Below are 57,671 nucleotides of genomic sequence, written 5' to 3' on the forward strand. Positions count from 1 at the left end.
ATTCTTCTTCTGTACCAATGATCGACACCACCCAATGTTGTTCACCTTCTAAACAATCTCCTATTTTTGCGGATGCTAATTGTTCAAAATTTGCTGATGAAACATCAGAAGTATCGCCATTATCTGAATCATAGTCTGATAAACTGATACAATCAGAATCAATCTTTTTATCGAATAGAACATTTCCTTCTACTTCTTTCTCTTGAATTGATTCAAAACTAGAAAGCTCTAATTGCAATTCCGCTAGTAAAGCTTCAGCCTCTTGGTTTAGTTCCGTTTTTACTACAAGAGGTTTTGACAAAATTGTAGGTTCCTCAATCTGTGCAGTTACAGCATCATCTGTAGAGAATTCTTCCTCTTCCATCTCAAAACAATAAAACTCTCTAGGATATAACTCATTTTGCAAAAAGTAATTTTTCATTCTTAAATCCGTACAATAAACAAAAAATATATTTTCAATTAGGTAATATAGGCATACAAGCCAATCCATGGTTATTGTAATCGTCATAAATTTTTCCCCCTTATGATTAAAGAAGCGCAAATGCTAATTGTCCACTGATAACTGCATTTTTCTTCTTTTTGATTTTATTGATATCATCGTTAGTCATTTCAAATAATGATATTTGCTCTATTTCTTTGATCCTTGTACTTTCTTTCCTTTCGATTTCTGTTAGATAACCAACTATCTCCCCATCTGCAACACTATCCCTGCCAAAGGCTTCTTTTCTAAATAGTTTTTAAAGCTATCAACAACTAATTTTTTAGCCTCTTCTAAATTGCCCTCACAATATGTAGTAAAAGTATGAGTCGCTTTTTTAGTATGATCACTGAACCAGTAGTATTGATTCAAACAACCTTGAAAATTCTAAATAAAAGCGAATATTGTTATTCTTCAAGTTGTAGGATATTTGTTTGAACCATAATGAATTACCTGTCCTTTATAGATTGCTATCTTTTTGTTTTGGCTTTTTGCCATGTTAATCTTCCTCACCTTTGTTTTAATTACCATCATCAACCGTTTTAAACGAAAACTAAACGCAAAAAAGCCTTTGGGGTCAATGATAGAAAACAGCTAATTTATTTCAGCTATTCTTATTCATCAACCACAAAGGCTGTAAGTGTATTATTGTCTGTCTGCTAACCCTAAAATGGATTGCACAAAAAAAATAAAAAATAAAAAGTAAATTAATATATGGGTATTATATCCTGTTTATATTAAATGGACAAGCTCTTTTCAGAATAAATCCACGGACGATTTCCCTATATATAATATTTAAATAAATTGTATTTATTAATCTTTGTATTTATTCCGGTTAAAAATTTTTTAATGGTACCTTAAAAATTTTTTAACTTATCATACCTTAAAAAATTTTTGACCTATAAAAATAAGCCGTTTTGATACCTTAAAAAATTTTTAACCTATGAAATTTGATACCTTAAAAATTCTTTAACCCTACCTTAAAAAATTTTTAAGGTAGGGTTAAAAATTTTTTCACCCTGCATTAAAAACTTTTTAAGGTATAAGAGTAATCTAATTGATAGATAAACTAAATGAATTTACATGTCATAAAAACCACTAGTTTATATTGGGAAATGGATTGTAAATAATTCATCTTAAAGTAAGATTTTATTTATTTGTTACCATTTTTCTTGCTTGTTCCATTAGATCAACTAACCCTTTATATGCCTCCTCTTTAGAATGTAATTTCTTCTGTAAATACTTATTTTGATTAATTAATTCATTAATTTTGTCATGTAAATCTTGTTCATGGCTATTACTAACTTCGCTTTGATGATTGAATATTTTCGACTTATTATATATTTCTTTTAAATAATGAATGATGCCGTCAAATTGATCAGCATTTGTTGTTTTAAATACTTGCTCCTCTTCTCTTGAAAGTTCTGTTACTAACTCCTCCACTAGAGGTTTCCCCTGCTTTAGTTGTTTTCTTTGCACTTTTGCTGCTTCTATATTCGATTTATATTGCTTTCTTACGTAAGCATTCCATCTAAATCCACAAGCAGCACTTGTACGAGATAATTGTTTCCCTACTTCTTCAAATGCTTGAAGCTGCGTACTGCCCTCACTAATACTTCGCAGTACAACATCAGCTAATAGTATGTCTTCTTTTTCTGTCCAGGAATCTTGTCTTGTTTTTGGCATAAGAAATCTCTCCTAGTGTTTTTTATTACATATTATTCGGGTCATAGAAAAGTAAGACTCAATTATGTTATTTAAATGATCAATTCCCTCACTTTTATTCAGCTGACAAACAAAACAGAGTAAGATACTAAAATAAAAAAGATGTGCCAGTTAGACACACCTTCGGAATTATTGTTGAATTACTATAGCGTCAATCGATTTATCATACTCTCGAATAGCATTCGAGATGAGATCTGCATATTTATTCTCCAGCCAATCTTTACAAAACTCATTAGGAGCTAGTACATAACAGTTGTTTTGCGTGAGTTTTATAGAAATTCCTTTAAACCATGTATCAAATGAAGGTTTGGAAAGCTTCTTAGACACATAGGTAAGTAGATAATTTAACATATTGGCTTCATGTTTATCCATTTCTGCTTTTCCATAGTCAAGTACTACCTCTTCATTTAATGCTAGAGGTTTGTTATTATTTTTAATAATTTCTCCATATTGTTGCCAGACACGATATATTTCTTCATAGTCCATTTGATTTTCAAGATTTATTTTCTCGTTGTTTCGAATCATTTCATTTACATACTTGTCATGTTCTGCTCTTAACTTTTTAGGAAGTCCTTCCTTTTCTTTTTTCATAGCTTTCTTAATATGAGCCGAAACATTATCTGGAATTTCTAATTCCTTATTCCCTTCAAGTAATGCCTTAGTTAATAAGGGTACTTTCTTTCTGATTTTGAAAATTGGGCCTTCTTCCTTTTCTCTTGATCGGTTTATAACATTGAATTTATAGACAAACCCATATCTCTCCAATATTTCTAAGTAAGCATGTATAGTAGGTCTTGATTTATCCATTTTAAGACTGATCATTTCAAAATTAGGAAAACACCAATCTTTATTCCCATAAGTATATCTTTTTAAGTGGGCATATAAAGCTAAGCCCTCAGCGTTTATAAAGTATCCCCAGTAATCAAATAAATAGTTATTTAGAATGGTAAGCTCTCCGTCAATATAAGGGATATTTTCGCCATAAGCATCTAAGGAAAATTTTCTTACTTCCGTTTCTGAATATACGACCTTATCTAGTTCTGGAACATAGTAAGTTAATTTACTTTCGTCCTGTTTAACTAATTTCATTCTTTGCTCAAGATTCCCCGTATCAATTGTTCTGTAATACTCTAATTTGTCATTTTTTCCTTTTAAGTTTAACTTTTCAGATTCCATACTATCCTCCAGGGATTACCTATTAAAGACATATATGTAGGTTTTTTCTTGAAATTAAATGCTTATGTGATAGAATAAACGGAATGTAATAATTAAGAAAAAACCCCTTGTCGTTTCTATTAACCTCAGGTCCTAAACTGATAGGTTAGTAAATTATAGGTGTTTTTTTTACATTAGTAAACAAAATACATAAAAAGGACCCCACAAGAAAACTACCGTAGCTATAGCTCGGTTTTTTCAGTGTAGGGTCCTTCCCTTTTTGTATACTATTGTTCTTATTATTAAAGCATACTTCTCCTTAAATCTCAATGTCTGTCAACCATCCATGTTTATGAATAATAGAGGTTGTAATAAACACAACACTTTTGGGGTGTAAGTAATTAATAGAAGTAAATCTATTAAATCTATTTAAACTACTACACTTCTCTTTGTTTGTGCTTGTTTATATAAATCTATTTAACTTGTTTATACTTGTTTAACCTGTTTACAGATCTAGCAAACTGTTGGGGCAGTAAGGCTTGAGCAATTAAAGCACAACACTTTTGGGGTGAAAGCACAACACTTTTGGGGCAAAGCACAACACTTTTGGGGTGAAAGCACAACACTTTTGGGGTGTGAAAGCACAACACTTTTGGGGTGAAAGCACAACACTTTTGGGGCAAAGCACAACACTTTTGGGGTGAAAGCACAACACTTTCGGGGTGTAAAAGCACAACACTTTTGGGGTGAAAGCACAACACTTTCGGGGTGAAAGCACAACACTTTCGGGGTGTAAAAGCACAACATTTTTGGGGTGTAAAAGCACAACATTTTTGGGGTGTAAAAGCACAACATTTTTAGGGTGTAAAAAGTAAACGTTCTATTTTCTTAAAACACAACAAATTTGGGGCCAAAACATATCATTTTGACTGATTTAAGTGTGTTCTTAAAGATTAAACACAACATTTTTGGGGTGGTGCATAATGAATATTGTTTAAAACACAACGTTTTTGGGGTGAAATAACACATCTTAGGGTGTAAAGCACCTCATTTAGAGAATTTAGTTTGGAAGATATGTACATATAGAGTACTAACAGCAAAGATAAACACAACACTTTTGGGGTCAATTTACACAGTATCAGAAAATAAAGCCCCTCATTATTAGGATTAGTTTGAACGATGAATACTATTAGAGTACTAACAGCAAGAATAAACACAACACTTTTGGGGTCGGTATTTTATAAATACCTAAAACAAACATTTTTTAGTTTACGTTTGTTTTAGCTTACGATAAAATAAAACTACCAATATTCTAGGAGTATAAATTGTCATGGAAAATAATAGAGAGATTATTTTTAAAGATACAAACTTAGTATCAAAGGCAAACTCAATAGTAGAAGCAACCTATAAGTTAGGGGTAATGGAACAAAAGATAATATCTGTAATAGCTTCTAATATCCATCCCAATGATAAGGATTTCCAAACCTATACTTTTTCTATTAAACAATTCGGGGATTTAATTGGTTCAAAGTCGAAGAACTTATATAAAGAAGTTGATAAGATAACAACCCAATTAATGCAACCCTTTTTATTTATTAACCACGAAGGGAAACCAACCCGTATAGCTTGGTTATCAAAAGCAACTTACAATATAAACGAGGGTTCTGTAACAGTTCGCTTTGATCCAGATTTAAAACCTTTCTTCCTTTTGTTAAATCAGAAATTCACTAGGTATAAACTAGGGAATATTCTGCATCTACGTAGTAACTATTCTATTCGTCTATATGAGCTTTTAAAAAGTTATGAGGGTTTAACAGAGAGAACCTTTACGCTTGAAGAATTACGGGCTAAATTAGGGCTCCAAGACAAATATCCAGTTTGGATTAATTTTAGGCAGAGAGTTATTGATCATGCCCAAGCAGAACTTGCTAAAAAAACAGACATATCCTTTACTTACGATGCAATCCGAAAAGGACGCTCTATACATAAGATAAAGTTTAAAATAAAAACGAACAGTTCTTCTGACCAGATAATAAAGATAGAAGAAGATACTTATTCTCAGGATGTTATTGATATTCAGCGACTTGGTCTAGAAATAGGAATGAATTTGAATAAAAAAGTTATCACTGAATGGCTTAATTACGGAAAGAATAATATCGTTGAGTTGATGCAATCTATTAAATATGACGATACTATAAAAAATCCTATTGGCTATATTTCAGCTGTACTTCCTAAAAAAGCAACAACCGACGAACAACTTGCCTTATTTGACGATGATAAATCCATTCTTATTGAAAAAGCTATCCGGGAATTTATTATGAGTAAGTTACCTAAACGGAAAGTTACAAGAATTGAGAAGATACCACATTATATGCATAGAAATGACGCTTTAGAAATCCTGAAGAAATATTTTGATGAAGAAGAATCTAAAAGAATTTGGGAAGAGCAAGGCGCTGAAATAACTGAAAAACTTTATGAAGAAAGTCAGAGCAAATTGATAAAGGCACCTTCCTTATAAGGTGCCTTTTTATGATCTAGTCAGTTTATTAGCGACTCAATTTCATTAATGAATAAGGCTTCTTCCATATTGGAGCTTAGTATTGTAGCAATTTCTGGTGTAACTTCCGCTTCAATATCTTCAATGTCCTTTAATCTTGCTGGGGCTTCTTCTCTTATCGCAGACATTAATATGGTTACTTCGTGGAAGCTCTTATTATCAACCTGCTTTATACTGTCCTTTGAAAGGGAGTATAATTCTACTAATGTATTTTCCTCTATATTATTAAAACAAGTTTTCTTAATTGTGTATTTATCTGCCACTAGTATCATCCTCTTTTTTGTATTCTTACCACAAAAAAAGCCAACTAAACATATGTTTAATTAGCCGGTTGCGCTACTAGCTTCAAATCATCCAAGCGCCCAAATAAAGATGATTTTTCATCGCTTCTAAGTATAGTGACTTTATACCTATATTATATTCAGTTTTTACCAAAATGCAACTTTTCTTCTTTAAAGTATTTAATAAACTTTTATTTTTATATCCGCTTCTTTTTTTTCTACTGCCTCTTCTTTTTTTTCTGGTGTAAAACAGACGGAGATATTTCTATTTCCTATTACCTTATTTGCGTAGGGAAGTAATTTTTCTGTTTTTTCATAGTTTTCTAGGCTACGTTTCTCGCCACGTTTATCATTGTCTCTAAAATGACTAAAATAGATTTTATTATGTTCGTTATCTTTTGATGTCGGATAGGAATGAGAACATACTAATCGATCAAAATTTTCTTTTCCAGCCTTTGTGGGAGTTGCTTTGTCTAATATTCTATAGAAATTGTGTAGGCTAAACTCCCTTCTTTCCGTGCCGTTAAGTTCTAAGAATTTCATTAAATCTTTAAATAAATCCTCTCCTAACCTATTAGGAAGCTCAAAGCTTTCGAAATTATCACTTTTTTTATAATCTAATGGCAAGGTCAAATATTGGTGTGTCTTTCTTTTAAATAGACCTAATATATATTCTTTGGGTTGTGAATTATCTGTATAGGGTCGCTTCTTTATGATTTTATAATCATATTTAAAAATCGCACATATCTCCAGGTCTTTTTTATAGGGGATGTTATTAATAACTTGATAGTCTATTTTTTTATTTTTCATTGATTTTGCGAGAGAAAATAAATTATTTAACCTGTAACCTCTACTCATCTTAACCCTCCATTAAATAATTGCTCGTGCTTTTTTTTATTCCTCATCAACTTAAAACTTAACTCTAATCTCATCAGAATCATCTTCTAATACAATCTCTTTTACTGATATCTAATATTGTGTATCGATGCAGAAACGGTGCCTATACCACTAGCAGTTTCTATACTATAAAGTTTGATATTTTAATAGAATATAGTTCAAAAGTTTCGATACTATTTTACCATATTTAACCTTTTATATACACTAAACTCTATTTTTGGAACGATATCAATGATCCTTTTTCATCATAGTATCTAAAAAAAAAAGGACTAGCTCTTGGCTCATCCTTCGTCTCGACATGAAATTAGATAATTTCATATTTTTTTAGTATCGTTAGCAGTAAATCAAATTGCTTGTTAATTGTAGTCCTTTCTTCCCCTACTGGAAACGCTATAGGGTCTTTTGTGCCTGTTACAAGGTAGTCACTAACACGGTTATTAGCAAGGAGTTTATCCTGGATAAAGCTTTCAAAAGCCCTCGCAGTAAGCTCAATAATATCTGCCCAATATAGCTTATTACCTTTATCTAGCTTCATTGAAGCTGAAACATAATTAGAGAGATGTGATGGATAAGGAATTTTTTCAACTCTTTCTCCTGTTTCTTTTTCATGAAACCATGCTAAGGATAAAGCAAACTTTTTTAGATCTCTTTGCTGTTTGGTTAGTATTTTCTTTTCCATATCAGTTAAATCACCTGACCCATAATACTTTTCCATCTCAAGAGAATCCTCCAAATCAATTCTTTGCATTTCAGTATATTCTTCCATGCAAGCTAAAAGGTCTCCATTATAATTTCTATATATCTTTCTAAACTCTAAGCCCCTATACGAAACGCCTGATTTATTGGTATTTTCGAAGTGAGAAATACTATTTCCGCTCCTAATAGTCTTTATCAGGTCCTCATAAGCATTAATAACCGTTTTATCTATGTGGGAACCTAAAGTATCTACATTGGAAGCATATCCCCTTCTAGAGGTATCTGCATGGCTTAAACAATAGATATAATGATCAAGAGCATGCCACCATTCATGAGCCAGAACACCTAGTGATCCTTTGTTTTTCGTCATATTAATAACTCTCGAAAGAGCTTCATAATGTGCAAGAGCTTGTCCTCCTCTTCCTCTAGCTCCATATGCCATACCTAATGTTCCCACCTAGAGAAAGTGTTTTATAATCAATATCTAAAACCTCTGCTAAATCCATCATGGCTTCTGAAGAACGAATCAGATGCTCTATAGCTTTTTCATCGTCTAATGGCAATAGGTAAGACTTTGAAGTTATCTCCATCTTTTCCCCTGCCCCACACCGTACGTGCGACTTTCACCGCATACGGCGTTCCATCGAGTCTTAAGTCTCTGTAAGACTATCCATATTACACCTCACAATGTAATAGGACTCCTTATCCTCACATCTAGTTATTTATAATCTCTCTATATTTACTTAGTTTTTTGTAAACTTTTACGTCCTTTTCGTCTAATTCTTTCATATGAATTTTAGAGTGACATGTTTTGCATAGTGTAGCCAAATTGTTTAATTTGTTCACCTTATCTATTGGAAGTTTGGGGTTTATATGATGGCAATGCACAATAGTAGAAGTTACGTTCCTTCCACAAGCTTTGCATTTACCTTTATCCCTGTTACATGCGTAGTCCCTGTTTAAAACAAATTCAAAGTTGTATTTATCTGAACTAGTTCCTGTATGCTTTAATTTACGAAGTACAATATTATTCATATAACTTTCATCGTAGATTGTAGGTCTAGCTCTCTTTAATTTACGTTCAGATTCCTTTTCATATAATATTCTTCCATGTTTCGTGTATGGTGTCATTTCTGGTTTGAAGTTTAGTGCCTTTATACATTTTGTATAAGATAACTTCGTCAATCCTATTTTCACCGAGTCCACTTCGATATAAGGTCTTTCAGCTGCGCTATCTTTATGCCTATCAGTTCTATTGTCTAGTTTATTGGCAGGAATCAACCATTCTCGATAGTTTCTTCCTTTGTATAGTTTAGAAAAAGATTTACACATAGAGTGATATAGCATGCTGTCTTGTTTGCTGAACAGTTTTGCGCTATTGGCTATTTTGTAGTAATTGCTGATACCTATTAGTTCCATATTGATAGTTTCAATTTCCTTAGCAATATCCCAAGGATTGGTATTGAATCTAATGTTTCTGATTTTCCTTTTAACATTAGCAGTTTTTGCATGGAATTTTATCGGATTAGGTACCGCTTTACCTACTATGCTATTTTTTAATCTTGACTTCTCTGCAAATATGTCGAATCCCAAGAATGTCATTCTTTGTTCCCTTAAATCAGTAATGAATGTTTTTTCTTTGGATAGTTCGATTTTCAGTACATGTTGGTAATACTTCTCAGTTTTGAGTAATAGTCTTTCGGCATTTTTCTTTGTTTTAGTTAATATTATCCAATCATCAGCGTATCTTATGAGGAAGCAAGGTTCATGACGTTTCTTAACTTTTGCAATTCCTTTGTTTTTATAGTCTTTCAGGGAATATCTAGCCGGGTGCTCCTCGTATTCTTTTGCAATTAACCGGTCAAAGGAGTTGAGATAGATGTTGGCTAACAAGGGAGAAATAATTCCACCTTGAGGAGTTCCGGAATCAGATTTTTGGATATGTCCATCTTCCATGATTCCTGCCTTAAGCATCTTTTTTACAAGCGTTAAGATTCGTTTATCCCTTATTCCTATGCCCCATAATATGTTTATCAGTTTGTTATGATTAATGTTGTCAAAGTAGCTTTTGATGTCACCTTCAACTGCATAATAAGTTTTGCTTTGTCTTATTATGTTAATCACTCTAGCGATTGCATGTTCCGCTGAACGATAAGGTCTAAAACCATAACTATGTTTAAAGAATTTTGCCTCTGCTATAGGCTCGATTACGATTCTGACCAATTCTTGAATGATTCTATCTAATATAATCGGTATCCCCAGAGGTCTTTTCTTACCGTTAGACTTTGGTATCCAAACACGTCTGACTGGAGCAGGTTTGTAATTATCAATCACTTCACGAATGATTTTAATTAACTCCCCATATTCCATTTGTAGAAAGTGATTTATGTCCTTTTTATCAATACCGTGAGTAAAACTGCCCTTGTTGCTTTTAATATTGTGAATGGCTGTTTTAATGGTTTGCTCTTCCTTCATAATTTCAACTAGGTTGAAGAACGGTTTGTTTGAATTGCTGCTAATTTCATATAGATTATCTAGTTTTTCTCTGAGTTGTGTTTCACTTTTGATAGGTAGTCTTTTATCCCTCATTATTACACCCTCATTACATTATATTTAGAGAGTTAATGGTTAACTGTTTAATTCCCACATTCCACTTATAGTAGAAAGGTTCATTTAGACTAACTTTCTTGTGAGTTATGGATAAGTACCCGACTGGTCCCCTTCGCTCCATAAGAGTTACCCCATTTCTTCACTACTACGGGACCGCTGCCACTCAATTATTTCTCTAATGGCTCCTCTTAAGCCTTGAATTAATTGAGCTTCCCACGTTCCTCTATTCCTATCCCTTATTTTACTGTGCCTTAGATTCTTACTTTACGCCGACGATACTCACCAACCTTGATTAACCGTAACATGTTGGCTCGTCATTACTAGCAACTACGACACTAGTAAGACGTGGAATCATACATATTCCCATATTCATATAGTTCATCCATTCTCGTGGTTTTCTTCCTTTGACCTATATTAAGAAGAAGATTCGGTGACGACGCTTCAAACATAAGTTCCTTGCGTAATCATAGCTCAGTTTTTAAGGACTACCGCATTATTTTGATTGTTTATAGGTACAACCTCAAATTACGACTTTACCTAGCTCTACACCATTTACCCAAGAGGGGGTATCTAGCATATAGGAGTATCATAGTCAGGAGATTTTGGATAAAATCGGTTATTTCTCCTGGATAGGGATTTCACCTATCAAATTGGAATAGAAGTTAGGCTTATATACATTCATAAGCCCTTCAATTTCACGCTACCGCGTTTATATGAGAACGTGGCGCACCATAATTCCCGAACTGAACGCCTCTATATCCGAAAAAGGATATTATGTCTTCTGGTTTTTGTATACTACTTGGACTTCCTCCTTTTCTATCAGGACGTTCTGGTAAGTCCCTTAACCATGAAGAGGATTTTTTCTTTGGTTTAGAAACAGACTTTTTAGTTAATAACTCTTCCCAGCTGTTTATTAGAAAGGCTGTTTTAAAACTACTTCGAAACCCACCTTTTAAATAGAAGTCTCTAAATTTAGATCCAAGAACACCTAAGCGAGCAGGACCATTATATTTGTCTTTATGTTGTCTTTCTGTACGTAATTGATTACCTAGACGGTTAATAAAAGGGGCTACATCATCAATTACTCGAAGATCTTCCATACAAATCAATAAATATTGGGCAGCTTCCATAAAGGATTTACGCCCTTCTCTTGTTTGGTTTGCCGGTATATTATCAACACGATGAAGGATTAATTGCTTTAGTTTCGCAATAGCCGGTTGAGTTCCTTTTTCCTTTTCTGCCTCGAAAGAGAAATACTTAAAAAATTGTTTTTTAGAAATTAGTTCTTCAGATAACATAGGATTAATTTTTTCTATTATCTCTAATAGTTCTGAGCTTTGCTTTTCTTCAAATGCTTTTCGCAGCTCTGCAAGCTCTTTTCTCGAACCTCCTATAAGCTCTCCTACATCATAAGAAACCTTATTTGTAGCTTGTTTCTCTGTTCTAATATCTCTTATCTCAGTTGTCTGATCCATAAATAAACTTAATTGATTAGTCATTTATTTTTCCTCCTATATAAAAAGGACTAGTGGCTTTACCGCTAATCCTCTCAAATTCTTTATATTAGTAAGATTGATATTCCTCTTTGATTAGTAACTACACTAACTTTTTTATTACCCCTTTAGGACTGATTAGTTTTACAGAAACATCCCTTTTGGTCTTGGTTTTAGTAATAGTTGTTTTTCCGCCATTATCATGATTTTTCACTTCACTCTCGACAACTTTAGAGACGACTTCGATTCCTTGTACAAGATGATAATTATCTCCTTCACCTATTTCTCCATTAATAGCTCCACTGGCCATTAAAAGGGACAGCTGACCTTGATTTAAGGGTAGAATAGGATCTCCTCCAATGACCAATTGTCTTGGCTTGGTACGATTAATAAAAGCGGTAAAGACTTTACTATTCTTTATTCCTTCTACAAAATCACTTTTATTCCCAAGCTTCGTGTAGAATGTCTTTAATTCTTGAATACCAGCGGGAACTTCCCATTTTTTATTAGCTCTTATAATATGGGCAATTGAGTTCACCTTTGTTTGAACAAAAACCTTTGATTCCATTTGAAGTAGAAATTTATATAAATCCTTATTAACTTCCTTATCTTTACCACTCTTCTTTCTTCCAATGAAAATACAATGATTATAATCGTCGTAGTCTTCATCCAAAAATCGCATAATCCCAACATCGAAAAAATGGGATGCTAGAAATTGGGCAATCTGGTTATCTGCAAATCGATAGGAAGGAATAATATAAATCATTATGCCTCTTTTAGATAAGTACCGAGTATTGCGATATAAATCGTTCCATTCCTTCTGATCAGAAGAGTCATCTTCCCTGATATTCATACTATTTGAAGGATTTAAAAATAGTAGCAATACAGCTTCGTTTTGGATAATCATGCTTTCTATGGGAGCATTTATACAATGCTGTAGGATCTCCTGTGCCTTTAAAGCTCTCTGTGTGTTTGTTTCTATCCCATACGTTGTAATCTTACAATTATCATTCTGGAAAGGCTGTGCAAGCTGATGAAGAATTTTTCCTTCTCCGCAATTGGAATCAAACCATACTCCACTACCTGTTACACTTAATAACTTTAATAGCTTATCCCCTTGTTTTTCTGACATTTCAAAGAAACCGCTGCTTACTTTACTTCCTACATTGTTCATTATTAATTTCCTCCTAAATTCTAAGTACTCTGTAATTAGAAAAACGTTCATTCTAAAACAGAATGAACGTTTCTCTTTCCTCTTTTGTAGGTTCTAATTAAATATCGAAGAAATAACCTAAGAAATCTCTTTTTATTCGAACTAATAAACTTACGTCTTTTTGATAATTTGTGCTCATATTATAATTTTTATCTCCTTTAAACCTCCACATAACTTTGTCACCAATTGCTTCTTCAATAGATTTTACAAAATTAATGACTTCCTTAACTGCGTATTTTTTTGAGTCCGATTTAGCATGATAAATGCGACGATCTCCATTTTTAAAGATTATCTCTGCACTCATTCGTGTAGTTCTTTCATAAACATTAACTGTCTCCATATGCCTTCTACAATCCTCAAATACCTCATGATTGATTGATAATTTATTAGTAGTTGTGTTCATTCTTCTTCATTCCTCTCATTTATAAAATTTGTTTATAAAACGCAAAAAAGCGCCCAGAGAGATCGTTTAATAAGCATAACAATGCCATTAATTTCGATCCCAAAGGACGCTGCGTTTATTAAGTAACCTGCTAACCAAAAGTGGTTGCTGAAAAATTAAAAATAAAAATATATTTATACACTAATATTACTATCTAAATTTGTGATATTCAACTAAATAATTATGGGTACCTAAGAATTTAAGTTTTCCCACTGTAAATGTGAAACTGTTCGTTATAAAATATGTATATAAGGAGGATTCTATGGATAAATTACAAAATATTTCAATATCAGCACTGGTAGTATCGATTATAGCTGTTATTTTAAGCTATTTAACTAATATGAAAGTAGAAGCACCACATCCTGATGGTAATTCAACTACGATGGATATTAGTTATATTTATGGAGAGGCTGCAGTAATATTTAATAAAATAGAGCCTTACGGGATTTGGGGAATAATAATTTCATTTGTGGCATTAATTTTCATTAGATACTATCGTAGGTCTTATTAAGAAAAAGAGATACCTGAACTAAACTGGTATCTCTTTTTATGTTAACTAATGAATTATTGAGAAGATGAAGATATAGATTTTTTATTTCTTAATGTGTCTATCTTAATATACGTTAATCTTCTCCATAAAAATTCAATTGGGCCTTGTTTAAATAAGAGTAACCAAATGTAACTTAACCAGATTTGGAACACAGCCACTATAAAGGAAATTATTATTAACTTAGTTGGAGGCAATGTTCCATACAAATGGAATACCTTAAAAATGACGAACCCTATTATGTTTTGCAGTAAGTAATTACTCATAGAAGTTCTACCGATATTGCCAATTAAGGAAAGACTCCCTTTGAGCTTGGTTATCATCAATAAAATACTCAGTCCGTAAAATAAAGACATAAGCGGATTACCAATAGATTCAGCTGCTTGCAAGTATAGTAATGAATTCGGCTTAACAACTGGGAGTAGTTTAATAGTTAATCCCACAAGCCCAAATACTACCCAAAACACATAGTGTTTTTTAGTTATATTCAATAGAATGGATTTACTCTTAGCAATCAATACGCCAATTAAGAACATAGGGAATATGCTCATATAGAGATATGGTAAGTTTCCTGGCTGGTAGGTATTTAGCCAATCATATAAATTTTGTAGAAATCCTACTGTTCCGCCTGATTGGTAATTCATTATAACCGAAACTATATAATTGTAATCAAGATATTCAGCCGGATCATAGTTATAGCCAATAAGGTTATAGAGAATTACGACATTAGGCAGTAAAACAATGGCTATCATTAAACTTATAATCCATTTTGGGGCCTTATAAAGCGGTAATAATAAAAATCCAAATAATGCATAAACGATTAATATGTCGCCATACCATATAAATAAAGCATGGAGTATTCCTATCCCCAGCAATATAAACTGTCTCTTAGAAAAAAGTATGTAAGGGTTATTCCCCTTTGCTGCAGATCGTTCCATAAATATGATAAAGCTGAATCCGAATAACATGGCAAACAGAGAGTAAAAATTCCCTTCCGCCAAGATAAATAATAACTTTTCAATTAACCGGTCATGACTTGATGTCCATAGGCTACTTGGAAAGCTATCATATAAAATCGGAGTACTTAGAGGCAGTATATTAGCAAATGCAATACCTAATATAGCAAAGCCTCTTATGACATCAATGGAATGAATCCTTTCTAATTTATTCATTTCTTATCCCTTCTTTCAGAAAAAAAGACTCCCCAAACATGGCAAAGATAACCTTCGCTAAGTTTGGGGAGTCCCATTAGTCTAATTTTTTATTAAATAAAGCATAGCAACTATTGTATATGTAGTCAATATCCTTTAAATGCTATACTTTTATATTTTTTGTTGAACACTCTAGTATCACTTCTGGAGTAACAGTATATTCACGTAGTCCAATTCAAACATACGGTAAAATAAAAAAAGAAACTCGTGTTTCGAGTTTCTTCTATCATTAATTGTTACTTTTGTTATTTAAGTTTAATTCATCCAACATTCCATCAAGTTCTTTAAATATTTGAGCCACTTTATGATCTCTTTCTTGACGACGCTTCTCGTTTAGTTCAAGTTGACTTTTAAAATGGATCGTTTGAACTGCATTAGTTTCTTGCATAGTATCCTTCTTTTCTACTTGTACGGTGGACATTAGGAACGCCTCCTTCTTTCTGTTGATAAAAGATAAGACTTAAAGCATGGAATAGCCGAAATATTTCTTCATTATTAATGATATCACTATTTCTTAACAAATACCATGCTTTACGATTAATGTCATCGTACATGTGAAAGTTCATTATCCAGGCTTTTTTTCCGTCCACTCCTAACTTCATTCGAAAAGAAATAATATTATAATTATTTCGAGGTTGGTTAGTCCTGGGTTCTTTTAACTTTCCTTTAGAAACAGCTACTACGGAATAATCCTTGTACTTATTATTGTCTATATTGATTGTTTCAGGACTGGCACCTGTTGTACCAACGTCATAAATCTTTTTCAATTCTTTTTTTCCCAATTCCTCATAAATAGTAAAACCAGAAATAAATCGTAGATCTGTTATATCATAAACACCATTTGCAATTCTAAATAGAATTACATTCACATCGGCTTGTAACTCGATTAAGTAGCGGAGAATTATGTCTGTTTCGGTTGCCTTATCTCTGATTTCTCTTATGAACTGTTTCGATTTTTCTATCTTAACAGTAAATTGTTCTTTTAATAATTGATTCTCCTGTTTTAACTCGGCTTTGTCCCGATTATACTGTTCTGTAACAACACTAATAGTCTGAGAGACATTCTCTTGTTTTGTCAGAACTCCCGTCACATAATCATAGAGTCCTGCATACGAAATGTCATTTTCTACTGCATAACTTATTAAGTCATATTCCTGTTTTCGTTGCTTTTTGTAGGAAGGTAGATGAAATGCAGGATCGTTAAATATCAACATTCTTTTCAAATAAGAGGGGACTAACAATGCAAATAACACGATCAGTACGCCCAATATAAACAATCCCTTCAAATAAATTGGCCACTCTGTTAATATTCCAGTGGAAAAACCAGCTAGGATACTCCCGATCACTGGAATAACAGTAATATTTACATTCTTAATGCCTTTAAAAATCTTTAATAATTTTTTCATGTCTTTAAATAGAAGAGTAATCAAATGTGGTATCCTACCACTTTCTGCGTCTATCCTTCTATTAATTCTTTGTATTTTTCTTAAAACAGGATCTACTTCACTGGAAATCCGTTCTAGTGAAGTATGATAGTTAGTATTTTGATTACTCATATATTCATCTCCTCTAATAAATCCTGGTTGATAGTTTATAATCTAGTACTCCTCTAATCTATGAGAATAAAAAAAGAGACCTAGCTTGATCTTGATAATGCGAATGCTTCTAGGTCTCTCCATTATTTTACTGGTTTAATGTTTAATGGCTCAAAAATACACCATTCTTTAAAATCCTTATAAGCTTGCGGCAAAGAGGTAGAAAATAATAAAAATTCCTCTTCTATTCCTACAACATTGAGTGTAGCTGCATATAAGCTTAAATTAATATTCTTGTTCGAAATTCCTGAGAATTTTCCCTTCGTCACTAACATGTTTGTATTATCTTTAACTACCAATGTAGAAAGAGTTCCTTCCTTCCATAAAACAGGAAGAAACTCTTCTTTAATAAGTACATTTTGGTGTTCGAGATTAGAAATACTAAAAAAATTCATTCTTCTCATCCTTTCCTCTTCCTCCCATTGATTAGTTTATAATGCTACGTAACTTAGCTATATTTACACTAATACCAAGGCCCTTAAATCTTTCCTGTACCAAGTTTCTAGCATGGTTTTCCTCCATTGCTAATACCTCGATTTCCTTTATTAGTTTTTGATCAGCAAATTGCACAAAGAATGAAACGATATAATGTTTCCTTTCTGTTGCTCTCCCTTTGTATCTTTCATCTCTTGGATTCACGATTCTAACTTGTTCTGTATGTAGATAGGTTAGTAGCTCTCCAGATTCTATTTCTATTAAGGCATTTTCGTCTTGAAGTATATTTATGATGGTCGTTTTGCCAGAAGCTATTTGATGCCCATCCATGTATATACAATACGGTTCTATTCGGTACATGTTTTTTTGAGTAAAAAATGTAATACTCATGCTATAACTTCCTCCCCAAACGAAAACAAATCGAATTCTTTAGGAGATAGATCTTCCCTAATAAAATCGATTTGTTTTAAAGTCTCTTTTAATTTTAATTTTTGATTCTTTCTAATTCTCTTCTGAATAATTAAGGAGTCATTGACCACAGTCAAAAAAATATCTCCTAACACGAATAATCCTCTGGCATCAATCATTTTACAAGAAGGCCTCTTCATTAATTCATTTATCCAATCTTGGGAAGTCTTGAATGGATAGTCCAGGATACAATCAATATTAGTTACTTGTGCCCCCAGACATCCTATAGATAAGTTGAATAAATGGTAACCTCCTGAAATATCTCCGTTAAAATATACCCGGTAACCTTTTAGTAACTCTCTAGATTGATTTTGAAAAGGTTCTATACGAAAGGTACTTCCATCCATATTCCATTCCAAATCATTTTTCTTTTTTGTAAACCTTAATCCTTTTAATGCATTTTCTAACTCATTGGGTTCCATAGGGACAAAACAAGTAAGTTTGTACATCAAATTCCTCTCCTATCTCTTTTTCTTCTTTAAAACACAAAAAGAGCCTTTAGGACAGTCTTTAATAAAGCAAGTTTGCTTAGACTGAACCCAAAGGCTCTAAATTTAGTAAATAACCAAAGAAAAAATAACAAAATGTAAAAAAATCTATAGGTTCATTTTACCTTTTTTATTTACTTGTTTCAATAAGTGTATTTAATTAATGAATTGTTGTCTCGATTTCAATTTGTTTAACGAGCTCATAGGCTTTCTTTTCACTAATATTCTCGGAAGAAGCTAGATCATCATAAGTTCCCATTTCCAAAACTAATTTATATTCACTTGTAAGTTGTTCTATTGGTGTTTCTGTTAACTTAGCAGCCATGACTTCATCTTCCACGATGGAAGAATTGGAATAGAAAATTTGTTTGTTTACAGAATAAATCTCGACTAAATTCCCTTCTGAATGGAAATAAGACTTTTTCGTATAGTAATTTACGCTTTGTTCACCATTAATAAGCAAATGATTATGTAATAACATAGTATCAATCCTTTAATATTTTTATCTTTCGTTTCATTTTCAAGTAGTTTTCAACTCGGTTATAATTTCATTTTAAGGCAGAAAGACTATCACTTTGTGTCAATTATGTCAGTATTATATTAAAAAGGAATAAAAATCTTTTACTACATTGTTAAAATTATAATTAATTCTTATATGACTCGTAAAGCCAATATCCCCAACTGGATAACGGCAGTTTTTTTATTTCATTAATTTTCGATATATGAATCGTTGAAGCAATAAAATCAGTACAGTAAATACATAAATAAATATGTAAGTTATTAAAGAACCCAAGAGTAGAAACAACCCGAATATTGAATAAATTGCATGCCCTGCATTTATAATTGAAAAGTATTCATTGCTATAAGTAGTAAGATCATTTATTAAAAATACAATAGTAGGAAAAAGAGCCAATAAAAATACAAAAATAAAATTTTGTTTTAAAGTCATGATTTCTTTTTTTAATATCAAATAGTTCACTAGTATAGTAAGAAAAATATTTATGAGTAATACCATTATTCTATTTTTTCCTTTCTAATCAAAATGGAGAATTAATCTTAATTATTTTAGATTTTACTATCCTTTGAATTCTTTTTACTATGACTTATAAGTTATAACTTATAACTTATAATCAGATAATAATTTATAAATATGGGATAATTATACTATAAAACAAACTTCTGGGATATGTGTTGGTTATCAACCTATTTATTGATCTTAGATAAATAGGTAAGGCAATCTATAAGAATAGTAGCAGATACCCCATTCCGCTAATCGAAATGTAGGAGCTAAAGCAATTAACCCACCAGCATTTGCTGGCGGGTTTTATTTTTTATTACATATTATTGATTAATCCTTGTATAGCTGCTTGTACAAATCCTTGTACATCTTCTTTAAGCAAGTATTCTATTACTGCCCCTAACAACATCTCTCCTAATCCAATCAATAGTTTTTCAACTAATTTTCCTGGCATTCTCCAGTTCACCTTTAATTTGATCCCTAATTCAGTAACCTCTTTTGTTTTTGTAAAATTAAAATCTAATTCTGTTTTCATCTACAAGTTCTCCTTTTAGTAATTTATTAATAGATTTGATTTTCACTCTAGTAACGGGGAATCTGCTTATTTATGACGCTAGATTCCCTGGATTTTTTGTTTATGCTAATTTCACTGTTAACTTCCTTCTTGCAAACCTTAAACAGTAAACACTCTGTTTTCAGACATTCATTTACTAAAGAGCAACAAAAAAAGAGCTGATTTAAAATCAACTCTTCTCCTCTCTCATATATGTTGCTAACTGATCGATTCCATTTTAAGTAACCCCTTCACTATATATAGCAATAGCTTTACTGTTTGTTGCACTTTTTTAGAGAATTTAAAATATCTCCTTATTAAAGAGGGCTTAAAACCTGTATGTTTTACAGGTATCCACGAGAAGGTTTCACTTTCTATGTGTTTGAAAGGCAAAGAAATTAACAGGTTTTTCAAAAAAAGTTCCGAAATGTATAATTTTTTTTGTTTTGACACAAAGATATTTAATAAAAAGTAAACAGAAAGGAGAATTTAGATGACAAAAGAACCAGCCAGCTACAGGATAAGACCTAAGTTAAAGAAGGAAATCGATTCTTATCTCTCTCTGTTGAAGGCCCAAGGACATATCGAAGATTACGGAGAAATGCTTGAAATTTGCTTTCCTCTATTCAAAAGAAGAATGGACATAGAAAAGTTAACAGGGTTTCGAAAAGAAGCAGTTTTATCCGTGGAGAGGGCTTATGAGACCTCTTGGGATGCTATTAATAGGTTATCCTATGAACATGAAATGGAGATAAAAGCAGTTAAATCTGCGGCAGAATTCGAATCGGAAAGATACGAACAACAAATAGACGCTCTCTTGATATATAAAATGAAACATGAGGAATCTGAAAAGATTATTGCCTCTCTAGAAAAAGAATTAGAAAAGGCCCAAACTACTATTGAAAAGGATAGAAAGCTTCATTATAAAGAAATGAAAACCTTAGCTTCCTCTAAATTACAACTATTACCCGTTGAAAATGATAATGAATTAGCAAATTGACACATCCTACATCCTTTAGATGTGTTTTTTCGTTTACATGTTTACGTGTTTACTGTTTACGTGTAAACATAATAAAAGAAAAACCTTCTGTCAAAAACAGAAGGTTTCCTTTTAATACACTCTATGATATTTGTAAACTTTTAAAACATCATCTATTATCTCAATGTCAACAGTATCTTGCTTGATGACTCCATTGGTATACTTAACCTCAAAATCAAACTGAGCGGGACCTTTCTTTAAATTGGTTGGATACTCTTGATGCTTTTCATCGTAGATGAAACCATCATATAGAACATCCGATAATGAAGATAAGGTCTTTGTAATCTTAACAGGAGTGTTATCGGTTTGTTCCGCTATAAGTGTTGTTTTAACATACTCAATAGGATAACTAGAAACATCTGCCTGCAGGAAAAACTTTTCGCCGCTATAGAATTTATCTAAAGAATGACCTAATTCATTGTGCTTTTCTAACCAATCTTCCGCATGGTTCACATGCCCAATTATGATTAAAGGTTTGGCGTAAAACCAGGTTTCCACCTCTGTCGTATCATATCTATCGTTCACTTCAACCGATAGATCATACCGACCTTTTTCGCTTTCTTGTTGTTCATAACATACCGTACTACCAGAGATTACTCCATTTTTCTGGAGGACTAACGATTTTGTCGTATAATTTTTATTAATATAAAGCTTTACATCCATTTTTTGTCCATCAGGGTCTTTCACATCAACACAGATATTTACTGTATCACCTTCAAAAACATCATCAGGATTATACGATAATGTCACTTCAGGTACTCTGTTTTTTACCACCAGTGATTTTGTTTTACTAGCTGTTTCCCCACTGTCGTCCTTCACTATTAATCTAATTTTCCACTCTCCGATGGTATCAAATACCCTAGAAGGATTTACACCAGTTGAAAAACTATTCCAGGTAAAGGAATTTGGTGCTTGGTATTCCCACTGATATGTTAATGGATCTTTGTCTACATCATTTGATTGGTTCTTAAATGTAACATTTGTGTTGTTATAGATAGTCGAAGGACTAAACGTGAAATCCGCAACCGGTGGTCGGTTTTTCACTTCGATTGTTTTACTAATCGAATCACTTGCGTTACTACTATCTGTAACGGTTAGTTTCACTTTCCAACTTCCTTTTTGATTAAGGACCTTGGTAATATCCTTAACGGTGGAGATTTGCGTCCAAGTGGTTTCATTTGGTTTCTGCATTTCCCATTTATACGTAAGGGTATCTCCATCTTCATCACTAGATTTGTTTGTAAACGTAAGATTCGTGTCATTATAAACGGTTGTTGGATTATAGATATAATCCGCTTTTGGCGGTCTATTTCCAACTGTCACTGTTTTTGTCATCGAATCGCTCGCTTTGTTGTCATCCATAACGGTTAAACGAACCTTCCAATCGCCTTTTATCTCAAGAACTTTACTCGTATCTTTCTCCGTCGAAATCTGAGACCATGTAGTTGTGTTTGGTTTTTGAACCTCCCACTTATAAGTTAGTTTATCCCCATCAACATCTGTTGAGGTATTTTTAAATACTACATTGGTTTCGTTATATATGTCTTGTGGACTGTAGGTAAAATTAGCAACTGGCGGCCTATTTAATACTTTAACCGTTTGAGTGACACTGTCACTTGCGCCATCCCCATCTGTAACCGTTAAACGAATTTTCCAATCTCCTTTTTGAGGGAGTACTCTGCTGGGTTCTTTATCCGTCGAAAAGCTCGTCCAAGTAGTTGTATTCGGTGCTTGATACTCCCATTTATATGTCAAAAGATCTCCGTCTTTATCCGTTGAAGCATTGGAAGCTTTAACTACCGTATCATTATAAATAGTTTTAGGACTATAAGTAAAGACAGCTGTAGGAGGTCTGTTTCCTACATTTATAGTCTTGGTTACATTATCACTAGCTCCCGTTACATCTGTGACAGTTAGGCGCACTTTCCAGCTGCCCTTTTTGTTTAAAATACGATTAGGATCCTTAGATGTCGAGAATTCCGTCCAAGTCGTAGAGTTTGGTTCTTGAGCCTCCCATTTATAGGTGAGCGTGTCCCCATCCTCATCGGTAGATAAGTTCTGGAAACGAACATTCGTATCATTATAAATGGTGTCAGGGCTGTAGTTGAATTTGGCTACCGGCGGTCTGTTATCTACTGTTAGAGTTTTTGTAACAGAAGTAGAAGCTTCACCATCATTTACAGTCAAACGGATTTTCCAGTCTCCACGTTCCTCGAACACTTTCCGTGGATCTTTTTCTTTTGATAAGTTATTCCAACTGTCCGTTCCCGATTTTTGATATTCCCAAGTATAAGAAAGTGTATCTTTATCTAAATCATTCGATTTGTTGATAAAAGTGACCTCTGTATTGTTATAAATGGCTGTAGGATTCCAAGTGAAGTCTGCAACCGGCGGTCTATTTATGACATATAAATAGTGGCGAACGGATACTTCTTCTTCCCCATCCGATACAGTTAGCTGGAAGGTATAGTTTCCTTTCTCCAAAGTGAATTTATCCGGAGTTTGGTCAGTCGAGAATACTTGGTAATTCGAATCATCTGAACCATAAGGTTTCCTTTCCCATTTATACGTAAGAGAGTCTCCATCCACGTCACTGGAAGTATTAATGATGCCAATAGAAGTATCATTATAGACGGTGTTACTAGGATCAAAAGAGAATTTAGCAACCGGCGGTCTATTTATGACATATAAGTATCTTCTAACCGATGCCTCTTCTTCCCCATCTGAAACGGTCAATTGGAAGGTGTAATCTCCCTTCTTCATTTTGAAGTTTTCTGGTGTTTTATCCGTTGAAAAGACTTCATAGTTGGAGTCATCCGATCCATAAGGCTTCCTTTCCCATTTATACGTAAGGGAATCTCCATCAATGTCAGAAGAAGTATTAACTATTCCTATAGAGGAATCGTTGTATACTGTATTGCTTGGATCAAACGAAAATTTAGCTTCTGGCGGTCTGTTGTTTACATACAGGTAATGCCTAACGGATGACTCTAATCTCCCATCAGAAACAGTTAGTTGGAAAGTGTATCTTCCTTTAGCCAGTTTAAACGTTTTAGGCGTTTTAGATGTAGAGAACACTTCATAGTTCGAATCGTCCGACCCATAAGGTTTCCTCTCCCATTTATAGGTTAATGTATCTCCATCTGGATCAGAAGAGTCATTTATTAATCCTACAGAGGTATCATTATAGACCGTGTTGCTTGGGTCAAAGGAAAACTTAGCAACTGGTGGTCTATTTGCTTGGAAGTCAAGAATAGCTTGAGATCCTTGGAAGGTCCAATAGGATGTTTGAGCCCATTTCTTTTTATTTTTATCAACGGGGCTAGTTACGCCATACCAAATTGCAGTTTGTGATTCTTCATAATCGATTGTAGTGTACTTTTCACCTAAGTTAAAATAACGGTCATCACCTAAGTCTGCAATAACACTAGGTGCTGACTCTCTAGGTTCTTTTCGTCTTAAAACACCAGTATTATTCATTCTAAGTAAATCTGTATTTTGTCCACTTGATAATGAAAGTTTCCCTCCACTATATTCCTTATCAGTGAAGTCAAATGGCAGTATTAAAGGAGAATATACAATGTGATCATCAACTCTTTTTACAATAAACAGTTGGTATTTAGAATTTTCATCTTCGGCAAATAGTTCTTCTAAAGGTAAGTACGCTTGATAATTAACATCTGCGTATCTCATATTACAATCGTCAACATTTTTATTTGTTGAACCAGCAGGACATTCATTCCAAACACCGGACCCTTGGTTGTTATATTCAAGATCCTCAGTTGCATCAGCTTCCCATTGGATTGTTTTATAAATCTTTACTGAGTTTAAATCACGTTCCCCTGCAACTTTCTTTGCTGCGATATAAGTATCTTGATTAGTTGAAGTATGTTCTTTATAACCCATTATTACTGACCAACCACTAAAATGAATATAGGGTTGCTTTCCCTTACCGAAATCTTTGTTGACTACCTCATATCCGTTCTCAACATACTTATTCATGTAAACATCTGAGATAATTCTTCTACCTGTTGTATTTGGAAACTCTTTATCTCCAACAGTGGAATTCCAATTAGTTTTTACTTTTGAAGGTACATTGTAAATATCATCATCCCCTGGAGCTGCATAAGCACTTGGAATAACGAAAAGAAACAAGCTAAAGAATACTACTAGTGGCATTACATATATGAATCTTAAATATCTCATTTGCCTCCTACTTTCGAAAGGTAGGCTTTTTTAATGGCAGTTGTGTCATTAAATTTCCTCACTCTCCTAGATTAGATTTAGCAAAAAAAAAACAACCCAAGAAACTATAGATAGAGAGACTCTATCTATAATTCTTGGGTTGTTCCCATTAGTTTTATGTAATTTTGCTATATATTAATTCTATAGCAATTTAACTGTTAAATCAATATATATTTAGCGCAAATTCAACTAGTTCATACATATAACGATAACGTTAATTATTTTTATATTGATAAACCGCTGCTTGTCTAATCATGGATAGATTACCTTTAAACCAGCGAGGACTTTCGGTAGTCATTACTGCAATAATAGAGGGACCTTCTATATTTTCTAATATGTGATAATTAGAATTAGAATAAACAAAAGGGTAGCTATCTGTGTTGCTGTCATCAATAAACTCTAAGTCAACAAGATAAAGATCTTGTTTGAAAAAGGAGGAATCAGTTGGGTTATAAACATATCCTGCAGTACTCGATAAATCTAGGTTATTTTCCAAACTAGCCTTAAAGTTTTCCATCGCTTTGTTTTGGTCGAAAACAATCTTACCTTCCGAAAGAGCTTCCTGTTCAACAGCCAAACCTGAATCGTGGACTGCTATTTCGGTAGCGTTTTTCAGCTGCCTAATGGCGGTTTTATCGGCATCTAAATTAAATTGGATTTGAGTAATTAATGCAAACAGTAATACAAATATGATGGTTCTTAATGTAGTAGCCATGAGATTGCTCCTAGTTTACATATTCGCTTAAGATTTTAGTATGTTTCGTAATGGTGCTTGGACCTTGGTTGAAAATATCCAATATGAAAATAAAAGTTCGAGGTACCTGTATACTGGCTTCCATATACTCATTTCTAGGAGTTAATGTTTGAGTAGCTGTTATGTTAATTTTCGATTCATTAAAGTTATAATTTTCAACCAATGTTTGTTTCATATCTTCTACAATACTTGGTGAGAATTTACCTTCTATAGATGCTTGCTTAGCCCCTTCAGCAAGTACTACTTCCACAGCCTCACGATTAAGACTATCTATATAGGCAAGTATGGGAGCGAACATAATGTTCACCGCAATAAAAATCGTCATCCATTCCGCTAATGCTTTAGCCATATCAAAACCCCCTTATTTTTATAAAAGGAAAGGAGCAATTATAAAATAATAGTTGCTCCTTTCTTTTATTCTTTATTTTCCTGAGCCATCAGGTAGGTTTGTTTGCATGTTAGTTACCTTTGTTCCATATGCGCTTGTTTCACTGTTAATTAGGTTGTAACCTCCAATGAATAAGAAAGCTGAGATACAGATTACTGTTATTGCGATTCCTAAAAATGTTGATAATGATGTTTTCATGTTAAATTGTCCCCTTTAATAGTTAATTTTTAGTTGATGTTCGTTCTGTAACATTTCTTCATGTTTCGTGTTTTTATCGGCTAATGCGCCAAAACTAATTCCAATGACCAATGACACCATGATAATGGCCGTAGCCGCTAGTATCATATAAACAGCAAGCGTCTTTGACATGTGTTGCTTCCTCCTTCTTAACTGCTGTCATTAGTGTAAGTCGCCACATCATCAGACAGATCCTTCATCAGATAATAGAGACCCCCAAAGATAAAGGTACTAATTACGATAGCTGTTAAAGCAATTGTCATATAGGTTGCGATGGATTTTTTCATGGAAATCACCCCCCTTAAATAAAAAGTAAGTATAAATGAAGCGAACAGTAAGCAAACAGAATGTTTAGCCTCTTGTTTGTTGTAAAATTAGCGTTACCATAGAAACAATTAAAACAAGGAAGTTCAGTATAATTAAGAAATGCGTCACCTTTACTGGAATGTTTAAGACATCGTTTGTAATCTTTGTTTTTCTTCGGTAGTTTTCTATTTGATTCTTCACAAACATTTGATGCATGCCTCTTAGTTGTTGCAGAGCTGTTTGTCTGTCCATTCCATCCAGGTTTTTAATTACTCCAATTAAAGCGGCCGATTCCTTAGAATCTATCTCCATTAAAAAGTTATCTAATGCGGTATCAGATCCTAAATCACTCGTCCAAGTAGATAATAGCCTCGTTAATGGTTGTTCTAGGTAGATGAAGTAAGGCTTCATACTTCGAAGAACATTATAGGTATTGATTCTGTTTACCGTCATCATCTCTATTTCATTGATTAATAAGTCATAAAGCATAAATACTTCGGAATGTACTTTTGCTTGTTGAAAGTTAACTACTCTTTTCATGACAAAGTTAAATATAGAGAAAGGAAAACTCGGTAATGAAAATAAAATCAAGATGAGAATGACGATACCACTGATATAACTTGTTTGAGTGATGGTTCCTTCCAGTAGCAATGGGATTAGTACATAGTAGATAATGAGAAATCCATATATACTTCCAAATAAAAGGTAGTACCTAAGCCCATTTAACCCAAGAGGATATTGTGCTCTTCTGAGTTGGTCCTCCGCTTTAGAATGTTTAGATCCTTCAATTAATTTGTTTCTGCTTTTTTCAATGCTGGAAGATAAACGAATTCTATAATTTTGGCGTTCTGCTTTCGTACTAAGGCCGGTATACACTAAGATTCCAGCAATAATAGATAAAGAAATGACAATTAGATATACAATGACATTCATCAATTTAAAAAGTACAATTTCATTTTCCATCTTGTTACCTCCCGTCTTTATAAATCATTTTTTGGACTCTTTAAGAAGATGGAAATAATGATGGAAAAAATAACACCGACTAAACATAGACAGAAAAGAAACAAGTTCCATTTCCCTCCAAATTGTAAGGAGAACCAATCCTGAGCACCACTTGAATAGTAGCCTAAGATTAACGATCCAATGAATAGCGGTGCAGTAATAAACCCGTCATAAATCGAATCTTGCATTTGTGACTTTTCTTCTTCTAACATCTCTTCTGTATCTTCCATTTGTTTGGTTAAAACCATCAAGGCATTTGAAACTTTTTCATTATACAGATAGGCTTTTAAAATAATGCTCCCTAGACGTTTGGACCAATTGGTATTGGCTGTATACGTAAATACCTGGACACTTTCTTTTAATTCCTTTTCGCTACGTGATACTTGTAAATCAGAAATTAAACGGATGGTTACTTTTCTGAGATCCTCATTCTTAATTTGCTTTTGGGTTTCTACTAATGCATAGTACATATCCTGTTGGTTGGCACTATAATTTTGCGTTAATCTTTGTACGATAGATAGAAACTCTAAGCTCATGAGATAGCGAATCTTGTTTAATTTCAATCGCAAAAATATATAGGGAATAGTGGAAAGTAACAATCCAAAAATGGCAGCAACGACCAAGTCATGGAGTGCTATGAAAAAAAGAACGAACATGGAAAACCCTATAATCCCACTAAAAAGAACAAAAACTTGAGCGTCTAACTCATTCCGATTATCGCTTGTGGTCCGAATTAGGAGTGAAATATGCTTCACTAAAGGATTTCTGCTAACTGGGCTTTCCTTTACATCTAAATTCTTTTTAATTCTTCGTATCCTATATTTATAATTCCAGTCACTATAGGTAACTTTTAGCGATTCCATCATGATTAAGTAAGCAACTCGCAAAGCTACTACGAGCAAAATACCATAGAGAATGTAAATTACACCGATATGCCAAATCCAATGTACGATGTTAACCATTAGAATTCTCCAGCATGTCATGAAGTAGCTGATCTTTAATCAGTTCATAATCAGACATAGGCGACTCTTTTGCTTTTCTCGCTAAGTGATTAATTAATATTTTGGCATCCTCTAGACTTTCTCCCGCCATTAAAGCAAGTAGTTCTTTTGAGATATTAGAAGAATAGTAATACTGATTTGTAGTCGGACTATAACGAACTAAATCTTGCGTTCGGTGGCGTCTTTTCTCCTCATCCCAAATGATTTCCGTTACCCCAATGACACGTTTCCTTCTCCTGTCTCTATCAGCACTCATTGTTACAATAATATCTATGTTTCTAGCAACCCGCTCCAACTCATTTTCAAAGTTCCGGTTAGGAAACTCATCTAGGATATGTCGTGTAATTTGGGGAACGACATGTTCTACCGTTGTTAAGTGGTAGGTAGAGTATGCTCCTCTTTCCCCACGTTCACATGCCTGAAGGTAACCCTCCGTCTCTAATGATCGAATTTCACCAACAACTATAAAATCATGTTCCATCCGTAATAAACGTGGAATGGCGTGATGTAAGTCACCCTCTTTTGCCTGTATCTCAAAGATGAGTCGGTTCATTTCTTTGGATAAGTTTAATTCAAAGTGTTTCTCTAATACGCCAATTACATAAGAAGGATCTCGTTCTTTAATCATGGTTTTCATAAAGGTTGATTTGGCTGAACGTACCCTTCCTGCGAAGATGGTATTGGCCATAACTCTAGATAAGGAGCGGAAGAAAGGTATATCATCTTCCAATATTGTTCCTAAACGGGCCTGTTCTTCTAAACCGAAATTTTTCACCACAAATCGGCGGAACATAATATAGTTTTCCTTTCCCCGCGGCTTTTGTATCATGGTGATACGGCTACCATCTTCTCTTTCAATCTCTAATTCTGGAGATTGTTCATTGATAATGGCATCCTTGATTCGGATAGTAAAAGCCTTCTTGATTCTTTCGACCCTTTCAATACTTTCAAATTCTTCCTCTTGTTTTACAAAAGTACCGTCTACATCAATCCAGAGTTGAGTTCCTCTTATTACGGCTGCTTCACTGTTTGGCATCTTGTCCCACTTATGAAGAATGCTGACTCCCCATACTTCATGGAAGATAGCTTCTGATAAAGAATTATAAAAAGATGGATAATCCGTCGAAGAGATATTCTCTTTATGAAGCACCTCGTTAATCTTCGTAATGAAATAAGACATGGCTTGCTCATCACCGATAACTGCTCTATGTTGCCGTTCTAGCCAAATGTTGCTATTGTCTTCTACAATATCTGTTATGTCATTTGGTGTTTTTTTATCAATGGACCCATCAATGACAATCTCTTGTAACTGACTTCTTACTTTCGTACAAATATCTTTAAAGGAGCGGGTTCTAGCATATGTATTTATTCTAACTACCTGCTTCAATCCATTCTTTGAAATGGTATCAGCCAACCATTCTGAGATAACAAACTCCTTTTGAATACCAATTTCTCTTTCCATGCTGTTCAGGTTCACTCACTCCTTTCTAATTAAAGAGAGAAAATAATCCTCTTTTCTCTTTCGTTTTTCCGATAGGATTAATAGATTCAGAAATATTACCTTCTGAGATAATTAATTTTGATAGGAAATCTATCTCTTTTGAATAAGCACTTTCCGTAAAGTCGTATAGTAACTTTCTTTGATAAGCAGCCATTGTTCCAAGTTCTTTCACGTCTGGTATAGTCGATATCTTCACCATATTTAACTCATCTTCTAGATCTTTTTCATTGATGAGTGTGTTTCCAGGTTGGTATTTATTAATAATGAGCAAGAAATCATCGGCGCTACCACCTGCAGGTTCAATTAGCTGATGAAAGACATAAGGGAAGTAACCACGGTAACCCTTTACTTCCTGATTAGTTACTAAGAATTTTAAACCACTAGATAGGTAAGACTGAACGGTTGGAGCAGTATCAAAATGAGTACCTGCATCAATCAAAATAACATCGAATATTTGCTGTGCTACCTGGATTAGATGTTCAATCTCATATGGTTGGTACATTCTCTGCAATTTAATATCTCGATTTCCTGCTAAGTGATAGAAAGAGTCATTGTAATGGATTGCTTCTGACAATCTCTGTACCGTTAAATTCTTTAGGTTAAGATCTACTTTCAAATCATTCAAATATTGGCCTTCATAATGGTAAAGATAATCAGCTGGGTCCCAACTGTTAAGACTCAATACTAATACCTTTTCATCTGTTTTTTGAGATAAAGAACGAGCAAGATTTAGAACCGTTGTAGTGACTCCTGCTCCACTATGTGTTCCGAAAAAGCTAATAATTCTTTTGGTAGAGGTATTATCTTTTTCAAATAATCTAGCTGTAATTTCGTCTACGAGCTGTTCCTCCGTACTGTACTCATTCATGACATGGATTTTAACAGCTGCTGCTACTTTCGAAATTCGTTTCGTTAAAATATCACTCTTTAATGCAACTGGTTTGAAGAAAATAGTCTGATTAGGATATAGCTCTCTAATATGGTTTAAATCATCGATTTGTATCATTTCACCATCTAAAAAAATGGCATCAATGTTTTTTTCTGTATTAGATAATGAGCTAGTAAGAAAGGCGGTCAGCCCCTCTTCCCGTTTCTCAAATAACTGTTTATACGTTGAGTTTTTTGAAACAATAAGTAACTTCATGTTTTTAGCCTCCTTCATTAATAAGTGATATAGAGCTTAGCTTCATTCCCTAACACTTGGTCCATTAACATCGTAAAATCTTCATCATTTAGGATTACTTCTAGATCACTGATAGTTGATGTAGCATTTAACCTTTGATCCTCGGTAGTTTCTTCTGTAGTTGCAGAGACGACTTCTTTGTTACCAGAATCCTTTACGTATACTACTTTGACATCTTCTAAAAATGGCATAGCACTGGTAGAAGCTTTTTCACTACCTTTTGAATTTTTACTGGACGAGCCATCTTCTTGCATACTATTGGAACCATCTTTGCTCACTAGATAAATATCTACGGTATCTTTCCTTCTAAGAGAGCCTGGCTGTGCGTAAATCATATCCTTCGTGATAGGTCGAATCGCTTCTCCCTCTTCTTTATTTGGAACGATTTCTTCCACATCCAACATATTGCCAGATATCATCGAGTTACCATCAATTAATTGGCTAGAATCTATGCCGATAATGGAATTGATATCTTTGGCTAGTACTACATTGCTAATAAGGGTTTCCTTTGGTCTTCTTTCAGTAGTAATCTTATCTGCAGTTATTTTTTCGCTTTTTTGTATTTCCTCATTGGCTTTCACTACTACTACTTCAACTGAATCAATTCGATCTCGTAAGAACATATCGTAGACAAAGATGAAAGCTATTGTACAAAGTGCAGTCATCAAGCCGAGAGTAATTTTGACAGAGGGTCTATTTAAAAACTTCATTATTTTGTTTTGCCTCCTGATTTGATTTTTGGATAGAGATTTTTTTATGGAATATACTTCTTAAGAATCCACCTTTCGTTTTATTGGTTAATACTTCTTTTGGTAGAAGCAGCTCCGTTATAGGTGAGAACAGGTTGGATATTTTCAATGGATAGTCCTTTTGATCATTTAGGAAAACTCCTTGATATTGTGCTTGGAAAACATCCGTATCTATAAAGGAAGGCAAGGTTAAAATCAATTTCTCTGCTAGTAAATCCTTAATTAATGGATTATTGGTTATCCCTTCTGAAAAGCGATTACCAATAAAATGAAGCTTTTCAGATTGGATGATCGACTTCAGCTTTGGACTCTCTTCTAGTTGTTGCAGAAGCGGAACATCTGGAGTCACTACCATTAATGCAATATCCGCAATATCCAATAAGTCTTTCGTAATTTCTTTATCCCAGCTCGTTCCGATATCAATGATGTTAATTAAAGCATCACTGGAATATAGAACCTTTATAAATGTCTCCAATGAAATGTCATTTGGAGCTTCATAATCTGATGTTGGGTTTTGGCAGATGATTTGAACACCATCTTTCGTCCATTCACTTGTCTGGTTTGGAATTTTATATTCCATTATTAATTCTTGAAAGAGGCCCCTATAATTTGGAGCATATTGAGTACCAAAAAAACGATCATAAGTATACGGAGTAGTTAGTGGAGACTCCATGTAACTAACCGAGATACCTGTTCTCGCAATGTTCCTTGCTAAAAGGTGAGAAACAAAGGAGCTGCCGTTTCTTGCCGAGGGACTTCCAACTAAAACTGTTTTTCGTTTAACGGGTATCCCAATTACTTTCTCTGTATTGTTATGTACATGAATGTTATAGTCCCGCTTGATCACATTCTTTTGAACCACTTTTTGTACTACTTTTTTCTCTACAACCTTTTGAACAACTTTCTTTTCAACCACTTTCTGAATGACCTTTTTTTCAACTACTTTAACGGGTCTAACCGTTTTTTCTTTCTTCTCTTTATCCTTTTGCTTTTCTAATTCCAACCGCTCCTCTTCCTGTTTAGCAGCAAAAAGAGGAATAGTAGTAGATAAGTACTTCTCTACCTGAGAGAATTTAGGCGGTTCTGAAAGCTGTTGAATAAACTGGTCTAAATCAATGGTGTTTTGATTAAAGATATCCATGATACCGACACTAACTAAAGTAGAAAGATACGGATCTTTTGTCGGGCGTTCACATAAAAAGACAATACGCATTTGATTATCGTATTGGATACGACATTGTCTAATGTAGGCCAGCAATTCATTATCTCTATCCACTTGTTCCGCAAAGGAACTTTCCAAGTAACGGTCATGGATAATTAAAATATCTGGGGTTTCGAGATCGACAATTTCTTCTAAATATCGTCTATGTAAAACCTCTTGATTAGCTAGGGTGAATAGGCTTGTATGCTTGTCAAAAGCATCGCACAAGATTTCTGTATAATTACGATCCCCAACCGCTATAAGTACCTTTTTCATGAATAAAAAGCTCCTTTAAACACAAAAACACCCGAACAGAAAAACCTACTACACGCATGTGTAGTATGCTTTACGTTCGGGTGTTTCCCGTTAATTTATATGATGTTTTTATCGTTCAATTTAAAGTTATAGTCTAGTTAATTATAGCTGATCTCAATACTTCTTAAAAGAGAATCACTAATTTACTTTTTCATAATATCATTTGGTCTTAAAAGTATCAAGGGGAAAAAGATATTTTTCCCAAATTTAATATTTAAGATTTAAAATAGTTGTCTTTAAGTCTTTTGGTATCTATAAATCTATGATTCCCATCGGGTAGAGTATACTTCCTTGATCCTGCTGTTATTGGTTCACCTTCTGAAACCTTTTTAAAATAAAAAAAGGAACCATCCTTTTCCAACATTAAATCATGTCCTTTATCCTCATAATATTTACCTTCAAGTAACTCAAATGTGTGATTAGTGTTTTGGGTAGCTATTATCTGTATATCTAGATTAGTAGGTTCTATATCTTTTATATAATCCGAAAAGGAGAAATTATTTTTTTCTAACCTATTATCAGTGTTTATAGGTAATAAGAATACCACAATTAAATCAGCTGCCATAGTATCTGTTGCAGCGTATGGTACAGGATCTTCATTTCCTTCAGCATCAGGATTATATAGATATATATTAACATCCATGCTAACAACAACATTTGCAGCAATTACAATGTTATCACCGTATATAGTAACATCTTCTAAGTTAATATCGGTTATATCACCATTTAAGGATGGTGTTACATAACCACCCATAAAATAATCAGGATGAATATCTCTCGGAGAGATTTCATTAAAGTAAGCTTCTACGTCTACTTTAATTGAATTAACAAAGTTTTTTGTAATAAGTTCTGTAAGAAGGCCATTTCTTAATTCAATCTCAATATGAGGTAAAAAGTCCTCATACAACATTTTGATATGAAGGTTTTCATCTTTAAATAGCGTGTTAATAATTTCCTCGTTGTGTGCAAAGAAATCATTTGTGTTTTTATAGGCAACTATATTTACATCATCAATTAAATCAGGATGAAGAGGATAAGGATGTTCTGCCGGACTTTGATTAGCATCCGGAGCTCCAAAATCTTTAGTGTTATTGGTAATGAAAAAGCAGTTCTCTAATTGTTGTTTTTGAATGAATAGCTTGTATGTATTCCAGATTATAGCATCACGAATTTCTTTTCTTGCATGTTTAGAACCTTTGCTTTTAACAATAAATGGTGGTTTTTCATTCATATCCAATTCAACAATAAGAGGAAGTAGATCAATATCGTAAGGTACCCAATCTAATTGATTCTCTGCCTCTAGCTTTACATAAAACTCTTCGACACAATTTATCATTAATTCTAGCTCTTTTTCAGTATCAATTGCGATAGAGGGAGTAATTAAATACCGACTTACCATATTATAAGCCTGGGACATTTTATTAAGCTGTTCCTCTATAAAGGCTTTATGACCTCTCAACATCTCTTTATATACCACATCATTTATATATAATTTCACATCTTCATGTTTGGCTAATTGAAGTAGTAATGCATTTTTTCCTTTAGTTAAAAAGGGGTCTCTATAGATAAGATTAGTGTCCAAAAAGATATTCATTGATATGTGCTCTCCTATTTCTTGAATAATGGTAATTATATCAAGAAATGCCTTTTTTGTGTTGGATCTTTAATTTTGGCTTTGAAGGTTTGCAAATCTTGAAAAGCTAAACTTTAAAAACTCTTTATACGTTTAATAATTTTTGGTATGCTTGTTAAGCTAAATATGAAAAAGGGTGATGAAGTTGAGCGAAGAGAAGTTCAACGGGTATGATAGTTCAATTATTTATGACTATAAGGAATATCCTGACAAGAAAAGTGGTCGCTGTGATAATTGTGACAATGCTCAGTTTAAAAGTTCTGCTAAGAATTTCACTTTTATTCGGGAATGCCGTAAATGCGGAATGAAAAAAAGTATTTAATATCTATTTTTGCAAAAATAAAAAATTAAAAGGCATGGGATTATATATCCCATGCCTTATTTTATCTTAATGCTAATCACTTTAGATTCCTTCTTCATATCTGATAACTTTTTTGCGAATTTTTTTACCGCTGGATCTTGCTTCTTCTTGCTACTTTTCATTTCATCTCACCTCGTAATTGTCTATAAAAAAATTATTACCAATAAAATCTTAAAATATACAAGTATAGTTAAATAAAATTGTTCTAATCCCCTCTCTGCTTGTCTATATATCTATTAGAGCGGAAAAGTGGAATAGTGACGTAGAGATAAGGACATTTTTTGTAATGGGAGAGGATAGGATGGGATATATCAATCCTTTATTTAATGAACAAAGAATAATAAAGGAACAGAGTAAACCAGTGTTACTTCCGGAAATAAAGCAGGAGAAAAAAGTAAAAGTAAGGCAGATTAGAGCTGATAAAACACACAAATTAAAATTTCCAGTAACCAATATAGAAAGAATGAAGTTGCAGTCTTTGTGTAAACAAGTGCAAAGATCCTTAAAAAGTAAAGGGGCAGAACCAATACAACAAACAAAGTTGAATACGTTATTACTTCATTATGGTTTAAATAATCCAGCTATTTTGGAATGGGACTGGCCATACAAAGACTCTAAACACTATATGCATACTAATCTTTTAGAAACTGTTTTTGAAAGGGAAATTGGAGGACCATATGGTTTGGCAATACGTAAAGGGCTATCTGAGCGAAAAACAGCATATATGGTGATAATGTCAGTATTAAAATGGTTAGAAGGAGGTGGTAATATTGAGGAAATCTTTTAGTGGATTAGATATTTTAAATGGAAGGATGACTGGTGCATATAAAGGTTTTTTCCAAAGTTTTTTTTCCTCCAAAAAATACATCTCAATAAAGCTACCTTATTACGATTACCTTAGAGGACAGGTTTTTATACAAGATCTTAAAGATAATTATCCCGAGGCAATAACCTCTTATATTGATATTGGTCATTTAATTGAATTGTTGTACAAGGACTTTTTGAATCAAATAAAGAGAGGTGTAAAGAATGAAGATGTTGCTATATACCTGAAACAAAGTATGGAGAAGTACTTTCCAGTAAAAGTGGTTGAGAAAAGAGTGTTTAAACAAGTAAACCATCACTTGTTTAAATATGAAGAAATGGCGGAAATGGACGAGGATGAGGAAAATGAAGAAAAGTTTGCATATATAGAGATACGTTATTCAGAGAAAGTGATATTGAGGGGAGAAATCCTTTTATATGATCTTACTCCATTCCTAGATAATACAACTATAACGGTAGAACAACTGATTTCGATTATATATCTTGATTTTATCAAACGGGTTCAGGAGCATGGGAATTCAGTCACTGTCCAGCAGACTATCCTGAAAAAGCTTCAGAGTAAATAGAATGAGACTGAAAAGGTGTATTTGGAATGGAATTCCCAATACACCTCCATTATTCACTGCAGTTTAAAACTATAGTTTGAAATCTTCTTAACAATTGCATCTTTATTTTCAGCATTTGTTAGTTTTTCTGTTATACCTTCTATATTCCCATCCGCTATTGAGCGGAAATATAAGGTATCTTCATCTTTTACGATTATAAAGTTACGGCCCTCTCTTTTAGAAAAAGAGCTTTCTATATCTCCATATACTTCTTCAGCAACAAGTCTATATACTTCATACTTATCAACTTTCTCTCCAGTTTTTTCTACAGATGTAATATTATAATTGGTATCATCTTTATGTTCATCTTTTATAGTCCAAGAACTTGGAGAATCTACATGTATAATTTCATTCGTAGCATGAATGCCAATATAAGTATCTCCTACTGGAAGTAATCCAGCAGCAGTCGCTGTTTTACTCTCCTCTTTTGTAGCACAAGCTGTTAAGGTAATGATGGTTAATAAAGATAGAATTAAAGATATAGCATATTTTTTTAAATTCATTCCGTTACTCCTTTACTAGTGTTTCTAAATAAAATGCATAGGTACTTGGTTATGTAATGACTTTTGGTTTATTCGAAAAGGGCTAATACCGATAAAAAGGAATTAGCCTCTTTTGATTAAGTTATTCAATGGTCTTTATAAAAGAAATAAATTTGTCCAATAAATTAGAGTCATAATATTTGTCCTTTAATTCAATTAGTTCGGACAGTATTCTTTCTTTTTTTAATGGTTTTTGATAAATACGACCATTTAACATGGTGTCATAGGAATCAATAATTCTAATTATTCTGCCCAAGAGTGGAATGTCATTCCCTGCTAAAGAATAATAACCACTTTTGTTGATATTTTCATGATGGAATAGAATACTTTTTGCATAAGTACGGGGAAAATCAGCTGTATCTAAAATTATCTCATAACCGTACCTGGTATGTTTTTTTATTTCTTCATATTCTGATTTAGTAAGTTTCCCCTCTTTATTAAGAAGTTTAGAGGGAATAAGAAGCTTCCCGCAATCATGGAGAGAACCTAACTCAAACATATTGGAATTCTCCATGCCAAGAAGGCCTCTAGAAGCTTGCCTACTCTTATAGAGTGTTCATAAGTAGCGGTGCAATGTGATCTGAGAGACTCTAATAATGTTTCTACAGTGAATTGTGTAGTTACAGCCATTTATTCCTCCTATATAGGTAAACGGATACGATTCAAACCTTCTTTATGTGGTTGGAAGAAAGAAGTGTTTAGCCCCTCTTCCATAAACTCTTCTACACAAAGAAGTATATTAAAGGGATACGTATCTAATAAAAGTTCTTTTTGAATCTGCTCAGCAATACTTAGAGTGGATGTATAAAGGATAACCATTTGGACATTCTCAGGGAAGTCACTTACTGGTAGACAGCCATATTTTTCGTGAACATATTTCCAGTTTTCCAGTTTATCACGAAAATACCCTATGTAATTCTGGTTCATTTGAGCACGATCAATTAGAAAATTTATGTTACCATTCTGTGTTTTTATTTCCCCTACTCCTAGCGGGAACTTATATCGGTGATTATTCGCAATTCTTGCATTCCATTTCCACTTGCTTAGTACTTTTCTTTCAATAAGTTGGCAGCGGAGTTCGTTCATTGCTACATATCTTTTAATACCACCAATACCGTAGTTATCCCAACGGTTAGGGTCCATATAGAACTGGTCATTGTAATAATGCTTAAGTAATTTGAAGCCCGCTACTCCTAATGTAAAGGGAGCGGCTGGTTTAATCGCTTCTTCTACATCTGTACGGATTCGTACTTTCCATCTTTCCACTATTCCATTGGTGCGTAAGCGGTCCAATCTTTTAGACGTGTCTGATCGGCTCATGATTGGTTCCATATACCGACGTAATTGTTCTTCCGTAGCACATATAGCATCTCCTAATACCTTTATAAGGGTAAAGTCCTTATCATCAATGATTTTTCTATTTAAGAGTGTTATTGCACCTTCAATACCTGTGTAAGGGAAATATTTTTTTGGGAGTATCTTGCTACCTTTTAGTAGAGGGTGGTCCCAAAAAGGAACCTCCCCATTTCTGGTAGTAAACATAGGGTATTCAATTTCTTGTTCCATCGTATTCATTACTCAAACAAGAAACTTGCTGGATCTTTTAATTTCTTTTTACCCCTTGGATAACCTGTAATGGTTACTCTTGCTTTTCGATTCTTTTTGTCTACGCTACGTACTACACAAGATACGATATCCCCAGGCACAGGCTCATCTAAATAGTTTGGCTTAATCCCTTTCACTTCTAAGCCAACATCCAGCTGCACAAAAATACCATGAATAGGGCTGACAGCTGTTACTTTACCTGCAATTGTATTCATTTCCTTTAATGTTTCTAGCTTATTAAACGGGTCTTCAATGGTAGCTCTTCTGCTTACTTGAATTAAGAAGTTTTCTTTATCGAAGCGGAGTACCTTCACTTCAATTTCTTCTCCACGATCAAATAATGTTTCTACACTTCTGCTTCTATCCCAACTCCAGTCATTCGGCAGCATGTAGCAGTCAGCACCATTTACTCGAACGAAGATACGTCGTGTAGTGGGATTGAAACCACGCACAATACCTTTGAATACTGTATTCTTTAGTTCATTGGTTTCCTCTAGTTCTGTTAACTGTTCCATGAAAGCAGCTCTTTTCATGTTGTCTGCTTCCCGAACACTTACGATTGCTATCTTATCTTCTAGGTTTAAGTTAGTTATGATAAACTCCTGGATACTCCCAGTAAATCCATTTAGAGATTTGTACTCATGATCAGAAAATTCATTACTAGGGCAATAAGCTGTTATATTACCCTCGAGTTGGAAAACTGCTACCTCTATTGATTTATCTACATAACTACCGTCTTCTAAGACTTTGGATGTTTTATAACCTACGGAAGTAACTACCCCTTTAATGATTTCTCTATTTCTTCGGATTCTTGCTAATTCCTCTAATTGTTGGTCGTTTGTCCATGATGCTTGAGTTAATTCTGCCACTTATTGTTCCTCCTAAAAATTAATTTGAGTAAATAAGCAAAAAAAAACAACCCAAAACAAAAGTAGTGATAACTACTTCGTTTTGGGTTGTTCCCATTAGTATATTTGGTTATTTTGCTTACTCGTTTTCTTAATAAAGAAATTTTACCCTAGATTTCTAATTATTTCAAGGGTTGGTTTATGAATCGAAGGGTTGAATAAAACCATCTAAAGGAGAGGAAGTGCTTTTTTCTTCCTTTTTCACCTGATTTACTTCTGATTGCAATTCTTTAATCAGAGCTAATTCCTCGTCTCCCAACTTGGATTGCTTTACTTCTTTTTTTTCTTTTAATTCTATTTCTGTTATATACATTTGCTTATTAAATAAGCTGCCAAGATCAAACTCTTCAATTTTTGCTGAGTTTTTTTCGTGGTCATTAACTTTCTCTTCTTTAGTTAATAAATTCGAATTAATTAGAGGTACAGATTCGTTAGGTTCGCTGCCCAAAGGCTCCAAAATTGTTATTTGATTTTTAATAGCTAAATTAGAATGGTTTGAGTTCTTATTAATCCCATTTGATTTAAAAGTAGGTTTTTGTTCTGGTGCTCCACTTGGATTTACAGAAAATTTGATTACATCCTCTTCTAATTTCTCTTCCTTCTTTTCTTTCATAAGATCAGGAGGGGCAGCTTTAACTTCTTCAATACCTTGTTGAATCAATTCTAAATCATTCCCCTTAGCTTTCCTTCTCTCTTCTAACCATATATCCCCGTTTTCTGGTAACACCTTCACAACAGCTTCTTTAAATTCAGCTCTTGGTACAAAATTGGCATCTATTTGTCGTACAGGTACAGGTTTATTATTTACCACAATTTTAATGGCTGCCTGGAAAGCTTTCTGATAGATAATATCGCTAGGAGAAAGGATTGCTTCTTTCTTCTTTTGATAGCTACTTCCAGTCCTAAGCATAGGTTGTTCCTGAAGAGGACTAACAGCTTGTTCATTTTTTCCTTCTTCGAATTTTTCATCTTCTCCAAATATCTCTGAGAAGAGCTTTGCATCATAGGAAGGGATGTCTCCATAAACCATCTTATGCCGGAGCGTACCAAGTAAAGTTTGCATATACGTCTCTCCGTATTTATCAGCTAGCTGTGTAATGGTTTGGGCAACAACGGTAACGATGGCTTTATATTTACGACTTTGTGCTGGAAATTCTTTAAATGGTTGAAATATATAGTCGGGAAACTCATCCGCAATTATATGCGCGAATGTACTTGTATTCGGTTTACGACGGAAGACAGCATTCTGCAGACTAAGTAAGACGAGCTTACCTAGGATATTAGAAAGGCCAGCTAGTTCCCCTTTTGCAGTATTAACTAAGAGGATTCCCCCTTTTTCTAAATGTTCATCGAATGAAAAGTTCGATTTCCCGAATAGGACTCTGCGAATAAGAATGTTCGCTCCAATGTCATTTAAAGTGTTGCGCAACCCCTTTACATACTCTCCTTGAGCATCAACATATACATCTTGTCCTCTATATTCACCATGAGCTACTTTTTCAGCTACCGCATTACCAGCAACTCGAAAAACTTTAGGAATATGGTTCATATCAAACCATTCATCAATTTGCTTCACGATTGCCCAATGGTTACGATCATCCCGATTCTCTATTAAATCGAAGTCTGGAGGTATGGTGTCTTTTAACTCAAGGTGCATTTGTCTAACTAGTTGTGGGTTATCATACATTCTTAGTAATATATCAAAAGTTACCTCTTTATCCGGATTATGAAGCTTCAATAAATAAATATAGTTTTTCAAATGGTTTCTTTCACTCTGTTTGAAGAAGTCATTTCCTCCACCTTCCGCCAATCCCTCAATGACCATTGCGAAGGCTTCAGCAACTTGATCAACAGGTCCTTGCATAGGATTAATCGAAGGCGTATTCTCGTTAGTTGGATCTATATAGAAGACAGACTCTTCTGGAATACCATGTGCTTGAACTAATTGATAAGCCTTCTGGCATAAGTCGTTAGAAGGTTCAATGATACTAATACTATTCAGATACTTCCCGCGCACATCCTCTGAATCATAATTCTCTAATTTAGAGATCTTAGGATAATCATTGATAAACTTAGTCATCCAGTGAAGGTCTTGATTTATTATGGGCAGTAACAATGCCGCTGTTTTACCAGTACCGATGGAACCAATAATGATATTATTAAGTGTTCTATCGCGACCTGGTTGTATGATTAATTCTTTGGTTTCGGAATCTGGACCTAATACTACATCTGGCCATTGTTCAGTATCACTTTTCCTAAACCATTTCTGTAAGAGTGAATTCTTATATTCAAATTCATAAAAAGCAGTCTTAATATCCTCTGAGTATTGGGAATACTGCCCACCTAACCACATTAATATCATTCCAGTTACTACAGAAGGTGTAAAAATAATGGTTATAAATAAAGTGTTAATATCCCCTACAGCTACAGCGAACCAAATATTATCTACCTGAAGTTTTTCAATAAGATTTCCTAGATACGGAATTAGAGTATTGTAGACAGGCATAGTAATCAACCATAGATAATAAAAGGTGATCCCCAAAAACATGTTCCAGAACCATATAAGCCTCCAAAAAGGAGTTTGAAACTTTTTGTACTTGGTACTTATTAGCCAACCACCAATTAGTATAACCGTGGATATGGAAAATCCAATAAATCCTGGATACATGGTACTACCGAATAAAACGAAAGAAGCAATGCTTCCTGTGAATTGACCAGTCATGACAAATAGATAATTTACTATGGAGCGGATTGATAAATATAGAGACAATACCCCTATGACTGAAATGGAGATAGCGGGAACTTTTGGGTGAACTCTCCAATTACTCAATCACTCTCACCACCTCATTAGTCGGTTTAGGTGTTGGTATCTTTTTATAATGCCATACCTGTGTTTGTGAAAAGGACGTATTTTGGAAATCTCTCGGGATTACATCATTCTGCATAGCGGCTGTGCTTAGATATAAAACATTCAATTTGTCGACTTCTCGTTTTATTCTTTTAGAAGAAATTAGAGTTTCTAAATAGGATATCTTATCAAGTGTGTCTACACTTCCCTCTTCGGCTAATTTAAAAATAATATCCATCTTCTTATTACTTACATGATCAATCACACTAAAATGACTATCCGCATATAACTCTTCAGATACGTCGTTGGAGTAATATGCACTAGCTTCTCTTGGTTCCATCGTGTAATCAATATCATCATTTAATTGTACAGAAAGGACAGCTAATTCTAACTCGCTCTCTTTATGACTTCGCGTAATTGGGTAGACACCTTTTAGGATGTTGCTAGCAATACTTGAGCCTCTGTAGGCAGAGCAAACATAAAAGTGTAAGTTTTCTAACCGGTGCGCGAGTTTGTTAATAATAAGTTCTTTGATATTGAGAACCCGAGTTTCTCGAGTCGAGGCATACTCAGTCGTATATATTTCAGATCTATTATCAGCAACAACAAATAATACAAAATGATTTTCCGCTGGTCTGGCCTTTGCTAATTCCATGTAGTTATCCACTTTTTCATGAATTCTATTTAGATTCTGAGAACCTGTATCAAACTCGATATTAAGAATTCTTCCCTCAGAAGTTTCGATCTTCCAGTCAGGAATAATAATGGTTTCTTCTTTGTTAAATTTAGTTTCGTCTGACAAATAAGTTCTGTAATTAGGATGGGTAGAACTTATTATAGATAGTTTGTCTTTCATTTCAATTAAAGTATCTATTACAACATCTTGAATTCCAAAATAGTGACTTGGTTGTTTGATATTCTTTATGTTTACTTCTACTAACTCTCCATCTTCAATTACCCTTTCATTACGCAAAATATGAAATCCGTTTTTTCCAATTTTATAGCAGGATACAGCTGGTTTCCCTAATGTGCGTAAATAATCAATAGATACGATATCGTTAGATAACCATCTTTTTAATTTTGATTTAATCGTAGATTCTGGAGAGTTAAGAATGTATCGTCCATAACGCTTTATTTGTTTAAGGGTTAAGATTCTGTTTGTGTAGAGTAACTTCAACAGTTCTAAATCCTTCGTATTGATCCAGGCTCCTTTTCTTGTGTATTTCACTGAATACCAAACTTTTTGATCTTTTTCCACTTTTCCCACTCCTTATTTTTGACAAAAAAAAGACCCTATCAAATAAGAAGCAGTGATACTACCTCTTAAATGATAGGGTCTTTCCCTTTGGATAAATTAAACTGAAATTAGTATAACATTGGAGATAAAGGGACACAAGAGTGTATATATAAACTGTATAAATATAATGCTTCATACAGGATTTTTAGAAATGAATAAACAAATTTAATGTAGTTGGTTGGGTTCAAATCTTAAGGACTTTTAGGGTACTAGTTCACGGGAAAATTGATCATTTTGAAGATGAAAAAAAGGTATGAAGTCTGGATTTCAGAGGGCGATTGAACCCTTGATATCACTGGGTTTCTACCAACTCTATAGAATCCGCGCACCTTAGACGGATGTAAAACAAGACTTAGGGTGGAACCTGGGGTCTTGAACTCAACAGATTTTGAGAAAATTGGAGTGGAGTATTTCATGAATAATATTTTGTATAAAAACAGCTAATAAAATGCTAGGGAAATCGTAAGGAAAATATAGGTGATCAGTTTTCAGGACACCAATAACCAGGTGGTTTTTGAAAATAAAACAGAAATAATAACAACATTACATGAGTACCTTTATATTTTCTAAATGATTATTGAATATCCCATATATCAATTTGAGAAATGGTGACCGATGTAGAAAAAGCATTATATGTTATAAATAACTATATGCAATGCAGTTCTTTTTAATGATGGATCCCCTCTTATTGCTTAGTGTAAGATGGTAATAAAAAGAGTTTTGAGTCAGGAGGACTATAATGTTTGGATCATCATTAACAATATTAATAATTGGTATTATTTGTTTAGTATTAGGTTTCTATCTCCGGAGAAAATGGCTTATAGGAATATCATTTGTTCCTTTTTTAGTTGTATTTATTGGCATAGTTAGTTTAATAATTGAAAAAATGACTTAGGCATGAGCTTAAGTTATTTTTTTATACAAATATTTACATGAGTGGATTGATGCGTAGGATATAAAAAAAATTTCAAGTGAATCTGTTGCTTCAATCATTAATTTCAAAGAAATTCAGCATTATCAGCAATAATTGCAGGTAATATCAGCAATTATTGCAGTTATTACCTGCAATAAGATCGTTGCTCTAAACGTACTAACAACAAGCATTGGTATATAGGGATAAATTAATAAAGTTTTATATTTGACTGGTAATAATTTCTTCGATATGATTAGTGTATTAAGAGTATTGCTGTTATTATCAGCTATTATTGCAGCAATAACTGCTGCTTATATCTGAGGTAATGAACATAGATATACTTTGGAAGGAGGTTTTTGAATTTATGAGTACAATAAGTGCTGGAGAATTACTAGATATTTTAGGCGATCGTTTAGGAAATGAAGGCCTTTGTTTCTTAATTGCACTTGCCGAATCAGATAGACCTCTTTTGAAAGCTCAATTAGGAGATCGCGCTCAAGAATTACATAAGAATGGTACAACAGCTTTAAATTCAAGGCATCATTTAGACATACTTACAGCACGGATAGAAGGCGCAGGATTAGTCGATGTTACTGAAGTAGGTCGTTCTAGACTATATTCTTTGTCCAATTTAGGTAATATTTTAATCGAGCATTTACAACAAGAAAAATAAATCTAGGTGCTTTTATCAAATAAACAAAAAGGTTTTGATAACTTATGAAAAAAAGACAAAGGTTTAAATTAAACAAAGATAAAAGGAGAGAAAATGCAAAAATGACAAAACAAACTATTAGCAATACTAGTATACCGGTCAATACGACTGTTGGATTAAAGTTCGGTTTTATTGGATTAGGTATGGCAGGATGTAATATAGCAGCTGAATGCGCTAAATATACCGATAGTAACGGAGGTAGTCCATATAGCGCTGTTCTTGTAAACACCAACATTAGAGACTTCTCTAAAGTGAAACATAAAAAAGATGCTTTTACAGAAGTAAGACTGAGTGGATATGAAGGCGGAGCTGGAAGAAATATCGAAAAAGGTGAAAAAGCATTTAAGGATAATAGTTCAGAATTTTTAAATGCTATTAAACCACTATCTGATCGTGATTTCATCTGGGTAGTAGCTGGATTAGGTGGTGGTACTGGTACAGGTGCAATAATTGAGGCTGTTATAACTCTTGCTGAGAGTGGATATGCAGAGAAATTAGGTTTAATCCTTACCTTACCTCGTCATAATGAAGGCGGTAATGTGTTAGGTAATGCATTTAAAAGAATCCAAGAAATCGGTAAAATTAAGGATGCTATTGGCTCAATAATTATCGTAGATAACCAGAAATTATATACAGACTTCCTTAAAAAAGAAGAAAATAAAGCCAAAACAATGGACGATTTCTTAACATATTGTAATAGATATGTCGCTGACACTTTACACGAGTTAAACACTATTACCAATGCATATGAAAATATGACAATGGAATACTTTGATTCTAGTGAATTTGAAAATACAATTAAACAATCAGGTTACCTTACTCTTTCTAAACTTACATTAATTGATAAACCAGATGTTTCAAATGAAGCACAATTTGTAAGCAAGCTTAAAGAATCTATTGAAAATGGTGTTTTATCAGATGGTTATAACTTTGAAACAGCACAAACAGCTGCTGTAACTACTATCGCTAATGGTGGACAAGTAGACTATATCACTAATATGGCGTTTGAAAGTAAAGTGAAAGAAGTTATTGATAGTATGGCTCCTTACCTAGATGAATATCCAGTAGCTGGTTATAAAGCGAATAATACTGTTGGGATTAATATTTATACAATCTTTACAGGTTTAGAAACCCCTACTTGTCTCGGGATTATCGGACAAAAATATGACGAATTTATAAAGGCTAAGAATGCAGCTAAGAAAAATGATGAAGTTTTAGAAAGATTAAACTCTTTAAATCATGAAAAGAAAGAAACAAATAAACCGAAAGATCTTAGAGCATTGTTAAGCGGTAACTCTAATAAAGATGAAGAGAAAACAAATGCTAGCTCAAATTTACGCGGTTTATTAGATAGATAGATAGAAAATAAATCTAAAATAAAAAACTCAAAGGAATTACTTTCCTTTGAGTTTTTTATATAGAAATCCCTTATATACCAATGTTTAGCGCTATCGAACGATTAGCAACGCATTTCTAGAATCGTACATATTTCTTAAAATCAATTACACATTTGATTAATTAATAGCTATGTTAAATGTAAAGGTTGATAGAATGGGTGCCCTATCTTTTATTTTTTGCCTTTTACATCAAAAACAAAAATTCAGTAAAAATGGATTATATTTCATCTGGCTTTAACGAGCTGCTTTCGGTATCAATCTATGAGGCATTCTGTTTACAGAGGACAATTGGATTACTCATTTTATTTATTGATTAGCAAAGTGACCACCAATGTTTTTTATGCTAAATCAACCAAAAACTATAACTTAGCCCAATCAATTAACACTGCGTACTCATCCTATTCTTTTTTTCTTCTACTCCCATTTGAGTTTGGTTACAATCCTCATTTTTTCGGGTCTTCCGTTTTCTCTAGATCTATCACCATTGCTTCTTCTGAATTTTTTCCTACTCGAGATCTGAGTTGAGTTTATATATTTAGATGATCTGGCATTTTCTTTTAAAATCTTATTGTATCAACACTTAACGCTCTCAAACGATGAGTAGCTCTGTGTTCGAACGGTACAAACGATGCGCAACTACAACAATCGATTACATAAATGAATCGTTTGAATGTGTAGTCTATCGGTAGTTAGCGTATAGAACGATTCGATTATGTATTTGAATCGATATAAATGATTGTTAATCGTTCAATTGGATATCGTTTAAGTGCGTTATTGTTAGCGCTGTGGTTCGTTTGCGAGAGTTTTTAATTGCGTTACCAAACGGTAACGCTGTAAAACGTTTGTTTCCGTTGATTTATCTAAGTGATTTAGGTAGTATTTGATTAGGAGTATCAAGGGAAGGAGAGTAACTATGGAAGAGATAAATGTGAAAGAGTTACTGATAGAGAACTTTAAAGATGACCCTATATATAAACTATGCCAAATCAGTAAATTAGATGATTATCTATTTGATGAAAATATATTAGCTCTTCATCCTGCAACAACTTATAGTACGGTTGAAACTGGGAAAATACTAGGGAAGAATGATTCGACGATTAGAAACCATTTTCGTTCTGATCTAATAGAATATATTGAGCCAGAAAAAGCAGGGAAATACTTTAGATTAAATTATAAAAGCATTTTTCGCTTACATATGATTTTTCTATTAATGAATAAAGTTGGTAAAACTTCAGTGGACATTTTGGTGGAAGCTGGAATACATGCTTCTCAAATGTATGGTGGTTCAGGAACTGGTAAAACGAATAATAAAGAGGAAGACAGTCTACGTGTTATAAGTAACGAAGCACCAGATGAATTATTTGAGAAAATGGATTTAATTGAAAAGCATCTTGCTACTCAATCTATACAAATGGCTATGTTAGCCTATGAAAAGAAAATTACAGACTGTGATTTTGATATTTTACAAAATCAACATGCTATTGAACTTATTAAGCAAGAAGAGTATCAGCGCTATTTAGAAGAAAAGCAAACAAGACTTTTAGCGTCAGCATTAAAAAAGACTTATAAGAAGTCAATGTTTGGTTTTGTAAAAAGAGATGAGAATGCTAACATTGAAAGTATATCTAAAGAAATAGAAGTTGCTCTACAGGAAAAAAAGGAGCAAGTTATTAAGGAAAAGGTAAAATCCCATGAAGATAGGATAGCGGAGTTAAAGGATGAAAAGTTAAAACTCCAAAATTCGTTAGAAGACGAAAGAAAGAAACTATCCTTTCAATATCAAGATAAACTAGAAACTAGCAACTAATGCTAGTTTCTTTCTATTAAATAGACTATTAAAAAGTTAATTTAAAAAATACTAGAGACTACTAGTTAAATAGATTGAAAATTACGATAACTTGTTTTATAATAGTTTATATACAAATTATGAGGTGAAATGCTATGTTTTATTTAATTAACAAAAAATCTGAAAAGGTAATTGGAACATTAATAGTTGGAGCAGCTGCAGCACTATTAGTTGGATCAATTATACTGTCAGTATTATAAGAAATAGTAACTAAAGAACCTAAGCTTAAGTTTTTGGTATCCCAAAGACTCAAGCTTAGGTTTTTTAATGTTCTAACAGCTGTGTTATGCATTTTTCGTTATCTTTTAGAGTATGTAAGAACTATAAATTAAATAACAGAAATATACCAAACCACACCATAAGGTGTAATTTTCACCTAAAGATCGACATCAGATTTACCTTAAATCTTATTCTATATTATTAAAAAATAAAATAAGGTATTTACTATATGTGTCTTCTTTATTGAATATATCATTAATAAAAACTAGAATAAATATAAGAGGGGAGGTAGTTTAATATGCCCTATGGGTTTATAAAGCATTTGGAGAAAAGAGGATTTAGTCAAGTTACGCTTATTGGTTATGAAAAAGTAATGGGACAATTTTTTTCCTATTTAGCTAAACTATATCCTGAAAAAAAAGAGCCCTTTCAAATTAGTTCGAAAGATATCAAAGATTATATCAGAGCTCAAGAAGAGAAAGAAAAAAGCCCTTCGACCATTAATAAAGAATTAGCAATAATTAAATCTTTTTTCAATTATTTATGGGAAATCGATAAGGTTCCTGTAGATCCTGCTGTTAAAATAAAAAGGTTAAAAGCAAAGAAACTGGTAGAACTAAATACTTTTTATGAAGAACTTAATAGTTTACTGGATCCTATACTAACTCATAAAGATTATCCAATAGTAAGAAAGGCCATTTATGTCCTAGCTTTAAAAGGATTAAAATATTCTGATTTTCTATTCAAAAAAGATAACGTACTTATAAGTAATACACAAGATCAAGTGGAGATTGTATTAGAGAATAGGACTATCTTACTTTCAGGACAAGAGGCAAGTATCTTTATTGAATTTTACAATCAATCGCTATTTAATAGTTCGGATTTTGTATTTACCTCAAAAATTTATCTTAAAAGGAAAAATGATTTTGGTAACCTTGAGAATTATGGTCCTATCCAACTAATGACTATTCTCAATCATTTGAAAGTGATTTCTTCTGATTTTAATTTGGGAGAAAACTTAACTCTGACTATTTTCAGAAAATCCATAGCTTACTTTATGTATACAAAGCAAAGAGAATCTCTGCATTCTATAGCTTATAAATTAGGTATTGAAGAAAATACCGCATTGATCTATTTAAAGTTAATCACAGAAAGCACTGCTGAAAAAACATATTGAAGGTAATTTGGCATATAGTGTATACTTAAATTAAATATAATACTTTAATGGGAAAAACCCAGAATAAGCATGGTCTATATTTTCTAATATTAGACTAAGGCTTATTCTGGGTTTTTTTGTTGGGAGAAGATAAGTCTAATGGTTAATAAAAGAAAGCTATTTGTTAAAAATTTAGTCATTGCCTCTCTAATGAGTGAAGGATATCTAGACCCTTTTTCATCGAAAGTGGAATTAAGAGTCCCTTATGATATTAGGAAAACGCAATACTTATTGAGTTTGATTAAGGACTATAATCTTGAAGATGGTATTACTGTTTTAGCAAATAAGAGTGTTTTTATTATTCATCATTGTGATGAATTAGTTTCTTTAACTAAGCAATGGTACAAAGATGGGCAAAAGATATTCAGTATGGTATTGGATTACAATCTCATTAATATGGAGTCAATCATCTTATCCAATATCCTCTTTGGTAGGAGAGAAGAGTTTTACATTACTATCCCTACAACGATACATAAAGACTTTTTAAAAGCTATTTCCATTTGTATTTCAAAGCATATTGATGTCCCAGTCAACTATAAACCAAATCAAATCAATATTTTAAATGTACAAGATTATTTTAAAAAGGTTGCAGGTACTTTACCTACCTATCACATTGCTGAGTTAATTACTTTTCTTACAGAAAAGGAGAAAAAACGTATTAGAGAGGAGATATCGATTTGAAAATAACTCCGTTATTGTTAAGCGGTATTATTACTTCTGGTTTTATTTTAACAGGGTGTACGAATGGTGATCCATTAGTCAAGGAAGCGAAAAAAATTAACGAAAGTCAGAAGAAGGAAGAAAGCCAACAGGGAAACAATGAACAATCCGATAAGGAACTTCAAGAATTTTATGAGGAACAGGCCAAACCAATGGAAGAAGTTATAGAAGAGATGGATAAAGAAGAAGCTACCCTACTTACAACCGATAAGGATATAGAAGCAAAGGAAGAATTTACGGACGTAGAGGAATTTGCTCGCTATACAGCAGATATTCTTTATAAATTTCAAACCTTGCAGCTGGATGCTAGGACATATTATCAATTCATGAAAACTTACGGTACGGAAGAATTAAAAAATAGCTTACCGCAAGAGGAAGATGCCATAGCAATTTATAAATCTATCCAAGATGCTTATCTAAAAGAAAATATGCATGGAGAATCTTATCAAGTAACCAAGCCTGTGTTAGACAGATTGGGTAGAAATGGATATTTTTACAGAGAAGTATTAAGTACCAAAGGGGAAGAGTATTTTATTACCACCATCATAAAAGAAGATGGATCATGGAAGTACAGTAGCGATGATCTTTCACCACCTTTTGAAGTGAAAAATTAAACTGAAACTTTGATAGATCAATGTTTCATTTCAATTCAGCAGTAAATTTTAACAATCTTTTTTTAAACGGAGCATCTATTTTATAAATAATCAAACTTTATTTCTAAACAACTTAAGGAAGAGGGACGAATAATGACCATTTTAACAGCTGAAGAAATATATAGTTACACGGAAAATAAACTAAAGGCACATTATCAAAATGATAGTAATAAAAATGAGGAACTATCTAGGTTGCTTGACTACTATAATCTAATGCTTGTAGAAAGAGTGAGGGACGAAGATAAAGAACGTCTAAGAGATGAATTGTTTCAAACCATAACGCATCAGATATTTAACGGATACTTTTTAGTTGTAGAAATTTTAAATAGGGCGAAGGAAGAAATTTCGAACGATAATCTCGAACAACCTGTTGGTGTTCTTACGCAACAAATTCCAGACTTGTTAAGAGGGGTAACTGGTGAGGATTTTGAATCAACGATAACCCATGAGCCGTTCAGAAAGTTATCTAGTTGGCTTATCACCGAATACGAGGGTATTTACCCTCAATTAATGGATTTAGCGGTAAATACCGCTGTTGTAGGATCAAAGTGGGCCTTTTTAGATGAAAGAGAAAAGAGAGAATTGACGGGAGAAAATCAAGTTGAGCTAACTTTGTTTGCTGATCCGATGGATGTAACCTACCTTAATCCAGAAACCTATATTACAGCAGATATCCTAAATGAACAGGCGGAATTATGGACGATTACAAGAACGAGATATAATGGTTTTGAAAAAATAGGTGACCTTACCCTTATTAAATCGGTTTTAAATGATGTAAGGTTAAATATTTCTATTAAAGCTAACTTGCCTGAAGCAGAGAGAAACCTTGTTATTGATGGATTAATCCAAAAGGTGAAAGAAAGCAATTTACTAAGGGAATTGAACCTTCAAATTACAATTACTGCTGTAGAGGAATACTTTGAGATTATAAACGAGATAGATAATGATTTGGAATGACAAGATAGAAAAGGGAGTAGATACTGTGTTATCTGCTTCCCTTTTACGTTAGGGAGGAAAGTAGATGACACCTTTAAGTTTTTTTATATACGTGCTAATAGCTGTTCTGATAACGAACGTACCTTTAGTAGGAAAATATGTTTCTGTTATCGCTACTTTAGTACATGAAATTGGACATGGTATAGCAGCTATACTATGTGGAGGGAGATTAAAACAGATACATTTATATGCAAACACAGAAGGGATGGCCTTAACAACTCATACAGATTGGTTCAGTAAATTCATCACTACTTTAGCAGGTTATATATTTACATCCGCATTTGGATTGTTTTCCATCTGGATGATAAGTAAAGACGCAACAAAGCTATTGATATTTACTTACCTAGCCTTCTTGGTGCTAACACTGCTTCTGTGGATTAGGAATTTTTACGGTTTTATCTGGATCATTAGTTTTGGTAGTTTGTTTTTATTGCTTTTAGTCTATTCAACTGATTTTTATCAAGAGCAAATCATCTACTTAATTACTTGTATTATCTTCACGGAATCCATCAAGAGTGCATGTATCATTATGTATTTGAGTTTTAAGTATCCACATGATGCTGGGGATGCGACTAGTCTCAAAGAGATAATAAAAGTTATACCCGCTTCTATATGGGGTATCTTGTTCTTTGTGCAATCATTGTATTTCGGCTGGCAAGGAATACGACTAATTCTTAATCAAGTGTAGTATGTTAAAAAGCTTTTGATTTATCTGTAGCAAGTTTATATTTTTATTAATATATATGTTGTAATTTTTTTGGATTTTGGTGATTGCTTTTTTTGTGACCTGATCCTTGTAACCAACTCCTATAGGTGGCGAAATATACATGCTAACTCCCTAATTCTCGATTTTTATACGAAAAAAAGCCTTTGAGGTATTGATAGAGAAAAACAGCATAAAATTATGCTGAAATTAAAGAAATCTATCAACCACAAAGGCTGCAATGTGTATTAGGTTACCGCATATCCAGTAAAGAGGATTGCATAAAAACGAAAAAATATAAAAAAGTTATAACGGGATTATACTATTGAAAATACAATGTGACAATACAACTAATTTACAGAGAGAAGAATTTAATAAGTATTAAACATTTGGATGAAGAGTTTTTGCACGGTATAAACAATCCAGTTTGTACATTAATTAGGATCTTTATATTCTCAATCTATTTTTCAATCCATTTTAAGTAAAATGAGAAGAAGGGATCGACAATATAAATTCGGTCATTCTGAAAATCAATGGCAGGCTCTCTATTTGTATGGTCTTTTGCTAATTCAGCCATTTTTTTAAGAACTTGGGAGACTTGCGTTTTATTTGGCATTGATTCCGAAGTTAATAATTCCTTGAGTTTCTCTCTAACTGTATCAACAGTAATAACAGTTTCATGAGTAAGATCGGAGAGGGCTATCATAACTGCATAATAAATGTCTCCTTCACTTCCATTTTTAAACTCTCTTTGTTTCCTATCTCGAGAAGGACCTGCTACCAATTTATCATAAAGTTCTTTAGAGGAATGATCTTTTACTATCCTTTGGTAAAATTTTTCATAATTAATATTCTCTGGTAAGTACTGCTTTTGCGGCATTTTTTCTACAACCTTATTTAACCTACAAAACCAATAACAAAAATCCTGCATTAAATGGGGGCTTTTATAACTTTCGCTAATGAAATTTTGAAAGATAGAATCTGGGCATTCAATATCTAAGGCCTCAAACCCTTTTTTTGAAATCTCGTAGAGTTCCTCTCGCTCCCATGGTTCAATTCCTAATTGTATAACTCTGCCATCCATTTCTTTTTCAACTTTAATGGAATCTACTCCTCTATGAGGTACTGAGCACAATATAACTCTTAAACCAGAAGCAATAGGCTCTTTTAAAGCACGAATTATTTCTGTTTGAATTTCAGGGGTACAATAATGAAAATCATCTATTATTAGTACTTTGTTTGTTTCTAGAAGAGATTCTATAGCAAGATGCAGAGGGTTAGGTGTAAATGTCTCTGATTCTTTTCCTGTAATTTTTTCAGATTCTGATTTTGAATCCGTACCTTCTAGTCTAGCTTTAAACCAGCCCCAAATCCCAGCTTCTCCAACTACTTTGATAGTTGATGTTTCTTTTTGCTCAGCTTCTTTTCCTTTATCTCTATTATAGCTATTAGCTACAGCCAACTTATTGATAATTGTGGACCATAAAACTTCACTAGTTTTAATTGCTCCACCTGATATGAGAATAAAGTCATCATTTGATATTGTTTTCTTACATAATGTTGTTTTCCCAATCTTAGTAGGACCAGATATAGAGATTATTTTACCTTTTATTTCTAAATCCAAAGCTAAATTATATTCCAATTCTAAACTTTCTCTTGAATTATAAGTTATACTAGGGACACCACCAGCTGTAAATACTTCAGAGATTCTCATAGTAAGTTATCGTCCTTTTTCTATATAACTCTTATGATTTTTCATAAGGTGTTTATCTTTTATATTATAAAAAAACAGACATCATCACAATTATTTTGCAATGTTTACTAGTAATAAAATACTGTATTCATTTAAGATTATTAATTTATAGTAGATTGATATAATTATATATTTTAATATGATATAATTATAAAAAAATAATTTAAAAGCGAAAACCGCTAAAGCAGACTCTTACATAGTAAGAGTTGTTTTAGCGGTTTTTTGCGTTCTAAACATTAAACAGAGGGGTAAACAATATGAAATTTAATCAGATCACTATTGAAGATGATGTAGAACGATTACTCATCTTACGAAAACGTCTTAATTTGAATCAATTTCAGTTAGCGAAGGAATTAAAGATAAGTAAAAGTTACTTAGTTAAAATTGAAAATAGATCCTTGCCGTTGTCATCTGCTTTTATAAAAAAAATAAATGATTATCTGAACCGGGAGAAGATACTTTATGAAAAAAATCTATACTTCGATAAATAATGCTGATCTCTTTGCTGGTTTAGACAGCCCTACATTTGAAATTAACTATGTAGAGGAAAAAAAAACAATAGAAAATATGGAGGAATATGATTTAGTTGTTCTTATGATCTCTTCCGATTCTATTCTACCAGCTCTTGAACCTGTTGACACAGATGTTTTTGTTTTAGATGAGAATGGCTTACTTAAACAGATTCCTACCCATATCAAAGTATTTCCTGATATGAGTGCACTGAAAAAAGCAATTCTATTATGGACGCTTACTAATAAGAGTATAAAAAGATCAAAGGAAGGCTCTCCTAAACCAAAGCAGACTCAAAATGAAACAGCTGCTGTATTACAAACCGACAATAAAATTACGGGAAATAAACCTCTACAAAAGGAAGAGGATCCATTTAATAAGGAAAATGATAAGGATAAGGATAAGAAATCACCAACGGATGACGATATTGTAATGAATGAAATAGAAGAAGTGAATAGTGCCCCTCCTATACTTATTGAAGAGGATTATCCTTCTAAAGAAATGCCTGCTGAATATGAAGAAGCAAAAAATAAGGTGAATATTATGCGTAATTCCTATGTGTTTAAAGGAAAAGCATATCCAAACAATCAGACTATTGGAATATGGTCGCCACTTTCTCGTATTGGAGTAACCACTTTCATCATCAATTACGCCATTTTTCTACAGGCTAATAAAATTCAAACCGCTGTTATAGAAGGGATCAAGGGTAAGTACCTTCAACATATCATTGAAAGATATGAAGAAAAGCCGAGTAATTATAAGTCTTTTATGGAGGTATTCCATCTAGAGGATAAAGCTATTCTAAATATGGATATCAGTCAAATCCATTGGTATTACAAGGGAGTTTTGTGGTTACCTATAGGAGATAAGGATAAGGATTATATCTGGAATGAAAGCTTTTTAAATGTGTATTTCCAATTTTTCCGTTACCATGATGTAGTTCTGGTGGATTTACCGAATGGAGAAATGCAACAAGAAACCTTGGCTAGTTTACAACACATGGATGAATTATGGATCGTCATAGATAATTCCATGGATATTCTACTATGGAAGAGTTACATACAAAGTATTCAAAAAGACTTTAATAAGCCTATCAAGCTCTTATTTAATCGAAAAATGCCATTCAGTAAACCGGAAGAGTTTGCGAAAGAATTAGAATTACCTTTGGTGGCAGCATTACCGGATCTAACAGAAGAACATTACAAGAACCAATTTGAGAATCACGCACTCATCGAGCATACCGCCGTTTTCAATAAGTTACTAGATCCTTTTCGCTTAATTACACAGGAGTTAGGTGTTGAAATCCCACCATCTAGGAAGTTAATGATGATGAACTACCTAAGGAAATTTATCCCCTTAAAAGGTTGATTCTGAATCCTTGCTAATGCTATTATGAAAACATAATTTTTATTGAATTTTTCATTTTTTAGCTATCTTTATAGATAAGCAGGGAACTAAGAATAGAACGGACTTTGGTTCGTAGTTTTGTGAGGTTTTTGACCAACATAACTACCCAAAGTCCGTTTTTTTTTACAAAATCGGGGGTGAAGGTATTGAAATTAAAAGAAATCAAAAAAGTGTTAATGACAGGAAAAGGCGTTATTAAAATAAGTATGCATACAAAGG

The 57,671-nt window shown here is 33.2% G+C and carries 56 protein-coding genes and 1 riboswitch (2 of these 57 running past the window's edge); of the genes, 17 read left to right on the forward strand and 39 right to left on the reverse strand.

Features of this window, described 5'->3' with window-relative positions; all coding sequences use genetic code 11:
• The 3 genes from EM808_RS19560 to EM808_RS19570 form a co-directional block, all read right to left on the reverse strand.
• Window positions 1-508, reverse strand: the 5' portion of a protein-coding gene (locus EM808_RS19560) for a hypothetical protein (protein WP_127739889.1). It extends 215 nt beyond the left edge of the window; the window shows 508 of its 723 coding nt (coding positions 1-508); it begins with the start codon at window positions 506-508; its stop codon lies beyond the left edge, outside the window.
• Between the two features lie 1,119 nt (window positions 509-1,627).
• A complete protein-coding gene (locus EM808_RS29680) occupies window positions 1,628-2,164 on the reverse strand; it encodes an RsfA family transcriptional regulator (protein ID WP_127739890.1) in 537 nt (178 codons plus the stop codon).
• A 168-nt stretch (window positions 2,165-2,332) separates the two neighbouring features.
• Window positions 2,333-3,379 (reverse strand): DnaA N-terminal domain-containing protein, encoded by a 1,047-nt coding sequence (locus EM808_RS19570; protein WP_127739891.1) that lies wholly within the window; start codon window positions 3,377-3,379, stop codon window positions 2,333-2,335.
• A 1,309-nt stretch (window positions 3,380-4,688) separates the two neighbouring features.
• Here EM808_RS19570 and EM808_RS19575 point away from each other — a divergent pair.
• Window positions 4,689-5,876, forward strand: coding sequence for a replication initiation protein (locus EM808_RS19575; protein ID WP_127739892.1), 1,188 nt, complete (start codon window positions 4,689-4,691; stop codon window positions 5,874-5,876).
• A 20-nt stretch (window positions 5,877-5,896) separates the two neighbouring features.
• Here EM808_RS19575 and EM808_RS19580 read toward each other — a convergent pair whose 3' ends face one another.
• From EM808_RS19580 to EM808_RS19610, 8 genes are all read right to left on the reverse strand, one after another.
• A complete protein-coding gene (locus EM808_RS19580) occupies window positions 5,897-6,178 on the reverse strand; it encodes a hypothetical protein (RefSeq protein WP_127739893.1) in 282 nt (93 codons plus the stop codon).
• Between the two features lie 53 nt (window positions 6,179-6,231).
• Window positions 6,232-6,315: riboswitch (cyclic di-GMP riboswitch) on the reverse strand.
• A gap of 61 nt (window positions 6,316-6,376) precedes the next feature.
• Window positions 6,377-7,054: a DUF6037 family protein gene (locus EM808_RS19585; RefSeq protein WP_127739894.1), complete on the reverse strand. Its 678-nt coding sequence runs from the start codon at window positions 7,052-7,054 to the stop codon at window positions 6,377-6,379.
• Window positions 7,055-7,397: 343 nt separating this feature from the next.
• On the reverse strand, window positions 7,398-8,231 hold the full coding sequence (locus EM808_RS19590) for an LPD1 domain-containing protein (protein ID WP_127739895.1): 834 nt from the start codon (window positions 8,229-8,231) through the stop codon (window positions 7,398-7,400).
• Window positions 8,215-8,379 carry a hypothetical protein gene (locus tag EM808_RS28685; RefSeq protein WP_164849720.1) on the reverse strand — a complete coding sequence of 55 codons (165 nt, stop codon included), beginning with the start codon at window positions 8,377-8,379 and terminating at the stop codon, window positions 8,215-8,217. The genes EM808_RS19590 and EM808_RS28685 overlap by 17 nt, the downstream gene beginning before the upstream one ends.
• A 124-nt stretch (window positions 8,380-8,503) precedes the next feature.
• Window positions 8,504-10,378, reverse strand: a complete 1,875-nt coding sequence (gene ltrA, locus EM808_RS19595; RefSeq protein ID WP_127739896.1) for a group II intron reverse transcriptase/maturase — start codon at window positions 10,376-10,378, stop codon at window positions 8,504-8,506.
• 716 nt (window positions 10,379-11,094) lie between these two features.
• Window positions 11,095-11,898: a hypothetical protein gene (locus EM808_RS19600; protein ID WP_127739898.1), complete on the reverse strand. Its 804-nt coding sequence runs from the start codon at window positions 11,896-11,898 to the stop codon at window positions 11,095-11,097.
• A 97-nt stretch (window positions 11,899-11,995) separates the two neighbouring features.
• Window positions 11,996-13,066, reverse strand: coding sequence for a DUF6094 domain-containing protein (locus tag EM808_RS19605; RefSeq protein WP_235856657.1), 1,071 nt, complete (start codon window positions 13,064-13,066; stop codon window positions 11,996-11,998).
• 97 nt (window positions 13,067-13,163) lie between these two features.
• Window positions 13,164-13,508 (reverse strand): DUF6018 family natural product bioysynthesis protein, encoded by a 345-nt coding sequence (locus tag EM808_RS19610; protein ID WP_127739900.1) that lies wholly within the window; start codon window positions 13,506-13,508, stop codon window positions 13,164-13,166.
• Window positions 13,509-13,809: 301 nt separating this feature from the next.
• Between EM808_RS19610 and EM808_RS19615 the strand changes: the two genes are divergently transcribed.
• Entirely contained in the window at window positions 13,810-14,058 is a 249-nt protein-coding gene (locus EM808_RS19615) for a hypothetical protein (RefSeq protein ID WP_127739902.1), read from the forward strand.
• Between the two features lie 53 nt (window positions 14,059-14,111).
• On the opposite strand, the gene EM808_RS19620 is transcribed toward EM808_RS19615, so the two are convergent.
• The 8 genes from EM808_RS19620 to EM808_RS19655 all read right to left on the reverse strand — a co-directional run bounded on the left by EM808_RS19620 (window position 14,112) and on the right by EM808_RS19655 (window position 19,844).
• Window positions 14,112-15,266, reverse strand: a complete 1,155-nt coding sequence (locus EM808_RS19620) for a DUF418 domain-containing protein (RefSeq protein WP_127739904.1) — start codon at window positions 15,264-15,266, stop codon at window positions 14,112-14,114.
• 268 nt (window positions 15,267-15,534) lie between these two features.
• Entirely contained in the window at window positions 15,535-15,726 is a 192-nt protein-coding gene (locus tag EM808_RS19625) for a hypothetical protein (RefSeq protein WP_127739906.1), read from the reverse strand.
• Window positions 15,680-16,861 (reverse strand): hypothetical protein, encoded by a 1,182-nt coding sequence (locus EM808_RS19630; protein ID WP_127739908.1) that lies wholly within the window; start codon window positions 16,859-16,861, stop codon window positions 15,680-15,682. Before EM808_RS19630 ends, EM808_RS19625 begins: the two co-directional genes overlap by 47 nt.
• A gap of 122 nt (window positions 16,862-16,983) precedes the next feature.
• The gene (locus tag EM808_RS19635) at window positions 16,984-17,304 is read right to left on the reverse strand and encodes a hypothetical protein (RefSeq protein WP_127739910.1); all 321 of its coding nucleotides are present in this window, start codon (window positions 17,302-17,304) and stop codon (window positions 16,984-16,986) included.
• Between the two features lie 22 nt (window positions 17,305-17,326).
• Window positions 17,327-17,725 (reverse strand): hypothetical protein, encoded by a 399-nt coding sequence (locus tag EM808_RS19640; protein WP_127739912.1) that lies wholly within the window; start codon window positions 17,723-17,725, stop codon window positions 17,327-17,329.
• The gene (locus tag EM808_RS19645; RefSeq protein WP_127739914.1) at window positions 17,722-18,252 is read right to left on the reverse strand and encodes a hypothetical protein; all 531 of its coding nucleotides are present in this window, start codon (window positions 18,250-18,252) and stop codon (window positions 17,722-17,724) included. Before EM808_RS19645 ends, EM808_RS19640 begins: the two co-directional genes overlap by 4 nt.
• 199 nt (window positions 18,253-18,451) lie before the next feature.
• Window positions 18,452-18,772 (reverse strand): hypothetical protein, encoded by a 321-nt coding sequence (locus EM808_RS19650; protein WP_127739916.1) that lies wholly within the window; start codon window positions 18,770-18,772, stop codon window positions 18,452-18,454.
• Window positions 18,773-19,625: 853 nt separating this feature from the next.
• Complete coding sequence (locus EM808_RS19655) at window positions 19,626-19,844, reverse strand: hypothetical protein (RefSeq protein ID WP_127739918.1); 219 nt, start codon at window positions 19,842-19,844, stop codon at window positions 19,626-19,628.
• A 511-nt stretch (window positions 19,845-20,355) separates the two neighbouring features.
• Here EM808_RS19655 and EM808_RS19660 point away from each other — a divergent pair.
• Window positions 20,356-20,862: a hypothetical protein gene (locus EM808_RS19660; protein ID WP_127739920.1), complete on the forward strand. Its 507-nt coding sequence runs from the start codon at window positions 20,356-20,358 to the stop codon at window positions 20,860-20,862.
• Window positions 20,863-20,973: 111 nt separating this feature from the next.
• Here EM808_RS19660 and EM808_RS19665 read toward each other — a convergent pair whose 3' ends face one another.
• The 13 genes from EM808_RS19665 to EM808_RS19710 all read right to left on the reverse strand — a co-directional run bounded on the left by EM808_RS19665 (window position 20,974) and on the right by EM808_RS19710 (window position 35,377).
• The gene (locus tag EM808_RS19665; protein WP_127739922.1) at window positions 20,974-25,107 is read right to left on the reverse strand and encodes a PKD domain-containing protein; all 4,134 of its coding nucleotides are present in this window, start codon (window positions 25,105-25,107) and stop codon (window positions 20,974-20,976) included.
• 253 nt (window positions 25,108-25,360) lie between these two features.
• Window positions 25,361-25,861, reverse strand: coding sequence for a peptidase M23 (locus EM808_RS19670; RefSeq protein ID WP_127739924.1), 501 nt, complete (start codon window positions 25,859-25,861; stop codon window positions 25,361-25,363).
• A gap of 10 nt (window positions 25,862-25,871) precedes the next feature.
• Entirely contained in the window at window positions 25,872-26,249 is a 378-nt protein-coding gene (locus EM808_RS19675; protein ID WP_127739926.1) for a hypothetical protein, read from the reverse strand.
• Between the two features lie 72 nt (window positions 26,250-26,321).
• Window positions 26,322-26,486 carry a hypothetical protein gene (locus tag EM808_RS28690; protein ID WP_164849721.1) on the reverse strand — a complete coding sequence of 55 codons (165 nt, stop codon included), beginning with the start codon at window positions 26,484-26,486 and terminating at the stop codon, window positions 26,322-26,324.
• 15 nt (window positions 26,487-26,501) lie between these two features.
• Complete coding sequence (locus EM808_RS28695; protein ID WP_164849722.1) at window positions 26,502-26,657, reverse strand: hypothetical protein; 156 nt, start codon at window positions 26,655-26,657, stop codon at window positions 26,502-26,504.
• Window positions 26,658-26,674: 17 nt separating this feature from the next.
• Window positions 26,675-26,812, reverse strand: coding sequence for a hypothetical protein (locus tag EM808_RS28700; RefSeq protein ID WP_164849723.1), 138 nt, complete (start codon window positions 26,810-26,812; stop codon window positions 26,675-26,677).
• A 64-nt stretch (window positions 26,813-26,876) separates the two neighbouring features.
• Window positions 26,877-27,794, reverse strand: a complete 918-nt coding sequence (locus tag EM808_RS19680) for a hypothetical protein (RefSeq protein ID WP_127739928.1) — start codon at window positions 27,792-27,794, stop codon at window positions 26,877-26,879.
• 17 nt (window positions 27,795-27,811) lie between these two features.
• Window positions 27,812-28,795 carry a hypothetical protein gene (locus tag EM808_RS19685; RefSeq protein ID WP_127739930.1) on the reverse strand — a complete coding sequence of 328 codons (984 nt, stop codon included), beginning with the start codon at window positions 28,793-28,795 and terminating at the stop codon, window positions 27,812-27,814.
• On the reverse strand, window positions 28,788-30,311 hold the full coding sequence (locus EM808_RS19690) for an ATPase, T2SS/T4P/T4SS family (protein ID WP_235856658.1): 1,524 nt from the start codon (window positions 30,309-30,311) through the stop codon (window positions 28,788-28,790). The genes EM808_RS19685 and EM808_RS19690 overlap by 8 nt, the downstream gene beginning before the upstream one ends.
• Before the next feature lie 10 nt (window positions 30,312-30,321).
• Window positions 30,322-31,479, reverse strand: coding sequence for a P-loop NTPase family protein (locus EM808_RS19695; protein WP_127739932.1), 1,158 nt, complete (start codon window positions 31,477-31,479; stop codon window positions 30,322-30,324).
• Between the two features lie 17 nt (window positions 31,480-31,496).
• Window positions 31,497-32,228, reverse strand: coding sequence for a hypothetical protein (locus tag EM808_RS19700; protein ID WP_127739934.1), 732 nt, complete (start codon window positions 32,226-32,228; stop codon window positions 31,497-31,499).
• Entirely contained in the window at window positions 32,212-33,744 is a 1,533-nt protein-coding gene (locus tag EM808_RS19705; RefSeq protein ID WP_127739936.1) for a P-loop NTPase family protein, read from the reverse strand. The genes EM808_RS19700 and EM808_RS19705 overlap by 17 nt, the downstream gene beginning before the upstream one ends.
• Before the next feature lie 253 nt (window positions 33,745-33,997).
• Window positions 33,998-35,377 carry a PIN domain-containing protein gene (locus EM808_RS19710; protein ID WP_127739938.1) on the reverse strand — a complete coding sequence of 460 codons (1,380 nt, stop codon included), beginning with the start codon at window positions 35,375-35,377 and terminating at the stop codon, window positions 33,998-34,000.
• Window positions 35,378-35,555: 178 nt separating this feature from the next.
• Here EM808_RS19710 and EM808_RS29210 point away from each other — a divergent pair, with 178 nt between their 5' ends.
• The 3 genes from EM808_RS29210 to EM808_RS19725 all read left to right on the forward strand — a co-directional run bounded on the left by EM808_RS29210 (window position 35,556) and on the right by EM808_RS19725 (window position 37,168).
• On the forward strand, window positions 35,556-35,738 hold the full coding sequence (locus tag EM808_RS29210; RefSeq protein ID WP_127739940.1) for a hypothetical protein: 183 nt from the start codon (window positions 35,556-35,558) through the stop codon (window positions 35,736-35,738).
• A gap of 340 nt (window positions 35,739-36,078) precedes the next feature.
• On the forward strand, window positions 36,079-36,564 hold the full coding sequence (locus EM808_RS19720) for a hypothetical protein (RefSeq protein WP_127739942.1): 486 nt from the start codon (window positions 36,079-36,081) through the stop codon (window positions 36,562-36,564).
• The gene (locus tag EM808_RS19725) at window positions 36,548-37,168 is read left to right on the forward strand and encodes a hypothetical protein (protein ID WP_127739944.1); all 621 of its coding nucleotides are present in this window, start codon (window positions 36,548-36,550) and stop codon (window positions 37,166-37,168) included. The genes EM808_RS19720 and EM808_RS19725 overlap by 17 nt, the downstream gene beginning before the upstream one ends.
• Before the next feature lie 53 nt (window positions 37,169-37,221).
• Here the strand turns inward: EM808_RS19725 and EM808_RS19730 are convergent, their stop codons facing one another.
• The 6 genes from EM808_RS19730 to EM808_RS19755 all read right to left on the reverse strand — a co-directional run bounded on the left by EM808_RS19730 (window position 37,222) and on the right by EM808_RS19755 (window position 44,368).
• Window positions 37,222-37,710 (reverse strand): hypothetical protein, encoded by a 489-nt coding sequence (locus EM808_RS19730; RefSeq protein ID WP_127739946.1) that lies wholly within the window; start codon window positions 37,708-37,710, stop codon window positions 37,222-37,224.
• Between the two features lie 121 nt (window positions 37,711-37,831).
• A complete protein-coding gene (locus EM808_RS19735; RefSeq protein WP_235856659.1) occupies window positions 37,832-38,248 on the reverse strand; it encodes an HD-GYP domain-containing protein in 417 nt (138 codons plus the stop codon).
• 140 nt (window positions 38,249-38,388) lie between these two features.
• Window positions 38,389-39,315, reverse strand: a complete 927-nt coding sequence (locus EM808_RS19740; RefSeq protein WP_235856660.1) for a replication-relaxation family protein — start codon at window positions 39,313-39,315, stop codon at window positions 38,389-38,391.
• An 8-nt stretch (window positions 39,316-39,323) separates the two neighbouring features.
• Window positions 39,324-40,223, reverse strand: coding sequence for a S1 RNA-binding domain-containing protein (locus EM808_RS19745; RefSeq protein ID WP_127739951.1), 900 nt, complete (start codon window positions 40,221-40,223; stop codon window positions 39,324-39,326).
• Window positions 40,224-40,401: 178 nt separating this feature from the next.
• Complete coding sequence (locus EM808_RS19750; protein WP_127739953.1) at window positions 40,402-43,092, reverse strand: type IV secretory system conjugative DNA transfer family protein; 2,691 nt, start codon at window positions 43,090-43,092, stop codon at window positions 40,402-40,404.
• The gene (locus EM808_RS19755) at window positions 43,085-44,368 is read right to left on the reverse strand and encodes a replication-relaxation family protein (RefSeq protein ID WP_164849724.1); all 1,284 of its coding nucleotides are present in this window, start codon (window positions 44,366-44,368) and stop codon (window positions 43,085-43,087) included. Before EM808_RS19755 ends, EM808_RS19750 begins: the two co-directional genes overlap by 8 nt.
• A 1,316-nt stretch (window positions 44,369-45,684) precedes the next feature.
• On the opposite strand from EM808_RS19755, the gene EM808_RS19760 reads away from it, so the two are divergent.
• The 8 genes from EM808_RS19760 (at window position 45,685) to EM808_RS19795 (ending at window position 53,767) form a co-directional block, all read left to right on the forward strand.
• A complete protein-coding gene (locus tag EM808_RS19760) occupies window positions 45,685-45,993 on the forward strand; it encodes a hypothetical protein (protein WP_127739957.1) in 309 nt (102 codons plus the stop codon).
• Between the two features lie 44 nt (window positions 45,994-46,037).
• Window positions 46,038-47,390, forward strand: a complete 1,353-nt coding sequence (locus EM808_RS19765) for an FtsZ/tubulin family protein (RefSeq protein ID WP_127739959.1) — start codon at window positions 46,038-46,040, stop codon at window positions 47,388-47,390.
• A 952-nt stretch (window positions 47,391-48,342) separates the two neighbouring features.
• On the forward strand, window positions 48,343-49,236 hold the full coding sequence (locus tag EM808_RS19770; RefSeq protein WP_127739961.1) for a hypothetical protein: 894 nt from the start codon (window positions 48,343-48,345) through the stop codon (window positions 49,234-49,236).
• Window positions 49,237-49,792: 556 nt separating this feature from the next.
• Window positions 49,793-50,671 carry a tyrosine-type recombinase/integrase gene (locus EM808_RS19775; RefSeq protein ID WP_127739963.1) on the forward strand — a complete coding sequence of 293 codons (879 nt, stop codon included), beginning with the start codon at window positions 49,793-49,795 and terminating at the stop codon, window positions 50,669-50,671.
• Between the two features lie 138 nt (window positions 50,672-50,809).
• Window positions 50,810-51,391, forward strand: a complete 582-nt coding sequence (locus EM808_RS19780; RefSeq protein ID WP_127739965.1) for a hypothetical protein — start codon at window positions 50,810-50,812, stop codon at window positions 51,389-51,391.
• Window positions 51,388-52,044 (forward strand): CDK-activating kinase assembly factor MAT1, encoded by a 657-nt coding sequence (locus tag EM808_RS19785; RefSeq protein WP_127739967.1) that lies wholly within the window; start codon window positions 51,388-51,390, stop codon window positions 52,042-52,044. The genes EM808_RS19780 and EM808_RS19785 overlap by 4 nt, the downstream gene beginning before the upstream one ends.
• Window positions 52,045-52,176: 132 nt before the next feature.
• Window positions 52,177-53,040, forward strand: a complete 864-nt coding sequence (locus tag EM808_RS19790) for a hypothetical protein (protein WP_127739969.1) — start codon at window positions 52,177-52,179, stop codon at window positions 53,038-53,040.
• Window positions 53,041-53,104: 64 nt separating this feature from the next.
• Window positions 53,105-53,767 (forward strand): M50 family metallopeptidase, encoded by a 663-nt coding sequence (locus tag EM808_RS19795; RefSeq protein ID WP_127739971.1) that lies wholly within the window; start codon window positions 53,105-53,107, stop codon window positions 53,765-53,767.
• A gap of 475 nt (window positions 53,768-54,242) precedes the next feature.
• Here the strand turns inward: EM808_RS19795 and EM808_RS19800 are convergent, their stop codons facing one another.
• Window positions 54,243-55,496: a P-loop NTPase family protein gene (locus EM808_RS19800; RefSeq protein WP_127739973.1), complete on the reverse strand. Its 1,254-nt coding sequence runs from the start codon at window positions 55,494-55,496 to the stop codon at window positions 54,243-54,245.
• Between the two features lie 296 nt (window positions 55,497-55,792).
• Between EM808_RS19800 and EM808_RS19805 the strand changes: the two genes are divergently transcribed.
• The 3 genes from EM808_RS19805 to EM808_RS19815 form a co-directional block, all read left to right on the forward strand.
• On the forward strand, window positions 55,793-56,026 hold the full coding sequence (locus tag EM808_RS19805; RefSeq protein ID WP_127739975.1) for a helix-turn-helix domain-containing protein: 234 nt from the start codon (window positions 55,793-55,795) through the stop codon (window positions 56,024-56,026).
• Entirely contained in the window at window positions 55,998-57,413 is a 1,416-nt protein-coding gene (locus EM808_RS19810) for a P-loop NTPase family protein (protein ID WP_127739977.1), read from the forward strand. Before EM808_RS19805 ends, EM808_RS19810 begins: the two co-directional genes overlap by 29 nt.
• Window positions 57,414-57,589: 176 nt before the next feature.
• Window positions 57,590-57,671: the 5' end (the start) of a DUF4258 domain-containing protein gene (locus EM808_RS19815; RefSeq protein WP_235856661.1), read on the forward strand. It continues 221 nt past the right edge of the window; the window shows 82 of its 303 coding nt (coding positions 1-82); the start codon lies at window positions 57,590-57,592; its stop codon lies off the right edge, out of view.

The sequence above is a fragment of the Niallia taxi genome, from assembly GCF_004005475.1.
In the GTDB taxonomy this organism is placed as follows: domain Bacteria; phylum Bacillota; class Bacilli; order Bacillales; family Cytobacillaceae; genus Niallia; species Niallia taxi.

Coding starts and splice junctions, on each gene's coding strand:
- EM808_RS28685 (WP_164849720.1), bottom strand. CDS start 8,379: ATGGAGATAACTTCAAAGTCTTACCTATTGCCATTAGACGATGAAAAA.
- EM808_RS19665 (WP_127739922.1), bottom strand. CDS start 25,107: ATGAGATATTTAAGATTCATATATGTAATGCCACTAGTAGTATTCTTT.
- EM808_RS19630 (WP_127739908.1), bottom strand. CDS start 16,861: ATGAGTAATCAAAATACTAACTATCATACTTCACTAGAACGGATTTCC.
- EM808_RS19680 (WP_127739928.1), bottom strand. CDS start 27,794: ATGGAAAATGAAATTGTACTTTTTAAATTGATGAATGTCATTGTATAT.
- EM808_RS28700 (WP_164849723.1), bottom strand. CDS start 26,812: ATGAAAAAATCCATCGCAACCTATATGACAATTGCTTTAACAGCTATC.
- EM808_RS19710 (WP_127739938.1), bottom strand. CDS start 35,377: ATGAATATCTTTTTGGACACTAATCTTATCTATAGAGACCCCTTTTTA.
- EM808_RS19660 (WP_127739920.1), top strand. CDS start 20,356: ATGACAAAAGAACCAGCCAGCTACAGGATAAGACCTAAGTTAAAGAAG.
- EM808_RS19625 (WP_127739906.1), bottom strand. CDS start 15,726: ATGTCCACCGTACAAGTAGAAAAGAAGGATACTATGCAAGAAACTAAT.
- EM808_RS19795 (WP_127739971.1), top strand. CDS start 53,105: ATGACACCTTTAAGTTTTTTTATATACGTGCTAATAGCTGTTCTGATA.
- EM808_RS19705 (WP_127739936.1), bottom strand. CDS start 33,744: ATGAAAAAGGTACTTATAGCGGTTGGGGATCGTAATTATACAGAAATC.
- EM808_RS19645 (WP_127739914.1), bottom strand. CDS start 18,252: ATGTACAAACTTACTTGTTTTGTCCCTATGGAACCCAATGAGTTAGAA.
- EM808_RS19735 (WP_235856659.1), bottom strand. CDS start 38,248: ATGTTTGAGTTAGGTTCTCTCCATGATTGCGGGAAGCTTCTTATTCCC.
- EM808_RS28695 (WP_164849722.1), bottom strand. CDS start 26,657: ATGTCAAAGACGCTTGCTGTTTATATGATACTAGCGGCTACGGCCATT.
- EM808_RS19800 (WP_127739973.1), bottom strand. CDS start 55,496: ATGAGAATCTCTGAAGTATTTACAGCTGGTGGTGTCCCTAGTATAACT.
- EM808_RS19600 (WP_127739898.1), bottom strand. CDS start 11,898: ATGACTAATCAATTAAGTTTATTTATGGATCAGACAACTGAGATAAGA.
- EM808_RS19790 (WP_127739969.1), top strand. CDS start 52,177: ATGACCATTTTAACAGCTGAAGAAATATATAGTTACACGGAAAATAAA.
- EM808_RS19730 (WP_127739946.1), bottom strand. CDS start 37,710: ATGAATTTAAAAAAATATGCTATATCTTTAATTCTATCTTTATTAACC.
- EM808_RS19575 (WP_127739892.1), top strand. CDS start 4,689: ATGGAAAATAATAGAGAGATTATTTTTAAAGATACAAACTTAGTATCA.
- EM808_RS19770 (WP_127739961.1), top strand. CDS start 48,343: ATGGAAGAGATAAATGTGAAAGAGTTACTGATAGAGAACTTTAAAGAT.
- EM808_RS19590 (WP_127739895.1), bottom strand. CDS start 8,231: ATGGCATATGGAGCTAGAGGAAGAGGAGGACAAGCTCTTGCACATTAT.
- EM808_RS19585 (WP_127739894.1), bottom strand. CDS start 7,054: ATGAGTAGAGGTTACAGGTTAAATAATTTATTTTCTCTCGCAAAATCA.
- EM808_RS19570 (WP_127739891.1), bottom strand. CDS start 3,379: ATGGAATCTGAAAAGTTAAACTTAAAAGGAAAAAATGACAAATTAGAG.
- EM808_RS19615 (WP_127739902.1), top strand. CDS start 13,810: ATGGATAAATTACAAAATATTTCAATATCAGCACTGGTAGTATCGATT.
- EM808_RS28690 (WP_164849721.1), bottom strand. CDS start 26,486: ATGAAAACATCATTATCAACATTTTTAGGAATCGCAATAACAGTAATC.
- EM808_RS19720 (WP_127739942.1), top strand. CDS start 36,079: ATGGGATATATCAATCCTTTATTTAATGAACAAAGAATAATAAAGGAA.
- EM808_RS29680 (WP_127739890.1), bottom strand. CDS start 2,164: ATGCCAAAAACAAGACAAGATTCCTGGACAGAAAAAGAAGACATACTA.
- EM808_RS19700 (WP_127739934.1), bottom strand. CDS start 32,228: ATGAAGTTTTTAAATAGACCCTCTGTCAAAATTACTCTCGGCTTGATG.
- EM808_RS29210 (WP_127739940.1), top strand. CDS start 35,556: ATGAAGTTGAGCGAAGAGAAGTTCAACGGGTATGATAGTTCAATTATT.
- EM808_RS19695 (WP_127739932.1), bottom strand. CDS start 31,479: ATGAAGTTACTTATTGTTTCAAAAAACTCAACGTATAAACAGTTATTT.
- EM808_RS19805 (WP_127739975.1), top strand. CDS start 55,793: ATGAAATTTAATCAGATCACTATTGAAGATGATGTAGAACGATTACTC.
- EM808_RS19685 (WP_127739930.1), bottom strand. CDS start 28,795: ATGGTTAACATCGTACATTGGATTTGGCATATCGGTGTAATTTACATT.
- EM808_RS19620 (WP_127739904.1), bottom strand. CDS start 15,266: ATGAATAAATTAGAAAGGATTCATTCCATTGATGTCATAAGAGGCTTT.
- EM808_RS19635 (WP_127739910.1), bottom strand. CDS start 17,304: ATGAGAAGAATGAATTTTTTTAGTATTTCTAATCTCGAACACCAAAAT.
- EM808_RS19740 (WP_235856660.1), bottom strand. CDS start 39,315: ATGGAACAAGAAATTGAATACCCTATGTTTACTACCAGAAATGGGGAG.
- EM808_RS19605 (WP_235856657.1), bottom strand. CDS start 13,066: ATGAACAATGTAGGAAGTAAAGTAAGCAGCGGTTTCTTTGAAATGTCA.
- EM808_RS19780 (WP_127739965.1), top strand. CDS start 50,810: ATGGTTAATAAAAGAAAGCTATTTGTTAAAAATTTAGTCATTGCCTCT.
- EM808_RS19675 (WP_127739926.1), bottom strand. CDS start 26,249: ATGGCTAAAGCATTAGCGGAATGGATGACGATTTTTATTGCGGTGAAC.
- EM808_RS19670 (WP_127739924.1), bottom strand. CDS start 25,861: ATGGCTACTACATTAAGAACCATCATATTTGTATTACTGTTTGCATTA.
- EM808_RS19640 (WP_127739912.1), bottom strand. CDS start 17,725: ATGAGTATTACATTTTTTACTCAAAAAAACATGTACCGAATAGAACCG.
- EM808_RS19810 (WP_127739977.1), top strand. CDS start 55,998: ATGAAAAAAATCTATACTTCGATAAATAATGCTGATCTCTTTGCTGGT.
- EM808_RS19765 (WP_127739959.1), top strand. CDS start 46,038: ATGAAAAAAAGACAAAGGTTTAAATTAAACAAAGATAAAAGGAGAGAA.
- EM808_RS19610 (WP_127739900.1), bottom strand. CDS start 13,508: ATGAACACAACTACTAATAAATTATCAATCAATCATGAGGTATTTGAG.
- EM808_RS19650 (WP_127739916.1), bottom strand. CDS start 18,772: ATGTTATTACATAATCATTTGCTTATTAATGGTGAACAAAGCGTAAAT.
- EM808_RS19655 (WP_127739918.1), bottom strand. CDS start 19,844: ATGAAAACAGAATTAGATTTTAATTTTACAAAAACAAAAGAGGTTACT.
- ltrA (WP_127739896.1), bottom strand. CDS start 10,378: ATGAGGGATAAAAGACTACCTATCAAAAGTGAAACACAACTCAGAGAA.
- EM808_RS19775 (WP_127739963.1), top strand. CDS start 49,793: ATGCCCTATGGGTTTATAAAGCATTTGGAGAAAAGAGGATTTAGTCAA.
- EM808_RS19760 (WP_127739957.1), top strand. CDS start 45,685: ATGAGTACAATAAGTGCTGGAGAATTACTAGATATTTTAGGCGATCGT.